We start from the raw sequence: 57671 nt of genomic DNA on the forward strand, positions 1-57671 counted from the left end.
CGTTTTTACAAAACATAAAGTCATTGCTGAGAAAAATTTGCTTGATGGCGAATATGAAAACGGCAATGCAACCCAGACAGATATTGAGATCAATGGAAAAACCTACCGGATCATCAATGTGTATCTGCAGCCCTTCAGATTTGATAAAAGTATGGTAAAACTGAACGGTGACAGTGAAGAAGACGAGCAGAAACTGAAAGATATCGTAAGAAAACTGATTCCTACCTTCAAAATACATCAGGAGCAGATTGTTCCGATAAGAGAAAGCATCGAAAGTTCGCCTTATCCGGTTATTCTGGCGGGAGATTTTAATGCAGTTCCTAACTCGTATGAATATTATGAATTGTCAAAAGATCTTGAAGATGCTTTTATGAAAGCAGGAAGCGGAAGCGCAACCAGTTTCCATGATTATAAATTCCCGATCAGGATCGATTATATTTTTACTTCAAAATCCGTTAATGCATTGAGCTATAAGGTCGACCGTTCTGCGAAATTATCAGACCATTATCCTGTTGTAGCGACATTTAAGCTCAGTAATTAAATCATAAAAACCGTTAATTTTTTTCATGTGGTAGGATTTTTGCTGAAAAGTTCTATATCCCTTAGACTGTTTTCATGAAGCCGCGTCAAGTATTGTTGTTTTTCCATATTATTGTTGGTATTTTACTCCTGTGTACATTGGGGAACTCATGGATTCCGCCTAATCTGTTCGGAAATCTGAATCTTCTTTCTCTGGGTTTTCCCTATCTTATTTCATTACACATTATTTTTACACTGATCTGGATTTTCAGAAAAGAAAAAATTGCCATTGCATTCGTTTTGGGAACATTTTTATTTTACAATCCTATCCGGAGATGGATCAATTTTACTCCAAAAATTGAAAGTCAGAAATCAATAAGAGATATAAAAGTCATTACATTTAATGTAAAATATGGCGATTTTGGCTGGGATAAAGTGAAAAAATATATTCAGGATCAGAATGCAGATATCATTCTGGTTCAGGAAAAAGATACCAACCGTGCCTTGAGACAGGATCTGGTGAAATATCCTTCGGTTATTTTAAAAACCAAGCATAAAATTGTAAGACAGGAAGAATTAATAACCGATAAATCGCGAGGAAATTCTTTCTATGCAGATGTAGATATCAATGGTAAAATCGTTCGGATTGTGAATGTTTATCTTGAACCTTTCAGACTGCATAAATCGATGCTTCAGTTCGATGGGCTGAAAAAGGAAGGCGGAAAAATCAATACATTGTTATCGCACATGATTCCTACCTTTAAAGCACACGAAGACCAGATTAAAAAAATCCGAAAAGCGGTAGATCTTTCGCCGTATCCTGTAATTCTGGCGGGAGATTTCAACTCTGTTCCCAATTCTTATGAATATTATAATCTGGGAAAAGATCTTCAGGATGCTTTTTTAGCAGCAGGAAACGGAAGTTCTTCAAGTTTTCACGATTACAAAGTTCCATTGAGAATCGATTATATTTTCAGCTCAAAATCAATTATTCCTTTAAGCTATAAAGTGGATAATTCTGTAAGATTATCGGATCATTATCCTGTAATTGCAGAATTTCTGTTAAATTAGTTCCATGAAAAATTTATCTTTTGCCGCTATTATTTTTTCAGCAGTTGTGATGTCCTGTTCAAAAAAAGAACCGGCAGATTTTTATCCTGCAGACAGTCCGAAAGCAAGTTATGATACTACCGCAATCGATTCTTTCTCGAATGGCGCGATTTCTGTAGATGTTGCAAGACAAATCAGAATGTCTTCAAAACAGTATCAGGATTCGGTAAAAGAGGCATTAAAACTTCAGGAGCAGGAAAAGAAACTGAAAGAAGAACTTGAAAAGGAAAATAAAAAGAAGGCGGAAGAAGAAAAGAAAAAAGCAGACGAGGAGAAAAAGAAAACATCTGAGCCTTCTGCAGAGGTAAAATCTGCATAATATAAATCACAAAAAAACGTTTTTAAAAAAATTATAAAGTATGAAAAAAAGCATTTTATCTGTACTGATGATCGCAGCAGTGGTTGTGTCATGTACAAAGTCAACATCAAAAACAGAAACTGTTGAAAATCCTGACGGATCAACTACTACCACCACTACTGTTTCTGAAAACGGAGTGGGAGTGGATACGGCAAAGATTAATGATGTGAAGGAAAATACTCAGGCAAAAATTGATGCTGCCGGACAAAAAATTGATAACGCTGCAGAAGATGCAAAAAATAAAATAGACGCCACTGCAGACAAAACAAAACAGGATCTTCAGAAAGCAGGGCAGGACATCAAAGAAGGCGCTGATAAAGTAGGAAAAGACGTGAAAAATGCAGCCGCAAAAGGAGCTTCCAAAGTAGAGGAAGGCGCTAAAAAATTAAAAGAAGATTTAAGCAAGTAAATTAAATCTTTCTGATAAAAATGAAACCGCAGTTTTTCTGCGGTTTTTCTATTTATTCAGTTCCAGTAGAGGATCAATATATTCTCGGTCGTTGCTTAGCCTCGGAACTTTATTCTGTCCGCCAAGTTTGCCTTTGGATTCAAGCCAGCCATAAAAAAGATTAGGCTTTGCAATATGTACAATCGGTCTTTTCAGGGTCATATTGTTGTAACGTTTCGCTTCGTAGTCGGAATTAATCGATTTGAGATGATTATCAAAAACGTCTATAAAGCGCTCTAAATTGTCCGGTTTTTCGCAGAATTCAAAAATCCACTCATGAGCTCCGCCTTCGTTCTCTTTCATGAAAACTGGGGCTCCTGTGAAGTCGGAAACGGATGCATTGGTTTCTTCGCAGGCTTTTGTGAGCGCAGACTCAACGTTAGTAATCATCAGTTCTTCCCCAAACGCATTAATGTAATGTTTCGTTCTTCCTGTTATTTTTATTCTGAACGGATTGGTTGAGGTAAAAACAACGGTATCGCCGATAAGGTATCTCCACAATCCGCCGTTTGTCGTAATTACCATCGCGTAGTTTTTCCCGATTTCCACATCTTCCAGACTCACGACTTTCGGATTGGAAAAATGGAACTGATCCATCGGAATAAACTCGTAAAAAATACCGTAATCGAGCATCAGAAGCATTTCATCGCTGTTGGATCTGTCCTGAATTCCGAAAAAGCCTTCGGAAGCATTATAGATCTCGTAGTAATTGATATTTTTCCCGATAATCTGTTTGTACTGTTCTCTGTAGGGTTTAAAGCTGATTCCTCCATGGAAAAACACTTCAAGATTAGGCCAGAGTTCTGAAATGTTTTTAACATCTGTTTCCTTCAGCACTCTTTGCAAAAGCACCATCATCCAGCTTGGAACCCCCAGAATACTTCCCACATCTTCATTCTTCACTTCGGAAGTAATGGCTCTGAGTTTGCTTTCCCATTCTCCCATCAGAGAAACTTTCTTGCTGGGAGTCGTTGTTATTTCTACCCAGAAAGGGAGATTGTCAATTAAAATCGCCGATAAATCGCCGAATTTGGTGTTGAAATCCGCATACAGCTCTGAACTTCCGCCAAGACGCAGATTTTTATAATTAAAAAGCTGATTTTCGGGATGATTGTTGGCGTAAATGGAAACCATATCTTTTCCGGCTTTCATGTGGCAGTATTCAAGGCTTTCTGCAGAAATCGGGATGAATTTGCTTTTGGCGTTCGTGGTTCCCGAAGATTTTGCAAAATGTTTGATGTAACCAGGCCAGCTTACATCTTTCTGTCCTTGTCTTGCTTTTTCAATATAAGGCTCCATTTCTTCGTAGGTAACAACCGGAACTTTGTTCTTAAAGTCCTGATAACTTGAAATGGAATTAAAACCATATTTTCTCCCATACTCCGTATCTTCTGCATGAAATAACTGGGAAAATAAGATACCTTTCTGTGTTTCAATAGGATGATCCATGAAATTCTGAATCTGATCTATCCTTTGGCGGATAAACCAATTGACCACAGTATTGAAAAGTGCTTTTGTTGCCATTTCAACAAATATAATAATAATTGGATTTTTAAAGAATTTTTTGTGAGGATAAAAACAAAAAAACCGCTACAAAATTGTAACGGTTTTATATCTGAAATTATTATTTCCTAGCAATACTCGTCGTAAGCAGCCTGAAGGTTTGCAGCGATTGCTCCTGCAGGATTTCCTTCAATGTGGTGTCTTTCCAGCATATGAACCAGTTCTCCGTCTTTAAACAGCGCTACGCAAGGTGAGCTTGGAGGGAACGGTGCTAAATGTTTTCTCGCTTCAACAACGGCTTCTGTATCGAAACCTGCGAAAACAGTAGTTAAATGATCAGGCTTTTTGTCTCCTGTTAAAGAATATACAACTCCCGGTCTTGCAGCTCCTGCAGCACATCCGCATACAGAGTTGATGACCAAAAGGGTAGTTCCTGATTGTTTTAATGCTTCTTCTACCTGAGCTGGAGTTGTCAAGTCTTCGAAACCTTTATCTGTAAGTTCAGCCTTCATCGGCATTACTAAATCTTGTGGATACATATTTTTGTTTTTTGTAAAGTACAAATTTAAGCAATTCTTTACTTTTCATCAATATATAAAAACTATCAGTTGTTTTAGAAAACAAAATGTAATGAATATTAATAGTTTAACAATAATTATAAAATTTTACATTAAATATGTTAATTATCAAAAATAATTACTAAATTTGAAATGATTCTGAAAACAGTTGACCATGAAAAAATATTTACACTGATCCCTCTCACTTAAATTTCTTTCAGTTTTTGCTTTTATCTAAGCAGAAATTGATGTCACTCAGAAAAGAATAAATGAAGCCCTGAACTGAAAAGTTCAGGGCTTCTTTAATCAAATCGATATGCAAAGGTTGAATATCCTTATAAAATAGCTGATGTTTTTTGGTTGCTAATTGTAGTTGATGGATAGAAGAGGAATCAACTAAAAATTACCAACGATCAGCAATTATGAAAGCAGCTTTTTCGCCATCTCGGAAATGCTTTTTCCGTCCGATTTTCCGGCTAAAGATTTTGAAGCAATTCCCATTACCTTTCCTAAATCTTTCATAGATTCAGCGCCTGTTTCTGCGATAATGTTTTTCATTTCTGCTTCCAGTTCTTCTGCTGAAAGCTGTTTTGGCAAAAACTGCTCAATCACTTTCATCTGAGCTTCCTCCACTTCGGCAAGATCATTTCTTCCCTGCGCAGTAAACTGTTCGGCAGAATCTTTACGCTGTTTTACCATTCTCTGAAGAATAGCAATTTCCTGTTCTGCACTAACTTCTGCTCCTCTGGCTTCCGTTTTAAGCAGTAATATCTGAGATTTTACAGCACGAAGAGAATCCAACGCCACTTTGTCTTTGGCTCTCATTGCTGTTTTTATAGCTTCGTTTATTGTATTTTCTAAACTCATGGTTTTTAATTTGATAATTTGAAAAAATGAGACAATTTGAAAATGTAATTATTTTAGAATTGAGAATGTATAATTAAACTTGTTTAAACTAATTTCAGAATTAACCACAAAAGGCACAAAAGACAATTTTAAAGCGAATTTCATATATAATGATCAACTTTAAATAAAAGTTTAGTCATCTTTTGTGACTTTTGCGGTTAAATAAAAAGTTTAAACAGACTCATTTTCAAGTTCTCAAATTGCCACATTTTCAAATTAAATTTTAGTCTACATCTTTATTTAAAAATCTGTTTTCTCTGATCTGCATATTTCCGTTGTTATCAGACAGGTAAGTATTGATGTTCTGGTCGGATGCATTGTTACCTTCAATGGAAATATTTTTTCTCTTGAATGCAGGCACAGATTCAAACTCGCTGGAGCTGTCGAAACTCTGGTAACGTGAATTAAACTCCTTCAGTTTGTTTCTTCTTTCCATTACTCTTTCCTGATCCACGGTTTTATTCACGAAGGTGAATTCTTCTTCCGCTGGTTTCGGAACTTCAGTTTCTGTTTTATTTTCAACAACAGGCTCTTCTGTCAGATGCTGAAAGAAATGTTCTACTTTCTGAAAAGGCTCTTCCGTAAGCTGATTCACTTCGTTGATTGCTGCAAGTTCTGCTTTTGGCTGTCCGAAATCAGATTTAGGCTCATTTTTTACAGGTTCATTCACAAAGAAGCTGAATTCAATAGGTTTTTCCTCAGAAAAAGTGTTATTGAAAGCAGTATTAGACTGTGGTTCTTCTTTTTTATGATCAAAATCAAACTTAAAAGATTCTATTTCCAGATCATTCGGATCTTCCGCTTCTTCGTCTAATGTGAACAAGCTGAAAGATTCTTCCTCATTGTCTTCGTTTCTCCAGTCCTGAGTGTTATTAACCGTATCTTCCTCTTTATCAAAGAATTTTATTTCAGTTTTAGTCTCTTCGTTGCCAATAGTCATTTTTTTTTCAGTAGACGTAACCCCGAATTGTGGATGGTCGTGGTCTTCATCGTCCAATCTGAAAAGGTTTTTACCTCCGAAATCATAATCCTGTTCCGCATGAGAATGTCTTTCCTCTCTTGTTTTAAAAGGAGACTCTTTTGGGGTATCAAAGCTGTCGTTCAGGCTAATTTTAATTTTCTCTGTAGGTCCTGCAAATTTTTTGTTATCGTTAGAAAAACCTGTTGCGATTACAAGAACGCTTACAGAATCTCCCAGTTCTTCATCTGCTCCCACCCCGAAAATAATATCTGCGGTGTTTCCTGCTTCTTTCTGGATATGATCCATGATTACTCCGATCTCGTCCATGGTCACTTCTTCCACACCACTTCTTATCAATAACAGAACGTTTTTCGCACCTGTAATCTTATTGTCATTCAATAGTGGGGAATCAAGCGCTTTTTTAACTGCTTCTTCGGCTTTATTTTCACCGGAAGCAATTCCTGTAGACATCAAAGCCGTTCCTGAATTCTGAAGCACAGATTTAGCATCTCTAAAGTCAATGTTTACATCAAAATAACCCGTAATAACTTCCGCCATTCCTTTGGCTGCGTTCGTTAAAACTTCATCGGCTTTTGAGAATCCCTGCTTGAATCCAAGGTTTCCGAATTGCTGTCTTAATTTATCGTTGTTGATGACAATTAATGAGTCAACATTATTTCTTAATTTATCCAGACCGTTTTCAGCCTGTTCCAGTCTTCTTTTCCCTTCAAAACTGAAAGGGACGGTAACGATTCCTACCGTTAAGATTCCCATATCTTTGGCTACTTTAGCAATAACGGGAGCAGCTCCGGTTCCTGTACCACCACCCATTCCGGCAGTGATGAAAACCATTTTGGTATTTTGTCCCATTGCAGCTTTAATATCTTCGATGCTTTCGATCGCAGATTTTTCTCCCACTTCAGGATCGGCTCCTGCGCCAAGACCTTCCGTAATGGTAGTTCCCAACTGTACTTTGTTGGCAACCGGGTTATTATCTAAAGTCTGGGCATCTGTATTGCAAATCACGAAATCCACTCCGTGAATACCTTTTTCGTACATGTGTTTCAGCGCATTATTTCCACCGCCTCCAACACCGATTACTTTTATGATTGATGAATTTCCTTTTGGCAAATCAAATGAAAATCCTTGTGTACCTATGTTTTCCATAATTAGTTTCTTTTAATAATTATAATTGATAAGCGATAAATGAATAATGATTTTGTTTTAATTAAAAAATAAATCATCAATTATCACTGATCTTTTATCATTTATATTTTATTCTACTTCTTCAAAGAATTTTTTTACTTTTTCCATCAGCGACTGCCCGAAAGTGAGTTTCGCCGCCTTTTTATTCTCATGCTGTTCTTCTCTAGGCTGTTGTTCCTGTATCGGCGCAACTTCCTGCGGAGCGGATTGTGAAGTTTCAATCGCAGCTTGTGCAGCAGCATTTTCCAGCTGCTCTTTTTCCAAAACAGGAGTGTCTTCCACCGTGTTCAGCTTTTTATCCCTGATTTTTAAACTTTCCATTAATAAACCAATGGAAGTCGCAAATTCGGGACCTTTAAGATACTGATTTTTATCATTCGCCACATACTCATTTGCAAATCCGATTCTGCTGTCGAATCCTGTTGTATAATTGGCAAGCTGACGAAGGTGTTTCAGGTTGGAGCCACCACCCGTTAATACGATTCCTGCAATCAGTTTTTTCTTTTGTTCAAAAGCTCCGTAAGCCTTTAGTTCTGTATTTACCATTTCCAGAATTTCCTCCACTCGTGCATTGATGATCTGTGCTAAAGTTTTCAGGGAAATTTCTTTATCCGGTCTTCCGTGAAGCCCGGGAATGGTAACGTACGTGCTGTCTTTTTCAAGCTCAGGAACGGCAGAACCGAATTTTACTTTCAGTTGTTCCGCGTGTTTCTCGATGATGGAACAGCCTTCCTTGATGTCTTCCGTAATAATTCCTCCTCCGTAAGGGATAACACAGGTATGACGGATGATATTATCTTTAAAGATGGCAATGTCTGTAGTACCGCCTCCGATATCTACAATGGCAACTCCTGCCTCTTTTTCTTCTTTTGTAAGAACCGCTTCAGAGGATGCTAAAGGTTCAAGGGTAAGAGCTTCCATTTCAAGCCCTGCTTCTCTCACGCATCTCGCGATATTGCGAATGCTTCCCATCTGTCCTACAACCACATGGAAGTTGGCCTCTAAACGCTTACCGTGCATCCCGACCGGTTCCTGAATTTCACCTTCGGAATCTACTTTGTATTCCTGCGGCAAAACGTGAATGATTTCTTCTCCAGGAAGCATCACCAGTTTTTTTACCTGATCTTTTAATGCTTCAATGTCGTCGTCTGTGATGAATTTATCCGGATGTTCACGCATAATATAATCGGAGTGCTGCAGAGAACGGATGTGTTTCCCTGCGATTCCCACCGTTACTTTACGGATAGGAACTCCTGCGCTGGACTGTGCTTCAGACACAGCAGCTTTGATTGAATTAATGGTCTGCGAAATATTATTCACAATACCTTTGTGAACACCAAGACTTTTCGCCTTTCCTACACCGAGAACTTCTATTTTCCCGTGTGCATTCCTCCTTCCGACAATCGCAACAATCTTTGTTGTCCCGATGTCCAGACCTACTGAATACTCTTGATTTTCCATTTTTTATACCGATTTGATTTTTTCGTTTTTCAGTTCCTGTTTTAATAAGGATCATAGGTTTTCGCCTATGGATATTGATGTTTTTTTATTTTTATTCTATCTTAACTTTTGCTTTAGTTTTCGGTTTTGACGCCGTAGGTTTCTCAGTTTTTTTTGCTTGGGTTACCTTCGGTTTTGAAGGATTTCCCGTTTTCTTAATTTCTTTTTTAACTTCGGCTTTAGGCTTTGGTTCCACACTTTTGGCGACGGCAACCGGAGCTTTTGCCAGTTCTATATTGGCTGCTTTTAAAATACTGTCGTTTTCTTTGTAATTAGGATTTAAGGTGGTTACAATCTGGTTCTGATATTTAATAGAAACCATACTGTACTTTTCCGGATCCTGATACACAAGATATTTTTCTACAAAGGCTTTAAATCCTTTTACTTTAAAATCGATATTATCTAAATCCCCGATCTCGACTTTGTAATTTCCTTCACTGGTAAGAAGATTATAGTCGCCGTTTCGGTCTTTGGATATTCCGATAAAATATTTTTTGCTGAAATCGTCCTTGTCGATCTTTTCAACCAACTCGGCAAGTTTTTCATACTCTTCTTTTTTCACATTTCCCGTTACAAGCATACAGGGATGAGAATAGGTTTTGGAGATCGGAAATTCTATACCTTTTTCATCTACATAAAAATCTCTGCCTTCTTTATTTAATCTGAAAACGGGAACCCTCTGTTTGATGTCTAAATTCAGTTTTCCGTTCAGGTTTAAATAAACATTTGCGCTATCTACCGCCGGAAGATTGTTGATCTTTTTTTCCAGCGCCGGAATATTAAGATCCCCGACTTTTCCAGAAGGGTTTTCTTTTTTTACAATTTCCCGGATATCTTTTTCATCAATGAAGTAAACCGGTGTTTTTTCATTCATTTTCACAGAAATTTTATTGTCCGTAATCTTCTGTCCGCTGAATTTCTTCAAAGAGAAACTCAACAGGAATCCGAGGATGATTACTGTGATGGCAATTTTTAATATTCTGTATTTATTTTTCATTTTTGTTTTTTAGCTTTTTTAACGCTACGGGCGCAAGGTTTTTCTTTAAATTCTTGCTTTTTATTTTTATGTTCGCAAAGGCGTTTCACTCAGCAAATGATAGCTGAAAATATTTTTTATAATTTGTTTACTACTCTTTTTACTCCGTCTTTAAATAAGGTAGAATGAAAATTTAAAATCATCCCTAATTTCATTTCTGTGATTCTTAAATAATTAAGAATTTGGAAAAAATGATATTTATTAATTTCCGGAACTGCTTTTATTTCTATAATTACTTTATTTTCAATTAATAAATCAACTCTGAATGCTTTCTCAATAATTAAACCTTCATAATTGACACTAATATCTTTTTGACTTTCAATGTACAATCCGCTATTTTTTAACTCGTGAATTAAACATTGCTCATAGACATTTTCATAAAGCCCGATTCCCAGTTTTCGGTGCACTTTCATCCCTGCATCAAAAACAATGTTTGAAATTTCATTTTCTGTCATTGTGTTTTTATATTTACTCTTAAATGATATTTTCAGCTATCATTTGCTGAGTGAAACGCCCTTGCGAACATGTTTTCGTGTTTCCAAAAAACTCTTTGTGTCCCTTTGCGTTACATTTAAAATTAAATTTTCTCTATCCATTCACAAACAGGATCATACAGTGTGTCTATATTTCCTGCCCCTACTGTAAGAAGGATGTCAAAATCTTTTTCTTTTATTTTGCTGAATGCTTCGCTTAATGTTGAAACTTCTTTTTTATCTAAATTAACTTTTTCCAGTAACCAATCGGAAGTGATTCCTTCAAAATTTTCCTGAAGTTCTCTTGCCGGATAAATATCAAGTAAAATCAGTTCATCAGATTTACTTAAACTTTCTGCGAATCCGTCTGCAAAATCTCTTGTTCTGCTGAAAAGATGAGGTTGGAAAACGACCAATAATTTCTTTTCAGGGTAAAATGTCCGGATTGAACCCATCACGGCATTAATTTCTGTCGGATGATGCGCATAATCGTCGATGTAAATTTTACCGTTTTTGTAGATGTGTTTTGTATATCTTCTTTTAATTCCTTTGAAATTGGCAATTGCTTTTTTCAGCGTTTCAAAATCTACTCCTAAACTGTTTAAAATAGCCAACGCAACCGTAGCATTTTCTACGTTGTGAATTCCCGGAATTTCCCAGACAAAATCTTTTACCGTTTCGTTTGGCGTATGGAAATCAAAATAAATTTTATCATGATCCATTCTCAGATTATCGGAATAATAATCAGCCACTTCGTTTACAGCGTAGGTTTGATGAGGCCTTCCGATTTCAATTCCTTTTCTTACAAAAAGCTGTTGGTCTTCGGGAACCAGAGCCGCAAATTGTCTGAATCCTTCTTCAATGGTATTTTTATCTCCGTAGATATCCAGATGATCCGCATCGGTGGAAGTAATAACTTCCCAATCCGGAGAAAGGTTTAAGAAGCTTCTGTCGTATTCATCTGCTTCCACAACTGAATATTGTGAGCCGTTGTAGAGGAAATTTGACTTAAAATTTTCAGAAATTCCTCCCAGAAAACATGAAAAAGGCAAATCTGCTTCTTTGCACAGGTGTGAAACCAGGGTAGAAGTGGTTGTCTTTCCGTGAGTTCCGGCAACAGCAATGCAGGCTGTGTTTTCTGTGATTAACCCTAAAACTTTTGCACGTTTTAATACTTCAAACTGATTGGTATTGAAATAATCTAAAATGTCCAGTTTCTTAATAGCCGGAGTGTAAATAACTAATGTATGTTCTTTCTGAAGCGAAGTGATTTTTTCATCAATAACATCTTCAAAAACAATATCAATTCCCTCGCTCATTAAAGTCTGAGTAAGTTTGGTGTTGGTTTTATCGTAGCCTGAAACTTTCTTGCCCGAAGCATGGAAATAACGCGCCAAAGCACTCATCCCGATCCCTCCGATCCCAACGAAGTAAAAATTTTGATATGTTTCTAAATTGTTCATCTTATATTTTAATCTTTAATGGCTCGATATACTCAAAGCTACATTGCTAATCCTATTTTATACTATTAGACTCAGCTATTCCGTTAATTTTTTAACGGTGTCAGGCTGAGCCTGTCGAAGCCTATTTAATCTTTCATTCTATTTTTTGATAATTCAGGCAACAATTCCCAATTATCATTTATTATTGCTTACTTTTTCTTTCTACTCCAACCTTTAATTTGTTTTTCAAATCCTATCGCCTGATTAACATCATTAAATTCATAATAGAAAACAAGTTCTACAGGTTTTCTTGTATATGTATAGCTTTCAGAATTTAATCCGTCATTATGTTCATTAATTCTTTTTTCCAAATCATTGGTAAAAACCTGTATAATAAGAATTATCCGAACATTTTACAATGTATACATAATATATTTTCATTCATTTGTGTTGGTTTTGTTAACCCTTCGGCAAGCTCAGGTTGACATCTCTAATACTAACTGTCTATGTTTTGTCAGGTTGAGCTTGTCGAAACTTTCTATTTACTTTATCACCTTAAAAATCTCGTCTACAATCTCTTTTGCCGCATTTGGTTTGGCAAAATATTTCAGATTTTCAGACATTTCTTTTCTTACTTTTTCATTTTCGCATATTTCTGAAAGGGTATTCCAGAATTTGTCTTTCATCTCAGAGTCTTTCACCATTCGGGCTGCATTTTTTTTAACCAGATTTATCGCATTTTTGGTTTGATGGTCTTCCGCTGCAAAAGGGAAAGGAACCAATAAAACCGGCTTCTGAGCGACCGCCAACTCTGAAATGGCAATTGCTCCTGCTCTGGAAACAATGACATCTGCTGCAGAATAGGCTGTTTCCATGTCTTTGATGAATTCCTTAATTTGTATTTGGTTGTTGGTTGTTAGTTGCTGGTCGTTTGTATTTCCATCAACTGTCAACTGACAACTATCAACAATTTCCTTATAATCCAATTTTCCGGTTTGCCAGATCAACTGGTATCCTTTTTCTTTAAGGTTTTCCAGATTGTCTTTCCATCCGTTATTTAATGTTCTTGAACCCAAAGATCCTCCAACAGATAAAATCGTCAGTTTATCTTTATCCAAGCCCATTTTTTCTTTTGCCTGAGAGGTTTCCTGTATTCCCGAGATAATATTCTCACGAATCGGGTTCCCCAGAAACTTTATTTTTTCAGCCGGAAATCCTTCCACTTTCGGATAGGCGGTGAATACGGCTTTTGCTTTTTTACTTAAAATTTTATTCGTAACTCCTGCATGAGCATTCTGTTCCTGAATAAAAATAGGAATTCCCAGTTTACTTGCCTCGTACAAAGCCGGTCCGCTTGCAAAACCTCCTGTTCCCACTGCGAAATCCGGAGCAAAATTTTTAATAATTTTCTTCGATTTGGATAAACTTTTTAAAATTTTAAAAGGCAATCCTAGATTCGACAGAAGATTTCCTCTGTTGATTCCGGCAATATCAATTCCTTCGATTTTATAACCCGCCTGCGGAACTTTTTCCATTTCCATTTTTCCGTTGGCTCCTATGAACAAAAATTCAGCATCGGGAAATCTTTTTCTGATTTCGTCCGCAATAGCAATAGCAGGAAAGATGTGTCCTCCTGTTCCTCCTCCCGATAATAAAATGCGGATGGATTTTGATTTTTGGCTATCTGCTGATTGACTATTCATTTCTGTTTAAATCTTTTTATATTCTTTTTTATCTTAAGCAATGTCGTTAATCTCTGCTATGCTTTGTTTTTTGCCCATTCCTTCTTCATCGTAAATCTGAATTCTGGAGCTTATGTTTAAAATAATTCCCAACTGCAAATATGTTACCAACATTGAGGTTCCTCCGTAACTTATTAAAGGCAACGGTTGCCCTGTAACAGGGATTAAATTGACGGCAACTGCAATATTTACAGAAAGTTGTATAAAAATCATTACTCCGAGGCTGAGAACAAGCAAAGAGCCGAAAAATGCGGGCATCTTGCTGGCTATCATAACGATACGGATAATCATGATTAAATATAAACTTACCAGAAAAACCGCTCCGATCACTCCGTATTCTTCTACAATCACTGCGAAAATGAAGTCGGAGGCAGACTGCGGAAGCATTTGTTTTAAAGCACTTTTGCCGGGTCCCATTCCTGTAACTCCGCCGTGTACGATGGCTGCTTTTGCCATCATCACCTGATAATTTTTTGCTTTTACACTTTCGTCATCCACATCGGCTGTTTTTGCTTTGCTGGATGTAAATGTTTCAATACGACTCATCCACGTGTGAACACGGTTTCCTCCGATTAAGTTGGTGTTTAAAGCCACCAGTAAAAACAGAACAATTGCAATGAATGATGCAGAGATAAATCCTGCAATGTATTTCCAGTGTAACTGTCCGATGACGAGCACAATAACCGAAACCATTAAAATCATCAATGCGGTTGAACCATTATCTTTTGCCACCAGAACAAAAACCAGCAGAATCGGACCGAAGATGTACATGATGTTCTCAATCGGAAGCCGTTCCCGCGTTATTTTCTTGGTTAAATATCTGCACAGATAAATAATCAGCATTAAAAAAGCAAAGGAAGACGGCTGGAATGAAATTGGTGTTCCGGGAATTTTCAGCCATCGTGAAGCACTCGCTCCATCAATGGTTTGTCCCGTGAACATGGTGACAATCAGTAGAATAACCATTAAACCAAGCATGATGCTGCTGAGTTTTCCGATGTATTCGTATTTTACCATTCCGACTACTCTCATGATTCCCAAACCTAAGACCACGAAGAACATATGTTTGATAACGTGACCGGTTGTGGTTCCGTTATTAACGATATATTCGAGATTCGAACTTGCAGAATAAACCGGGAAAATAGAGAAAATGGAGATCACAAGAATGACCATCCAAAGTACTTTATCGCCCTTCAGGAATTCAAATCTGTTTTCTGTGTCTTGTTCGTTCATATATAATGCTGTTGGCTTTTTGGCTAATTGCCATTGGCTTTTAATACCTGCTCTTTAAACTGATGACCTCTGTCTTCATAGTTTTTGAATAAATCAAAACTTGCACAGCACGGAGACAGTAAAACCGTATCTCCTTTTTCAGCGAGAGATTTTGAGATCTCCACTGCTTTTTCCATGCTCGACGTGTCGTAAATAAATTCTTTTTTGTCTTTGAAGAAGTTGATAATCTTTTCATTATCAATTCCTAAGCAGACAATTGCTTTTACTTTTCTTTTGACTAATTCTTCAATTTCAGTATAGTCATTACCTTTATCTAAACCTCCTACAATCCAAACGGTAGGAGTTTTCATGCTTTCTAAAGCATAATAGGTTGCATTAACGTTGGTTGCCTTGCTGTCGTTGATGTATTTTACACCCTCAATTTCAGTTACAAGCTCCAGTCTGTGTTCAACCGCCTGAAAAGTCATTAATGAATTTCTTATACTTTCATTGTTGATTTCCAGTATTTTACCGGCAATTGACGCGGCTAAGCTGTTGGCAACATTATGCGTTCCCAGAAGAGATAATTCGTCAAGTTTCATTGAAAAAGTATCCTTCAGTTTTACTTCAATGGTATCGCCGTTAATGAAACCTCCTTCTTCCAGTTTTTCTTTGGTGGAGAAAGGAATCATTTTCGCTTTAATTTCTAATTTTTCAAGAATATTTTTGCTCATTTCATCATCTTTATTGTAGATGAAAAAGTTGTCATTTTCCTGATTCTCCGTTATTCTGAATTTAGCCAGAGCATATTCTTCATAGTTATAATTGTACTGATCCAGATGGTCCTGTGACAAATTCAGCAATAAAGAAATATATGGTCTGAAATTCTGAATATCGTCCAATTGGAAAGAGCTTACTTCCAGAACATAATATTCATGGTTTTCATCGGCAACCTGCTTTGCAAAGCTGTACCCGATATTTCCGCCTAAACCTACGTTTAATCCGTCGTTTTTCAGGATGTAGTAGATGAGAGACGTTGTTGTTGTTTTTCCGTTGCTTCCTGTGATGGCGATGATTTTCGCATCTGTAAATTCCGAAGCAAATTCAATTTCAGAAGAAAGTCTTATTCCTTTCTCGTTAATTTTCTGAATCATTTCTGCCTTTTTCGGAATTCCCGGACTTTTTACAATCCAGTCGGCGTTTAAAATTCTTTCTTCATCGTGGCTTCCTTCTTCGAATTCAATTTCATTCTCGTTCAGAAACTGTTTGTAGTTATCCTTGATGGCACCTTTATCGGAAAGAAAAACTTCCATTCCTTTCTTTTTTGCCAGATAGGCAGCTCCGCAACCACTTTCTCCTCCTCCTAAAACAACTATTTTCATATAATTTTTGATTTAATGACTGAATTTTTCACTTAGATAAATCATTCAGTTTTAAATTAATTTTCTATCTCATCTTCAGGGTTATCAGGCATACAATTGCCAGCATTACTCCGATGATGATCATTCTGTTCACTATTTTACTCTCATGAAAGCCTCCCTTCTGATAATGGTGATGTAAAGGGGACATTCTGAATAGCCTATTGTTTTGGGCATATTCGAGCCCGAATTTTCTTTTTCTGTATTTAAAAACGACAACCTGAAGCATCACGGAAATATTTTCGATCAGGAAAATTCCGCAAAGGACAGGAATCATGAGTTCTTTTCTTAAAATGATGGCTAACACAGCGATAACTCCGCCTAACATCAGACTTCCGGTGTCGCCCATGAAAACCTGAGCCGGATAGGTGTTGTACCAGAAGAATCCGATTACGGCTCCTACCATTGCGACCACGAATATGGTGGTTTCACCCATGTTGGGAAGGAACATAATATTCAGATAATCGGCAAAGATGATGTTTCCTGAAAGATAGGCAAACAAGCCGAGCGTTAGTAAAATAACGGTACTGGTTCCTGCGGCAAGACCATCAATTCCGTCGGTAATATTGGCTCCGTTTGAAACAGCCGTTACGATGAAAATTACAATTGGGATAAAAACAATCCAAGCCCATTCGTGGGCATCTTTATCGTTCATCCAAAACAGAATTCCGCTGTAATCGAACTCGTTATTTTTAGCAAACGGAACGGTAGAAACGGTTATTTTCTCGGTAGGCATAAAGTTTTGCTCTACATTATTTCTGTTTACGACTTTTGCGTCTGCATATTTTCTTTTTACGGTAATATCCGGATGAAAATACATGGTAACTCCGACGATTAGCCCTAATCCGACCTGTCCAACAATTTTGAATTTACCGCTTAAACCGTCTTTGTTTTTTTTGATCTTTTTTAAATAATCATCCAGAAAACCTATTGCACCCATCCATATCACGGAAACAATCAGAAGAACAATGTAAACGTTTGTAATTCTGGTAAATAGCAAAACAGGAATTAACGTTGCCAAAATGATGATAAGACCTCCCATTGTAGGAGTACCTTCTTTTTGTTTCTGCCCGTCCAGACCAAGATCACGCACCAGTTCTCCCATCTGTTTTGCTCTCAGATAGTTGATGATTCTTTTTCCATACACCAAAGCGATGGTTAAAGAAAACAGAACCGCCATTCCTGCACGGAAGGAGATGTATTTCAACAGTCCCAATCCGGGAACGTGGATTCCCATGCTGGTTAAATATTCGTATAGATAGTATAACATTTCTTAATTATTGATGTTTGATAATTGATGATTGATATCTAACCGATATTAAATAATCTTACTCTTTAATTTGTTCTTATAAGTTGATGTTACTTTCAAAATCTCCAAAGATTCATTCATAAGTTCATCTGTCATTATTTTTGAAGCTATATTAACTTCCTGAATTACTTCCAGCCAAAATACCGTTTCGTCTGCCTCTTCTACTACAATACAAATTTTAGCATATTTCTCTTTATCTGATCTGGCTCTGCACATTGCTCTGTAATTGGCTGCTACAGAACTTGCTGAACGAAAAATCTGTTTCCTGATTACGGATACTTTATCAGAATACGGCAAGTCTGATAAACTATTGATTATATTTATTGCTAAAGTTTTTGTTCTTTGAGCAAAAATCTGATTGTAATTATTTTCCATCATTAATCAATTATCAATAATCATTTATATTTATTTACTCATAAGCTGCCACAGTTCATTAATCGTTTCCTTGTCGTCAAAATGATGTTTCACTCCGTTTATTTCCTGATAGGTTTCGTGTCCTTTTCCGGCTACGAGAACGATATCTTTCGGTTCTGCAAATTTTATCGCCATTTTGATGGCTTCTTTTCTGTCCGGAATTGAAGTGTACTTGCTGAAGTTTTGAGGTTCAACACCGGCTTCTATTTCTTTGATGATTGTTGCCGGATCTTCCGTTCTCGGGTTGTCTGACGTGATGATTGCCAACGTTGATTTTTTCGTAGCAATATTTCCCATTTCAGGTCTTTTTGAATGATCTCTGTCGCCTCCGCAACCGAAAACGGTGATCAGTCTTTCGTTTTTTGTTCTGATATCATTAATGCTGTCCAGAATGTTTTCCAATGCATCCGGAGTGTGTGCATAATCTACGATGAAGAAAATTCCACCGTCTGATTTAAAGGTTTCAAATCTTCCGGACACTCTTTTTAGTTTGCTGATTGCCTGTAAAATTTCGTCTGATTCAAAACCCAGCTCGGAAGCAATTCCGAAAACCAATAAGAGGTTGTAGACATTGAATTTTCCGGTGAGTGTTGTCCAGAATTCTTTTCCGTTGAAATTCAGCAGCATTCCGTTGAAATCCACTTCCAGTAATTTTCCGTGAAAATCTGCCATTGTCTTCAAAGCATAAGATCTTTTTGTGGCTTTTGTGTTCTGAAGCATCACATTCCCGTTCTTGTCATCCACATTGGTGATGGCAACCGCAGAATCTTCCAACTGATCGAAAAATCTTTTTTTCGTTTTCAGATATTCGTCAAACGTTTTATGATAATCTAAATGATCGTGTGTAAGATTGGTAAATCCGGCAATTTTAAAGTGAAGTCCTTCAATTCTGTTTTGGGCAATTCCGTGGGAGCTTACTTCCATAAAAGCAAATTCACACCCTTCTTCAACCGCCTGAGCTAAAATTTTATTGATGGTAATAACATCAGGAGTGGTGTGTGTTGCCGGAATGATCTTTTCTCCGATTCTGATTTCAACTGTCGAAAGCAAAGCGGAATCATATCCTAAATTTTTAAAAATATCAAAAAGCAGAGTGGAAACAGAGGTTTTTCCATTAGTTCCCGTTACTCCGATTAATTTTAGTTTTTCCGAAGGATTACCGTAGAAATTGGACGCTAAATGACCTAAAATTTTAGATGAATCTTTTACTTTAATATAAGTGGCATTTTCATCAAGATTTTCTGGGAATTCTTCGCAAACAATTGCTGTTGCTCCTTTTTCCACCGAAGATGCAATAAATGAATGTCCATCCGCAACCGTTCCTCTCATTGCAATATACAAGGAGTTTTCCGTAACCTTTCTGCTGTCGAACACCAATTCTGAAACTTCACGGCTGTCGTCACCATGAATTTCTAATACCGGAATTCTTTTTAATAAATCATTTAACTGCATTTCTCTTTATTTGTTCCATAAGTTTCACTTACGGTTATTCATAATTGAACCCTTCGGGTTCTTTTCTTTTTTTAATTTTGCAGAGACAGATAAATTCTCTGGTTTCTGCTTATGGTTGTGCCTTCTGTAGGGAACTGTTCTTTAATTCTTCCTACGCCTTTGTAATCTACACGGTAGCCTAAGTTTTCAAGCTGTGGAATTACATTTTTACCGATGAGTCCTACCACATTGGGCATCTGTTTATTGCTTACTGCGACTTTTACGTTAGGTTCCACCATTTTGTTCAGGTTTACCTTTTTGTCGACAAGCATTTCTCTTTCAATATTCTGCGGGGTTTTCAAGAATGTTTTTCCTGCAATTTCTTTAAACACCGGTGCGGCAACGGTAGCTCCATAAAACCCTTTCGATGTATTCGGCTCGCTGATCATTACGTAACAGGTGTATTTCGGATTATCAGCAGGATAAAAGCCTGCGAATGATGAGCGGTATTTCATGGGACCTGGAAGCCAGTATTCAAACCTTGCGGTTCCTGTTTTTCCTGCCATTTTTAAATTGGGTGTGAAAATACTTTTTGCAGTTCCTTTTTCAACTGCTTTTGTTAAAGCATTGGTCATCATTTTGATGGCTTTTTCAGACGCCATTTTGTTGACCATTACTTCTGGTTTTGCTGTGTACATCACTTTACCGTCCTTCATAATTTTATCAATGAATAAAGGCTTCAGCATTTTACCATTGTTGGCAACTCCGTTATAGAAAGTGGTCAACTGCATTAGATTGATATTTGTAGAATATCCATAGGCAATGGATGCTAAAGTTGCGGCATTCCATCTCTTGCTTTCGGGAGTTAAAATTTTTGGTTTTGTAATTCCCGGAAGTTCAATATCCATTTTATCGAATAACTTCCATCTTCTTAAATGGTCTAAGAAGATCTGAGGTTTTTCAGCGTAATATTTTGTAATTAATTTTGCCGAACCTACGTTGCTGGATTTAGCCAACACATCACTGATGTCATACGTTCCGCCGCCGTGACCGTCTGAAATTCTTTGTTTTGCGTACACCCAGATTCCGTTTCCTACATTTACAGTTGTGTTTTCATCGATGAAACCATCATCCATTGCAGCCAAAAGTGAAATGGTTTTAAAGGTAGAACCCGGTTCAATATTGTCTTTTAGTGCGTAATTGTAAGAATCTACATACTCGCCATCGTCATTTCTTCTTAAATTTACCATGGCGCGGACTTTTCCGGTTTCCACTTCCATTACAATTACGGTTCCGTGTTTTGCCTCGAAATTTACCAGCTGTTTCTGTAAAGCGGAATGTGCAATATCCTGAATTCTAAGGTCTAATGTGGTGTAAACATCTTCTCCGTCAACCGGTTCCTGCACTTTCCAGTAATCAATCGGTTTCCATTGGGAAGAATTGATTCTCTGCTCCAGTCTTTTTCCGTCTGTTCCTCTTAAATATTTAGAGAAAGCGCCTTCAAGACCTGCTGTGTGAACACCGTCGTCCATTCCGATGGTTCCCGCTCCGATTTCTGAGGTAGCCAGTTCTCTTTTATAGTTTCGGTCTACAATAAAGCCTCCTTTATTTTTGCCTTTTTTGAATATCGGAAACTTACGGATTCTGTCATACTGGTCAAAATCAAGCCCTTTAGCCAGAGTGTAATATTGATTTTTCTTTTTTCTCTGCTCATCGAATTTCTTTCTGAATTCTGCTCTTGGCTTTCCGAACATTTTGCTTAAAGAATCCGTTAAAGCACCAATGTTGTTGGTATAAATGGTGTCTTTCATCGTTTTGAAATCCAGATAGATGTCGTAACGCATGACGGTTGTTGCCAGAATGGATCCGTCTGACGCAAAAAGATTTCCTCTTGCTGCTTTCAGGGTAGCTTCGCGGTAGTTTTTGTTGATGTAATCGTCTTTAATTTCCTGAACGTTCGTATTCTGAAGAATAACGATGCGCGCAAGGAACATTACAAACACGCACAAAGCCACCACTGCAAAGAGGTAGCCCCATCGTAACGTTTTTTTACGTTTGTTGTCGTATTCATTTTGCTTTTGCATCTGTACTGTCCAGTTTTATTAGCAATTTATGAGGATGGTTTTCAAGGGTCATTAAAGAATCCCGTGCAACCTCTTTCCCCAACTCCGATTCCATTTTTACTTTTATCAGCTTACTTTGTGCGTAAGCGTTTCGCGATTTATATTCTTCTGTTTCTTCTTTAAGTGTGTTGACAATTTTAATTTTTTTATTGACGAGGTGATTGCTGTAGATCATTGCCATCATCAATACAAACAACAGCAGAAAATACTTGTAATGTATTTTAATCTCATCACGGTTCAGGAAATTACCTTTTATAATGTCTATAAAAGTTAATCTCTTCTGAGGGCGATTTGTTGTTGTTCTTTTTGCCACTTTATTTATTAGTAATTGGTAATGAGTAATGTGTAATATTTAAAAATTACTTATTGCCTATTGCTCATTATTTATACTTTTATTCCTGTTCTCATTTTAGCACTTCTGGCTCTTGAGTTTTCTTCTATTTCCTTATCATCGGGAATAATGGCTTTGCTCTTTACCAGCTCGAATGCTTTTTTATAATTTCCGTAAATGTCTCTTTCGGGTTCTCCCTCGAACATTCCGTTTTTCAAAAATCTTTTTACCAGTCTGTCTTCCAGAGAATGGTAAGAGATGACCACCAGTCTTCCTTCGGGTTTTAAAACATTGTATGCCTGTACGAGCATTTCTTTTAAAACTTCCAGTTCCTGGTTTACTTCAATGCGTATTGCCTGAAACAACTGGGCATAAAATTTATTTACTTTATGCGGCGGAAGATAACTGAATAGTTTTTTCAGATCTTCCGTTGTATCGATGCTTTTTGTTTTTCTGTGATGAACGATGTCTCTTGCCAGTTTTCTCGCTTCTCTCAGTTCACCGTAATAATAAAAGATATCGGCAAGCTGCTCTTCATCGTAATCGTTAATGACTCTTTTGGCATCAAGACCCTGCATTACGTTCATTCTCATATCCAGCGGAGCGTTGCTTCGTGTAGAGAATCCTCTTTCTGCTTCATCAAACTGGTGCGAAGAAACACCCAGATCTGCCAGAATTCCGTCCACCTGAGAAACTCCGTAGATCAACAGTGAGTTTTCCAGAAACCTGAAGTTCTGATTGATGAGCGTAAATCTCGGATCATCAATTGTATTTTTAAGAGCATCTAAGTCCTGATCGAAACCGAACAGTTTTCCTTTATCCGAAAGTCTGCCCAATATCTCTCTTGAATGGCCACCGCCTCCAAAAGTACAGTCCACATATATTCCGTCTGGATTCGTCACCAAATCATCAACACTCTGCTTCAGCAAAACGGGGTTATGATACATGTTTTAGTTGTGTTTTTTTACGTTTTTATAACGCAGTTATTCTTCTTCGAATGCGCCCATTACATCTTCGGCAAGATTCGCAAAATCGTCTTCACTGATGGAGATTACTTTTTCGTAATCGTCCTTATCCCATACTTCAAACAGTTCTCCTGCACTGGTAATTACAATATCTTTCTGAAGATTTGCAAAAACAGTAAGGTCTTTCGAAATCTGTAACCTTCCGGCGTTATCCAGCTCCACAATTTTTACACCTGCCGTAAACATTCTAATGAAATCAGCATTCTTTTTAATGAATCTGTTCAGTTTATTAATTTTGCCCATCACTTTATCCCATGCGTTCATCGGATAAACTTCCAGACAGGGTTGGAACACAGATCTTTTGACTACAAACGCCTTGTCGTCGAAGTTTTCCATCTGTTTGATTAAAGATGAAGGAACTTTTAACCGGCCTTTGTCGTCAATTTTACACTCATATGTTCCAATGAAACTGTTCATTTGGGACAAATTTATATAATAATTTCCAAAATCTCCCACTTTTTACCACTTTTTACCTTAATGTTAATAAGTTTTATTAAAGATTTAATTTCGATACTGTAATAGGTTGATATGTTGGGTGTTGGTAAACCTCTTATTCAAGCCATAATAAATAGATTTTCAAAAAAACCGTTAAAAAAGAGTTTGGTATATTATTTTTATTTTAAATTAGGGTAATCAAAATATTTTTGAGGTTTAATTTGTATTTTTGCAAGGCTTTATTAAGGCATTTTATGATATTTAGTACAAAAAAAGAAAAGAAATATACTTTCGTTGAAGCAGGGGAAGGACATCCATTGGTGCTGTTGCACGGGTTAATGGGTGGTTTGAGTAATTTCGATAAGATGGTAGATTTTTTTTCAGACAGGGGGTTCAAGGTATACGTTCCTCAGCTGCCGATCTACGATTTGCCGGTACTCAATACTAATCTTACGACATTAGCAAAATATATTGCCAAATTTATAGAAACCCATATTGAAGCTCCTGTAACCATTGTAGGAAATTCCATGGGCGGTCATATCGGTCTTATTCTTACACTGGCAAGACCGGATTTAATTAAGAATCTTGTTCTTACGGGAAGTTCAGGGCTTTATGAAAGAACTTTCGGAGACAGTTTTCCGAGAAAGAATGACCGTTCCTATATAAGAAAGAAAACGGAAGAGGTTTTTTATGATCCTTCTGTGGCTACCGAAGCTTTGGTAGATGAAGTTTTCGCAGTGGTAAATGACAGGATGAAAGGAATAAAAACCGTAATGTTGGCGAGAAGCGCGATCAAACACAATATGCTGAATGATCTGCCAAAGATTAAAACACCCACCTGCCTGATCTGGGGAAAGCAGGATAATGTAACGCCTCCTGAAGTTGCGGAAGATATGCACAAATTTATTCCGAATTCAGATCTTTTCTGGATCGATCAATGCGGGCACGCAGCGATGATGGAAAAACCCGATGAATTCAATGAAATTCTTTATAGCTGGGTAAAAGATAAAGTTTAAAATAAAATATAAAACGACCATTAAGAGCTTTTCTTAATGGTTTGTTTTTCTGAAAATATTCAATAAAATGGTTATTAAAACAGCAACATTTGTAAAGAGCAGCGGAAAATGGCAGGATTGCCCGGAACCGAATCTTCCTGAGTATGCTTTCATCGGAAGATCGAATGTAGGAAAGTCTTCGCTCATCAATGCAATGATGAATCATAAAGATCTGGCTAAAACGTCCCAGACTCCGGGAAAGACACAGCTTATCAACCATTTCTTAGTGAACGAAAACTGGTATCTCACAGATTTACCGGGTTACGGATATGCAAAAGTTTCGAAATCGATCAGAAAAGATTTTGAGAAACTGATCACCAATTATATTCTGAACCGAAGAAATCTGGTTAATCTTTTTGTTCTGGTAGATTCCCGACATAAACCGCAGAATATTGATCTGGAATTCATCCAGTGGTGCGGTGAAAGCGGCGTTCCGTTTTCCATCGTGTTTACAAAAGCAGATAAGCTGAAGCCGAATGGTGTGATAAAAAATGTGGAAGATTATAAAACGGAGCTTCACAAAACATGGGAAGATCTTCCGGAACTGTATGTAACCTCAGCGGAAAAGAAGGAGGGTGGTGATGAAATTTTAAGTTTCATCCAGAAAACCAATGAGTTTTTGATCAATAATAACGTAAGTTTTGATGAGTAATATTGTCTGGAAAATAAAAACGTTTGACGAATTTACGGTTCCTGAACTGTATGCGGTTTTAAAAGCCAGAATTGATGTTTTTGTAGTGGAGCAGAACTGTCCTTATCCGGATTTAGACGGTTATGACCAAAAAGCAATTCACATCTGGGCAGAAGAAGACGGCGAAGTTTTGGCGAACTGCAGGATTTTCGATAAAGGAATAAAATATGACGAACCTTCAATAGGACGGGTTTTAACCACAGAAAAGGCAAGAGGAAAGAGCTTAGGCAGACAATTGATCCAATATGCGGTTGAAACGATCGAAAACCGTTTCCGTACTTCTGAAATCAGGATTTCTGCACAGGATTATCTGCTGAAGTTTTATGGAGATTTCGGGTTTGAAGATACAGGAAAAAAATATCTGGAAGATGACATTCCGCACACGGAAATGCTCAGAAAATAAAGAAAAGCGAGGAATTGATTCTTCGCTTTTTTGTTTAGATAATGTTGTTGGATTTTTCGTCAAGACGCAAGAAGCTGAATATATATTTTATAAAAGGCGCAAAGATTTTATCTTTGATAAAATTGATTGAAAAATCTTTGATTTTTTTTAACTTATGTGTTCTTTTCTTTAAACTTAAACCACTAAAGTATTACCATCTTTTGCACCTTTAGATAAGTTTACTATTTAAATCAACTGTAGTACACTAAAATATGCAGTGCATGAATAAAAATATAGTGAGCAACAACTAAAATGTAGTGAGTAATGACAAAAATACAGTGAGTAACAACAAAAACATAGTGAGTAATAACAAAAATGTAGTAAGCAATAACAAAAATACAGTGAGCAATGATAAAAATACACTGCGCTAAACTGAAAATACGCTGTGCTAAAGCAAAAATGCCGAGAACCGAAATAAAAGCATAGCGGACTAGAATAAAAAGTACAAGAAGTATAATAAAACGGTTGGAGGAAGTCTTATAACTCAATGATGTGGGTTGAGAATCGTATGTACAAAAAACCATTCTCAGACAGAAGGTCGAGAAAAAACATAAAAAAAAGGCTGTTTTCACGAGTTGTGATACAGCCTCTAATATTTTTATTTTCCGGAAATGGCTTTTAAGATAATAGGTTCCAAATTGGAAGGAAGATCCGCGGATTTGATCTGATAATTTTTAATCTTCATTTCTTTAAACCAGTTTTCCCAGTATTCTTTGATGACGGCTTCTTCGAAAGGATTTCCTTTTTCCGGATTGATTCCTAAGACGATGACTTCGAGATTGTTCAGATTGTCATTGGCTTTTACAAAGCCGAATTTATTTTTTTCTATAACTTCTTTAAAGTTGGAAGTCGTAAGAAGGTTAGCTTTTATGAGTTTGCCGGTAAGATAAGAGGTTTTGCTTCCTTCCGAAAATTTTGTGTTTTCGTGATACATATATCCGTCGGTAAGAATAAATAATATGTTTCTGTGGTCGTTTTTAATGCAGTAATCTTTTACTTTATTTTTAAAAAATTCCCAAATGTCAGAACCTACATAATTTCCGTCTTTTATGGCTGACTGATAAATCGTTGTCGGTAATTCCGAATATTTTTTATCCACCTGATCAAAATAGTTTCTGGGAGTGTTTTTATCAAAGGAAACTTTCAGCTCTTTGGTAAGTTCATTCATTTTCGGATCTAAAGGTTCCGGATTGAAGAAAACCTGCATCTGATCTTCGTAGGTAATGATTTTTTTAGATTTGATGTGGTTTAAAAATCCTTTTTCAATCGCTTTGATGTACTCGGTATCTCTCTGGAAATACTGCATTGTGGGATTCGGGTTCGTTTTAGGATCAATTCTGTCGGATAAATCAATTAAAATACTCAGGTTGATGTTGTTGGGATCAGCAATAACGGTATCTTTTTTCTCATCATCTGTTTGTCCGGGTTCATGTTTATTGCATGAAACCAAAGAAATAATCATTAATAAATAAAATATTTTTTTCATATTCTGTAATTTATAAGGATGATAAATAAACAAGGTTCTGATTGTCCGAATTGGCTCCTACAGTTTCCAGATTGGTATTATACGTAGAAATGCATTCATCAATCATGGTCTGTTTTTCCGTTCTGGAAACGGCAATTTTCTCTCCGATAAACGTGATCCAGCCCTGAACATATTCCGAAGCATACAGCTTGTAATCTTTGGTCGGAATAATTACGCCGTCGATAATATTCTGAAGTTCCTCAATTCTTCCTCTTATTTTAATGATGGATTCTTTTATATTTCCGATAGCCGCAAGAATTTCTTCAATTTCTTTCTTTAAAACATTAATTTTTTCCTGAAAAAATTCTACTCTTTTCTGTCTGATTTCCTGTTCGTTTTTAATCTTATCTTTTTCGCGGTGCTCTTTCATTACAAAGTCGAAAACGAGTCCCCAGATAATATACACGATGAATCCTGCGAAGATAATTTCCCAAAACTGATTTTTGGTAAAAGCAATTTTAAGATCGAATGGAAGAGAATCAAAAGTTTTTTCTACATCATATATTTTTTTTTCAATTTCATACGCTAAAATGACATCAAAAATAAAAGTCACAATAAGTAATAAACCGAGTTTGATATAATTGGCTGTAGTTTTATTCTCTCCAAACATATGAATCAAAAAACCTAATCCAAGAAATACAAATGGAATTAAAACGACAAAAGCAGCTTCGGTTGAACCATCATTCCAAGCTTTAGCTAATGCCTGTGGATCAAAAACACTTTGTATCACAGTACTTTTTGCGTTAAAACCTTTAAAGAATGCAGAATAGGAAGTTGAAATATAAAATACTCCTAAATATAAAGTTATCGGGATTAAAAGAAGTAAACCAATGATAAATTTTGCTGAAGCTCCTTTTGTGGCTTTTACATTATATTTTTCGGGATTTCTGGGAAGGTCAATGATTTCTGAGTTTAAGGTTTCAATGGTTTGCTGATGGCTTTCTACTTCCCTGTTTTTGGTTTTAAGCTGTTCTTCCTTGGTTTCCTGCGAAACAATGAGTGCTTTAATTTCTGTTTCGCGGTTCTTCTGTTCATTCACATAAGACTCTTTCAGCTGTTGCTGTTTTTCCACCATTTCTTTTTCTTCATTCTGAAATTTCGAGTAAACGGCATCCAGACAGATGGAAAGGGTAGAGTGGTTTCCGCTGGTTCGGGAACTGTCCCGGTAACCGGATTCGTGGTAGGTTCTTTTGCGTGTTTCCTCAGAAGACTCTTCGTCGGTATTTACTTCAGTTTTCGGAAGCTGCTCTTCTTTGGGTTCTGCGGGAACAGATTTTAGTTTAAATAAATTTTTTATACTGGTGGTATCCATGATGGTTAGTTTTTTAGTTCATATAAAATTTCACTTTTAGGCTTTCCTGTTCGTATCGCCTCGATGAGGTAATCTACGATGGCGGTTACATTTTCTTCCATAAACCCGAACATCAGAACGTACTTTTGCATCGTGGTATATTCATTCGGGGAAACAATTCCGTCTGCCCAGATCATGACGGTAAGATCGTACAGATAATCTATTTTTTCTTCGATTGTCTGCGGAATCAGCGACTTCATATTAAGCGGATTCAGAAGGATCTCGTCTAAATTTTTTGATGAAATGCCTCTTTCTTCGGCGCAGTTGTAAAGCATTTTCAGTTCAAGGGCACTGAAATCGTCATCACAGATCGCCATTTGATACAGCCTTAAGAAATGCGCTTTAAGATGTTCCGTAATGTTGTTATTTTCCATGATTGTTTTCTTCCTTGGTTTTTTTAGGATTAATAATTCGGTCTCTGGATACAGCTCTTTGATGGATGGGAACTGAAGGTTGTGAAGTTTCCCCGGTAAGTTCTTCTTCCTTTTTCTGCTCGGTTTTTTCGACGAAACCTATCAGCAGAAATAAAATTCCTGTAACAACATCAATCGGAATCCACACACTTTTCCTTAACAGATAAATGGGAAGCACAGGATTGAAAAGAATAAGGATGATAAGGAAAATTATACTGAAGTAATGCTGCTTAAAGGTTAATGTATTGTACAAAACCAATAAAGCTCCTGCGGAAACAAGGATTCTGAGAAAAGTATAATATTCTATAGGAAGTCTGAAGATACCGATGAAACAGCATAACGCACAGAAGGTGAGAAATGGTTTCATATGCTGTAATATTAAAATCCTGTCCGAAGGTTGTATTTGTAATTAAAACGGCTTTCAGACATGAACAGAAATGCAAAGAAATCGATAACGGAAATAATGACAGGAATAAAAGTCCAGCAAAATAACAGGTAAAGAATTCCCATAATGTTCTGCCCCAGATAAAATCTGTGGATGCCTATTCCTCCAAGGAAAAAAGCAAGTAAGGCGGCGGTAGATTTAGATTTCATAATTTTTTAAACTCGGGATAAAATTTCGTTTTTCTTTGTTTCAAACTCTTCCGGAGAAATAACTCCGCTTTCTTTTAGTCCTTTCAGTTTCTGTAATAAAGCAAAAGGATCTTCATTTTCAATCAGTAAAGGTTTCTTCTCCTCCTGAAACATCTGAGGCTGTGTAATAATGGGCGTTGCATTATTTACGGTAACTCCTCCTGCGGAAGCTCTTAAGGTCTCCAGATTTTTTTCTCTTCTTACACCCCGCATTCTTTCTTCCACTTCCTGCGCAAACTGGTATAGCTTTCGGGCTTGGTTTTTAGGCAGGTAATCCATCATATTGGTAAAATGTTGTGTTGTTTTTACCATAAAAGTTGAACCTACAATCCCTTCCTTAATATGGCAGTCTGCAACATCTACCCAGCTGTAATCCTGAAAATCCATAGACAAACCAAAGTTTTTGGGTCTGCAGAAAATAATTCTTCTGTTGGTAAGCGCGATGCAGTCCAGAGATAAATTGAGTACCGGTTTTTTCTGAACGGCAATGTATTCCATAGTTTCCTGCGAAGTGAGCAGACTGTTGATTCTCCCTAAAAGCTTTTCGACGGCTTTTGGGTCTTGTTCTTCATTTAAAAATTTTTTTAAGTTCATGATGATATTTTGTTTTTAGTTATTTTACATCTTTATAAAAAACATATCCTTTCTTTCCGGAAGATTTTACCTTTACTTTGTACCATGAACCTTCTTTGGAAAGTGGAATCAGCTTTTCGTTTTTGTAAACTCTTACTAGAACGGGAGATCTCATAGATGGCTTTTCGTAAATATTGGTGGTGGCAATTCCCACAATGTATCGGTTGGAACTCAGGTCTACGTTTACCTCATCAATAAAAACTTTTGGAGGTTTATTGGATTTTGTTTTTGAAGAAGTATAAGAATCGGAAGTTTTATGCTTTTTAGTTTTCCTTTTCTTTGCTGAACTTCTGCCGGATGAATAACTTTCTGAAGAGCCGCCGCCGCAAACTCCGCAGGTTCCGCCGCTGCTGCAATGTCCGCACCGCGAACAGTTGGAACAGGCTGTACAATTGGCAGAACCTGTACATCTTCCTTCATGTCCTATACTGTCGTTTGCTTTAAAGCACGAGTTTAAAAGAAAAGAACCGAAGGCGATTATGATGAAGGGTATTAGTTTTTTCATGGTTAATTATAATTTTCTAATGTCTGATGAAGCTGATTTCTGTAGTTGTAGATTTCGTCCAGACTGTTTAATAAAACTTTTTCTCCGGCATCTTTTCCGTTGTGGAAAATCTCCAGATATTTATTAGCGGTATTAAAATGCAGTCTGCAAAGGGGTTTACGGTTGTTGTCGTCGAGTAAAATTCCGAAGTAAGACAGCGTGTCTCTGTAAGCAATTCTTGAAGAAGGTATTTTCTCCCGCAGGATGGCTTTTACGATCTGGAAGCCTTCCAGTTCTTCTTCTGTGGTTACAATTTTAGAATCGTTGGTTTCATGGATGGGCTGTGAAGTTTTTACATCATCTTCGCGCTGTTCGATCTGTTCATTAATGCTTAAAGCAGATTTTAGCCTGAAACTGATGGATTCATTAATAGAAGTCGTTAATGCTTTTTTGGCATATTCTTTAAACGAGACCATTCGGTTTGCTGTTAACGGCTTTTCGAAGAAACGGTTCACAAGAAGTTTTACCAGTTCATCGGACGGATTTTCAATTTCCTTTTCGAATTCTTTTCTGATGGCTTTGATGTATTTTAAAGCTTCCGCAGAATCCAGAATGCTTTCCAGATTGTAGTCTTTTTTGGTAAAGCTTTCCAGAATTTTGATAGAGCTGTCTTTAAGATCTTCAATATTGATGGTGAAAAAAGGCTTTTCATCCATAATATTGGGCTTTTCCAGATCCGTGTAAAAATTGTAAACAATTCCGTTCGTTAAAACACCGAATCGTGTTTTGGAAACATGATAATACCGGTGAAGCTGAGAATTGTGGGCATCTGCGCTTTCTTTCCAGTGTTTGCATTCGATGATGAAAATAGGCTCGTCATTGTTTTTGATGACATAATCTACTTTTTCACCTTTCTTGGTTCCGATGTCGCAAACGTGTTCGGGAACCACTTCTGTAGGATTAAAAATATCATATCCTAAAATCTGAATAAAAGGCATCACAAAAGCATTTTTTGTGGCTTCTTCTGTTCCGATCTGGTCTTTTAGCCCGATTACTTTCTGATGAAGCTGTTCCAGTTTAATTTTAAGATCCATGATTTTATTTTTTTAAAGTTTCATCTGTAATTTCTGCTTTCGGAGCATTCTGTTTTACGGAAGCAATGCCGTTTTCCATTCCGGATTTTGTGCTGTAAAGCTGACTTTTTCCAATGATTTCTCCGTTTCTTGCTTTCAGAACGAAATAATCTTTTTTGTTCACAGCCTCTCTTCTGTCGTATCTGGAATCGTCCTGAGAATTAATTTTTACAGATTCAATTCCTTTTATACAGGATGCTTTCTGAACGTAGCCTTCGCTTGTTAAAATAATTTCACCGTTTCCGGCTTTCAGATTAAACTGATACTCTTTGTTTACTCTTTGTGTGATGACGAATTTTCCCATGGTTATTGGTTTTTATTTTTGATAAATCTTTCTGAAATTTCAGTTTCATGCAGAATTTGTTGGTTGGGTAAAATAATTTGAATTTCTCTGGTGGAAGTTTCTATAATATAAGCTCCGGATCGGCAGTTTTTAAATCGATATTTTAAAGCTTTTAATCCCGAAATAAAACCGGATGCTGTTGTTTCTGCATATACGTATTTTGAACAGCTTGTTCTGAAAATACATTTTCTCCGTTTTGATGGAGGGACGATCCTCCAGTACAGTTTAATGAGAAGAATCAATAGATTTTTCATCTTCTTTTCTGCTAAAGACAACCATTTGATAAGAAGTCATATATCCGGGCTGACTTGTATTTCCAAAACAACCTTCTACAGGTTGGATGTAGGTAGAAACACTTTCAAGTCTTACATATTCCCAACCATCATCGGTATGAGTCTTTATTAAGTTATCTAATTGTACTGCAATATTTTTTGAACTCATATTTTGTTGATTTGCAGTGGCAACAAAAGGTATTACTTTGTATTCCATGATTGTTTTTATTTAACACTTCAAAAATATGAGCATTATTTTTCGATTCGTTACGGAAAACCGTAAACGCAGAATATTTAATAAAAAAACCTTCCAGAGTATCTGAAAGGCTATTAGTTTTTCGATGAAGTCTAGCATTTAGATGATGCCGATGTCTTTGCACATCACAACAAGTTCGATGTTGTTTTTGGCTCCCAGTTCGTAGCGGAGATCATTCAGTCTTTTTTCGATGGCGCTTTTGCTGTCGGGCGTAATTTTATTTTCTTTAAAATGTTTTTCAATGTCGCCCTGTTTCCATCCTTTGGCAAGGAGCTCAATAAGCGTAACGTCATATTCTGTGAATTCGAAAGATGTATTTCTTATAGAATTTAAAATCTCCTGCGGAATAACCGTTTCGCCGGAAAATACTTTTTTAATGGTGCTTTTGAGATCCTTTCCGTCATTTCTTCCCTTGCTTACAAAACCATTGATGTTGTGTATTTTAAAAAGATCATCAATAATCTTCGGTTTCTTCTCAATAGAAAAGGCAATCACTTTCAGATTTGGCTGAATTTTTTTAACTTCTTCAATCAGTTGTTGTCCGGAATTGATCTTCTGCTCAATATGATCTTTATCAAAAGACAGATCTGTAATCAGCAGATCATAGGAATCAGCAGTTGCAGCGGCTTTTATTTTTTGCAGGGCATCATCACAATAATTTACAAAATCAAAATGCGGAATCTGTAATTCGGTAAGTGCATTTACCACTCCTAAATTTCTGACTTCATGGTCTTCGGCTATCAGTACTTTTTTAAACATATTTCGATTGTATTGGTATGGTTATCTCAATAATTAATCCACCTGTTGGATTTTTTTCAAAAGTAATATCTCCTCCAATGCTTTCAATACGGTTTTCCGTATTATGGATTCCTGTGCCTTTTTGCTGCTCCAGATTGGCGATTCCTACGCCGTTATCCGTATATCTGATGATTAAATTTTTATCATTTTTCTCAAACTTTACGGAAGCCAGCTTTGCTTTGCTGTGCTTTTTCATGTTCACAAGAATTTCTCTTATGATGTAATACAACTCAAGCTGCGTGTTGTAAGGAATGTTTTCCCAAATGCTTTCTTTATAACTCACCGGTAAAACCCTCTGTTCCTCAGAAGAGTAGGAGGTTATCATGTTGATAAAACGCGGGGCAAAATCTTTCTCTGCTATATTTTCGTGCGAAATATCTCTGGATTCTTCGTACATTTTTTCAATATCATTAAGAATCTTGGTCTTATCCATTTCAGGATTGTTCTGAACATCAATCATCATGTGATACAATCCATTCGCAACCACATCATGCACCTTTTTCGACATTTTGAGTTGGGTGTTTTTGACTTCGATTTCTTTTTCCTGTTCAAGCCGTTTTTTTCTTTTTTTATAATAGAAAAAACCAGAGATTAAAATTGTAATTAAGCTGCCAATTCCGATGTTTCTATATAAAATGTCAATTTCGTTTTCAGTATCACGCAGTTTTAACCTTTGATTTTCTGCATTTTTTTGCTCTACGTCATACCTTACAACTGCAAATTGATTTTTTGCTTTGCTTCGTGTGATTTGTACATCATCATTTAATGTTTGAAATCTAGCAAAATATTTTAAATAATTTTCTTTATCTAAGGTGATAATTTTCTGTAATGCCTGTAATTGATCTTCTTTGCTATCGTTTTTTGTTGCAACTTCTAACATTCTTTTAGCATAATAAAGTGCCTTATTTTTGTCTTTTGTCAAAAAATAATTAGAGATTGTCGCATAACTGGAATTTTCCCCATATAAATCATTTTGTTGTTGCCTGATTTTCAACGCTTCATAAAGTTCAGGTAATGGATCATAATTTGGATTATCATTATACTTTGCCCGAGCTAAGTTATTCAATGCTTTTGCATAATTAGATTTCACCTTTGTTTGAAGAGCTTTTTCAAAATTTGATTGTGCTTCTTTATACTTTTTTAAACTTACTAATACGTCGCCAAGATTATTGTAATATGTATATTTATTTTCTGGTACATTTGCATATTTAAGAGCTTGATTATAAAACTTTATAGAGTTATCAAAATCATAAAGATATGAAGAACAGATTCCCATATTGTTGTAACTAGCAGCTAATGTCCATCTAATTATGCTATCTTTAACATTTTTAAGAAATTTATTTGCTTCAAGAGAAGTTTCAATGCTTCCGTAATAATCACCTTGGTTATGTTGAATAATTGCCATGTTAACCAGCGATTTGCCAACTCCTAAAGAATCTTGTATTTCTAAATATGAATTTTTTGCTAAATTGAAATAGTAAAATGTTAAATCTTGCTTTGGTTCTTTTGCTTTTTTATAATAAAAGTTTGCGATACTTTCTTTTTGAATGTTATTATTCTTTTGGGAGCATGATGAAAGTAATATTAAAAAAAATAATAAAAAGGTGATTTTCATAGTTTTCGTCAGTTTTATGCTACAAAGTAATAAAAAAAAGAGCAGATTCTTTTAATCTGCTCTATTATAATTGATTATGGATTTGTAAATGGAGGTGGTGTTTGTCCTGTATTCCCTCCTGTACTTCCACCATTACCCGGTCCATCCGGATCGACTCCGTCTCCCGGATCGGTTCCTATTCCCGGATCTGCCAATTGAGTGGTTGGCTGTCCGTTATTGTTATTATTACCGTTGTTATTACATGATGTATTGGCATTATTTTGCCCGAATGCTAAACCTAATAGCATTAATATAATTTGTATCATTTCCTAAAAATTTTATAAGGGTTTGAAAAATTTTCTTCCTCTCAGGAAATAAATCCCGAGCTGTACACTGTTAAAACTTTCGAAGCGCTTCTTAAATTTTTTTTGGGAAGTGAACCTTCAAAAACGGAAGAGAAACATCTGCTTCCCAACCCGGAGTTTTCTTCCGTTTTATCTGGCAATTTTGAAATCAGTTTTGTAAATTTGTTATTGTCTTTTTGGTTTAATGTTTTGTTTATCAACTGATTTCTGTAGCAAAGATGCGACAAAGATTGACGCATTTGTTAGACAAAACTTAGACATCGATTGACACGGAAATGGACAGGAAAAGAATTACGGAAATCCGTAATGCGACACGGTAGAAAATCAAGTATTTTGTAATACCCTTAAAATTAATATATGTCCAAAATAAAACTACTAATCAATGAAGTATTCAGAAAAGCGAAAGAGGATACGGGGAAAACCACGAAGAATGGTTTGGCAACTTACCTATGGTCATATCTTGATGAACGTGAACCTCGTTGTATAAATGAAAGAACGCTTTCGAGATATTATGAAGCATTTGTATTAGGAACACGAGAAGAAATAAACCCTGATATTGCAACACTTAATAGACTAAGCAAATATGTTGGTTTTAATGACTTTGCGGATTTTTCAAATACTTTTATTAAAAAAGATGAGGAAGTAAATAAAACCACAGTTAAAATAACCGTTGATGATGATGAAAATTCTTTAACAGAAAAGATTTCTAAAATCATCATTAATATTACCAACGAGCAATATTTCAAAGTCCCTGATTTTGTTAAAAAGAACGGATTGGGAATTATAGAAATGGTTTTCGTTCTGTTATTGGCTACAGGGGGAGTTGTTTTTTCTAACAATAAAAATTCAAAAGTTTCAGGTTTTATGTCGGCGTGGGGAACTCCTGCAGTTGATAAGAAATATATGTATTGGGATAAAGACCGATATATGGCAACCGACAGCAGTTATTTGGGACCTCAGATAGAAGTAATACCCATGGAAAAAAAATTATTCATATATTTTAGAAGAATAACGAGACCGGATACGCTTAATTCAGAAAATTCGATAGGGAAGATATGGTATGATAAAACAGACAATCATGTAGAATTCTTTACAAGCTTCGGAAGGCATCCCGAAAACGGGAAAGCACTAAAGGATGTCACAGAACATATACTTGGAAATTATGCAGGAGAAAATGCAATACTGGAAGAAGAAGAATAGAACATCATTTGCAGATATTTCAAAAAAAATTCGGGCTGTTTCCAAAGGAAACCGCCCGAATTTTTTCGTTATTGGAGCTATCCGTAATCAGTTATATTAAGAAATTCTTTGTGCTAAAATAATGCAAGATGATTGATAACAGATAAACAATAAATTATTGTTCATTCAGCATTCCCAGTTCGCCGAAATGCTTTTTAAACTTCTGAATTTTCGGTCCTACCACAGCGCTGCAATACGGCTGGGTCGGATTTTCGTTATAATATCCCTGGTGATACTGTTCTGCTGCCCAGAATTTATCGAATTTCGTTACTTCCGTTACATACGTTCCCTGCCATCTTCCGGATTCTTTGGATTTTTCAATTGCCGCTTCAGCTTTTGCCTTTTCCGCTTCGTCTTTGTAATAAATAACAGAGCGGTACTGTGTTCCGATATCATTTCCCTGTCTGTTAAGCTGGGTAGGATCGTGAAGGAAAAAGAAAACATCCATTAACTGTTCGTAAGAAATAACGGCAGGATCGTAAGTAATCTGTACCACTTCAGCATGTCCGGTTTCACCGGTGCACACTTCTTCATAGGTAGGATTGTCTTTGTGACCTCCCGAATATCCGGAAACCGCAGACTGTACTCCTTTCAGCATATTGAAACAGCTTTCCACACACCAAAAACATCCGCCCCCGAAAGTAATCTGTTCTAAATTGTTGTTATCCATAAATTAATTATTGTAATTTCTTGTTTTCCCCTGTGACTAATGGAGAAAAAACCTATCAAAAATAAGGAAAAGTTTTTCAATCGGGCGTTCAAAATTCAAATTGTCATGATAGATGAGACAAATTTTTTCAAACACAATTAACACAAATATTTTCACAAATTAAAGCCCGAAAATCTGCTTTATCTGCGCAATCTGCGTGAGAATTTTAATAATAGTATTGAGGTAGAGTAGAGATCCTTCGACTGCTTCGCTGCAAATTGTTGCTTATAAAGTCGTTGATATTGGCAATGTCACGCTGAGAAAATTTTTTTCAAACACAATCAACACAAATGTTTTCATCAAATAAAAATCCAAAATCTGCGTTATCTGCACAATCTGCGAGAGAATTTAATAATGGTATCGGGTTAGAATAGAGATCCTTCGACTGCTTCGCGCTCAGGATGACAATTCTGCAAATTGTTGCTTATAAAGTCGTTGATATTGGCGATGTCACGCTGAGACAAATTTTTTCAAAAATTAAATCCAAAATCTGCGTTATCAGCACAATCTGCGAGAGAATTTTAATAATAGTATTGAGGTAGAGTAGAGATCCTTCGACTGCTTCGCGCTCAGGATGACAGTGCTGCAAATTGTTGCTTATAAAGTCGTTGATATTGGCGATGTCACCCCGAGAAAATTTTTTTCAAACACAATCAGCACAAATATTTTCACAAATTAAATCCAAAATCTGCGTTATCCGCAACATCTGCGAGAGAATTTAATAAAGATATTGAGATAGAATAGAGATCCTTCGACTGCTTCGCGCTCAGGATGACAGTGCCGCAAATTGTTGCTTATAAAGTCGTTGATATTGGCAATGTCACGCCGAGACAAATTTTTTTAAAACACAATCAGCACAAATATTTTCATCAAATAAAAATCTAAAATCTGCATTATCCGCACAATCTGCGAGAGAATTTAATAATGGTATCGGGTTAGAATAGAGATCCTTCGACTGCTTCGTGCTCAGGATGACAGTGCTGCAAATTGTTGCTTATAAGGCTATTGGTATTAGCAATGTCACGCTGAGAAAATTTTTTTCAAACACAATCAGCACAAATATTTTCACAAATTAAAGCCCGAAAATCTGCGTTATCCGCAACATCTGCGAGAGAATTTTAATAATAGTATTGAGGTAGAGTAGAGATCCTTCGACTGCTACACACTCAGGATGACAGTGCTGCAAATTTGTCACTCATAGAGATTAGTATTAGCGGTGTCATGCTGAGCCTGTCGAAGCATCTCTAAAGATGAAATAAAAACAAAAAAGCACCCTTAAAAAAGGATGCCTGTATTATTTGAGAATCATTGCGATTTTGCGTTAAAAAATTCAATAGAAATCAGCGCAGATAATCAAAATGGTTCCGGTTATTTTTCCCAAACCAAAGCACTTGCGCCTAAAATAGCCGCATCCGCTTCGTCCAGTTCACTGAAAACCAATTTTACCTTGTTTCTGAAAATAGGAAGCAGGTTTCTTTCCATGTGAAGTTTCGTAGGCTTTAAAATAAAATCGCCTGCTTTTATCACGCCGCCAAATAAAAGAATGGCTTCCGGAGAAGAGAACATTACAAAATTTGCCAAAGCTTCCCCCAGTTTCTGTCCGGTATATCGGAATACCTCAATGGAAATCGGATCGCCCTGTAAAGCACATTCGTGAACGGTTTTAGAATTGATGGATTCTTCAGGATACTGATTGAGTAAAGATTCAGGGAATTCGGCTCTCATTTTTTTTGCGGTAATCGCAATTCCGGTTGCAGATGCATAGGCTTCCAGACAGCCTTCAGAACCTGTACTCCAGTGTTTTCTTCCGCCCGGTTTTACGATGGTGTGTCCCAGTTCTCCGGCAAATCCGTCGTGTCCGTAGATGAGTTTTCCACCTGCAACAATTCCGCTTCCAACGCCTGTTCCCAGAGTAATCATGATGAAATCTTTCATTCCTCTTGCGGCTCCGAAAAGCATTTCTCCGATGGCTGCAGCATTCGCGTCATTAGTAATGGTACACGGAAGCCCGAATTTTGCCGACATCAGTTCAGCAAAAGGGATGGTTCCTTTCCACGGAAGATTGGGAGCCTGTTCTATCGTTCCGGTATAGTAATTGGCATTGGGAGCACCAACCCCGATTCCATCAAAATTTTTCTCTTTTCCATGGCTTTCGATCAGGGGATGAACCGCCTCGTATAAAGCGTCAATATATTCTTCTACAGTAGGATAGGCATCTGTGCGGATGTTTCCTTTTTCCAAAACTTCGCCTCTGTGGTTTACCACTCCAAATTTTGTGTTCGTTCCGCCAATATCAATTCCCAGCGCAACGTTTTTTGACAAATCTACTAATGACATTCTGTTCTAAAATTCTAAAAGGCTAAAATTATAAAAAAGATCTTATTATTAGACGATTAACCAAAGATTTATTTTAAAAAAATATTATGTTGCTTTTGGGGTTTTCTTTTTTCTTCTTCCCCACCAGATCATAAAGCCGGTGACTGGTAATGAGGCACATATCAAACTTACAATGAAAGCGATGATCTTTGTGGGAAGTCCTAAAATAGATCCGACATGGATGTCATAATTGGCTCCCACCGTTTTTTCGCCGAAATTTTTGTCTTTCATATCGTGGGTATGAAGCAGTTCTCCCGAGTTTTCATCAAAGATTAAACTGCTGCTTTTGTGGTAAGAATAGGAGAGGTGTTTTACATAGACTTCGAAATTCGGATGTTCATGATCGTCCATGTGTTCGTGTCCGAGATCGATAGAAAAGTTATAGGAATCGGGATATTTTGCTTTAACGGTATTGCTTATTTTGTCTAAAGTTCCTTCGGTTCTCCATTCAATCGGTGCTTTTGTTTTGATTGATGAAAAGTCGGGATAAGCGGTTTTTCCTCCGGAAAAAATGAAATATATTGATGACTGAACGAATAAAAAGGCGTAAAATAATCCGGTGATGGAGAAAATCAGTGCGAAAACGGAAGCATAAAAACCTAAAACGTTGTGTAGATCGTAATTTTTTCTTTTCCAGTTTTGTACATTTTTCCATTTGAAAGAAAAACGCTGTTTTCTTGCGGCTTTATTTTTAGGCCACCACAGAATGATTCCGGAAATCAGCATGAATACAAAAATCAGCACAGGAATTCCCACAACATAGGTTCCCCAAGACTGTTTTAAAAGAAAACTCCAGTGGATCATTTTAACGATCTGAAAAAATCCGTTTTTCTCGTCATACGTTCCCAAAACCTTTCCGTTGTAAGGGTTTACATAAGCTACTTTATAGATGGGAAATTCATCAAAATAATTCCAGCCTTTCGGATCGTGTTCGTACCAGTAGAAAAGATAGGACATCTTTTTATCAATCGGAATATTCACCCAATGCACCGGATATTTTTCTTTTACCTGCGCCACCACTGCTTTTTCCAGCGTTCTTATCGGAAGAATCTGTTTCTGATCAATATTCTGCTCGTTATGATAGATCACGTCTTTTCTTGTCGCATTTTCAATTTCATCCTTGAAAACGTACAATGCTCCCGTTATCGAAATAATGAAGATCAGAAATCCAACTCCAAGACCCAGCCACAAATGCAGTTTTCCCGTCCATTTTTTAAAAGCACTTGGTTTTTTTTTATGATGATGCTTTTTCCTCATTTTTATTAAACTTTTAATGGAAGAAAAGTCAGCCTCCGGAAAGGCTAACTTTTAAGATTGATAATTAAAATTTATATCCGACAGAAAGTCTGAAGTTTCTCGGAGCTTCTGCCTGATAATAGTAGTACGCTCCATATGGCGATCCCGAATAAAGATACCTGTTGAAAACATTGAAGACATTGAGTCCGACTCTGAATTTTGTGTTTTCCCACGAAAGTCCTGCATCGAATTTTACATAATCATCCATATCTTTCTGCGTACCGCTATTTGCCCAGTTCCAGCTGCTTCGGTCTGCAAGATAGGTTCCTCCGAAAGATAACCCGAAACCTTCCAGAGTTCCCTGTGTAAAGGTATAGTTCAGCCATCCGTTCATCGTGTGTTTCGCGTAACCCGGAATTCTCATTCCTACAGGATTGCTTACAGGATCGTTGGATTCTGTGATTTTGTTTTCCGTGAAAGCATAGTTAAAGATGGCATTAAATCCTCTTGTGATTTCACCTTTCAGATCAAATTCAATTCCCTGAACTCTTGTTTTACCCAAATCAATGATAAAGTTTTCAAGAGCACTGTTTGCGGGATCTGCAACCGTAGAATTTCTTTTGATGATATTGTATAAAGACAACGTTGTATTCCATTTTCCGCCGAACCAGTCTCTTTTCACCCCAACTTCCATATTATTTCCAGTAATAGGTTTTGGAATTCCTCCGGTTCTGAAAAATCCTGCTTGAGGAACGAAAGACTGATCGTATAAACCGTACACAGAAGTATTATCGTCAATCGAATAGCTTATTCCGATTCGTGGCGTAATTTTGTCTGCTTCTGCTTTGGTTCCATAAGAATTTTCTTTCACATTCGTATAACGCGCAGCAAGGGTTAATCTTAAAGCATCATTAAAAAATCCTAATTCATCCTGAATATATAATCCGGTATAATTTTGTTCAATAGTTCCGTATGGAGTTGCTCTGCTTTCCAGCGAAGTGCTTGTATCAAACTGTGCATATCCGTTGGAAGGAGGGCTGTATGTAGTTGAATTAATATTAAAAGGTTTGGCGGCTGTGTCTAAATCATGTTTTTGATTCCAGTCTGCCATATATTTTTTAGAGCCGAGATCCAGCCCTGTTAAGATTTTATGAGAAACAGCTCCTGTTTTGAAATAACCGTTCAGAAATACCTGTCCGAATTTCATCACATTGCTGGCTTCCCAAAAATAAAGCGTTCTGATCATGTCTCCATTCGGTAAAAATTGAGAAGGCCAGATGTCGCTTCCTAAAGTATATTCATTCACATAAGTTAGCTGTGACGTTAGTTTCCAGTTGCTGTTAAACTTATGCTGAAGATTTACATTTACAGTATTATTATCCACATTGGTGGGTGCAATTCCGGGATCGGTCATGGTGTATTCTACCGGTTTTGTGGCATAGCCTTCATAGCTGAAAACGTAGGCAGATCCTACTTCAGACATTTTTGCTTTCTGATAAATATATTCTGCTGTTAAAGTCGTTTTATCGGTGAGATTTACCTTTAAGGAAGGATTAATGATGTATCTGTCATTAAATTCATAGTCTCTGAAACTGTTTTTATTCTGAGCCATTAAATTTAATCTGAAAGCGACTTTATCCGTAACTTTAGTATCTATATCAGCTTCTCCTCTGTACATATTAAAGCTTCCGAGAGTTACTCTTGCAGATCCGTTTAGAGACTGTCCTGTCGGTTTTTTGGTAACGATATTGTAAATTCCGCTTGGCTCACCGTTAGACATCAAAAATCCGGAAGGTCCTTTAACAAATTCGATGTGGTCTACAAACGACATATCTTCGCTTAACGGTCCCCAATTTGAAGTTACATTTACCCCATTCATGAATGCTGCGGCTCTGGAACCTCTCATATTCACTCTGGTGTACATATCTCCCCAGTGTTCTAATCGTTGAGCTCCTGCAACATTTCTAAGAACACCATCTCCCAAAGTGGTAACCTGCTGATCTTCCAATGCTCTGTTTGTAATGATAGAAACATTCTGAGGAATCTTGATTAATTCTTCGTCCAGACGAATAGAAGAAGAACCTTCCTTTTCTACATATTTCTTGTAATATTTTCCGTTTACAATTACCTCTTCAATATCATTTCCTTTAATTGAATCTTTTTCCTGAGCAAACGTTAGCATGGAACCTAACAGCGAAGCACAGATCAGTACATTTTTCATGAAACCTTAAATTTTTCTGCAAATATATTGTTTTTAATTATTCTAAATAAATAATTGAATTGATATTTGTCATAAAAGGAACGAATACCAGCAACAAAAAACCGCTACAAACTGAATTGTAACGGTTTTTAAATTATTGTTAATAATTCTTATGCAGGGATTTCACCTTTGTATAAGAATGAGATAATCTCTTTGTTTAGCTTCTCGATCATTTCGCTGAATAAGTGGAAAGACTCCTGCTTATAAATTACCAACGGATCTTTCTGTTCGTAAACAGCTCCCTGTGAAGATCTTCTTAGATCGTCCATTTCACGAAGGTGAAGCTTCCAGTTTTCATCGATGATGGATAACGTGATGTTCTTTTCAAAATCATTGATTAAGCTGTCGCACTGCGTTTCATAAGCCTCTTTAAGATCGGTTACGATCGTCATTGTTTTATGACCGTCTGTGAAAGGAACCTGGATCATTCTGAACATTGAACCCTGATTCTGATAAACATTCTCGATAATCGGGAACGATTTTTCTTTCAGTAAGTTCAGTTTCATCTGATAATCTTCCTGAGCCGCTTTGAATAAAATATTCGTTAAATCCTGAACTGTTTTATTCTTGAAATCGTTCTCAGAAACAGGAGATTCCATCGTAAATGTTTTGATGATCTCGTATTCGAAATCTTTATAGCTACCTGTCGCTTTTCCTTTTGCTGCGATAGAATTTGCCACATCAAAGATCATATTGGTGATATCGTACTTCAGGTGATCTCCGAACAAAGCGTTCTTTCTTCTCTTGTAGATGACGTCACGCTGTTTGTTCATTACATCATCGTACTCAAGAAGTCTCTTTCTTGTTCCGAAGTTGTTTTCCTCTACTTTTTTCTGCGCTCTTTCGATAGATTTTGAGATCATGGAATGCTGAATCACTTCCCCTTCCTTATGACCCATTCTGTCCATCATTTTAGCGATTCTTTCAGAACCGAATAAACGCATTAAGTTATCTTCCAGAGAAACATAGAACTGAGAACTTCCAGGATCTCCCTGTCTTCCTGCTCTACCTCTCAACTGTCTGTCAACACGTCTGGAATCGTGTCTTTCCGTTCCGATAATTGCCAGACCTCCCGCTTCTTTTACTTCTTTAGTAAGCTTAATATCCGTACCACGACCCGCCATGTTGGTTGCAATGGTTACAACACCCGGCTGTCCTGCTCCGGCAACAATTTCTGCTTCCTTCTTGTGAAGTTTTGCATTCAGAACCTGATGCGGAATTTTTCTTAGCTGTAATGCCTTAGATAATAACTGAGAAATTTCAACAGATGTTGTACCTACCAGAACAGGTCTTCCTGCAGCAGTTAATTTTTCAATTTCTTCAATTACGGCATTGTATTTTTCACGATTAGTTTTGAAAACTAAATCCTGTCTGTCGTGTCTTAAAATCGGACGGTTGGTAGGAATTACCACTACGTCTAATTTATAAATTTCCCAAAGCTCGCCCGCTTCCGTTTCTGCAGTACCCGTCATCCCCGCAAGTTTGTTGTACATACGGAAATAATTCTGAAGGGTAATGGTTGCAAAAGTCTGCGTTGCAGCTTCGATTTTTACATTTTCTTTCGCTTCAATCGCCTGGTGAAGACCGTCTGAATAACGTCTTCCTTCCATAATACGACCTGTCTGTTCATCAACGATTTTTACCTCACCGTCAATGACCACATATTCATCATCTTTTTCGAATAATGTATACGCTTTCAGCAACTGGCTCATGGTGTGAACTCTTTCAGATTTTTCTGCAAAATCAGAGAAAAGTCTTTCTTTCGCTTCAAATTCTTCTTCTTTAGATAAATTCTTAGCTTCCAGTTCTGCGATTTCTGTTCCGATGTCCGGAAGAACGAAGAAGTTAGAATCAGAATTTCCCTGAGACATATATTCAACACCCTTGTCCGTAAGATCAACCTGGTTGTTTTTTTCTTCAATGACGAAGTACAGATCTTTATCTACAATCGGCATATCGCGGTTGTTATCCTGCATATATTGCGCTTCAACCTTCTGAAGCAAAGCACGGTTTCCGCTTTCCGATAAGAATTTAATTAATTGTCTGCTCTTAGGAAGACCTCTGTAAGCCTGAAGCAATTTAAAACCTCCTTCTTTCGTGTTTCCCGCAGCGATTAATTTTTTTGCTTCATTAAAAATCGTAGAAACTGTTTTTTTCTGAACTTCAACGATTCTGTCGATAGAAGGTTTAAGAACATCAAATTCCTGTCTGTCTCCCTGTGGAACCGGACCTGAAATAATCAACGGTGTTCTTGCATCATCTACCAATACGGAATCCACCTCATCCACGATGGCAAAGTTCAATTCTCTCTGCACCAGTTCTGAAGGTGAAGTTACCATGTTGTCTCTCAGATAATCGAAACCGAATTCATTATTCGTTCCGTAAGTGATATCTGAATTGTATGCTTTTCTTCTTCCGTCTGAGTTCGGTTGGTGATTATCGATACAGTCGATTGACATTCCATGGAATTGGTACAATGGTCCCATCCATGCCGAGTCTCTTTTCGCAAGATAGTCGTTTACCGTTACAACGTGAACTCCTCTTCCCGGAAGTGCATTTAAGAAAATTGGAAGCGTACCTACCAAAGTTTTACCTTCTCCGGTCGCCATTTCGGCAATTTTACCGCTGTGTAGGATAATCCCCCCGATAAACTGAACATCGTAATGTACCATGTCCCAGTTTACAGGCGTTCCTGCAGCGTCCCATGAGTTTTTCCATACAGCCTGATCTCCCTGAATTTCCACGAAATCTTTTCCTGCGGCAGCCAGTTGTCTGTCCCAGTCTGAAGCGGTTACACGGATTTCTCCGTTTTGTGCCCATCTTCTTGCTGTTTCTTTCACCAAAGCGAAAACTTCAGGAAGAATCTGGCTAAGCACTTTTTCTTCAATTTCGTATGATTCTTTCTTCAGAGACTCAATTTTCGAGAAAAGCGCTTCTTTTTCGTCCACGTTTTTCGAATTTTTAATCTGCTCCTGGATCTGTTCTATCTGAGCTGTGATTTTGCTGGTTGCAGATTTAATATTTTCTTTAAACTCAGCAGTTTTTTCTCTTAAACCATCATCAGACAATTGCTGAATAGCGGGTTCAACAGCTTTGATTTTTGTTACAACTTTTTTTACTTCTTTTAGGTCCTGCGCTTTTTTGTCTCCCAAAAACCCTTTTAGAACTTTGTTTAAAAAACTCATAAATTTTTTGCTTTATGCTTAAAAGGATATCCTTTAAGCGTTTTTAATAACACTTATTGTGTAAAAAATAATATATAAAAAAGGGCAAAAAAGCTCTAAGCAGAGCCTAAAGCTTATTGCTTTTCATTAATATTCGTCTTCGTTCCAAAGATAATCTTCGTCCGTAGGATAATCGCTCCAGATTTCGTCGATGGCGTCATAAATTTCCCCTTCATCTTCGATAGCCTGAAGATTTTCCACTACTTCCATTGGTGCACCAGTTCTGATTGCATAGTCGATAAGCTCTGCTTTAGTCATTGGCCAAGGTGCGTCACTTAAGTATGAAGCTAATTCTAATGTCCAGTACATAATTTTCTAATTTTTTGCAAAAGTATAAAATTAGCTTATATTATATGCTTTTTTATACTTGATTTTCAATTCTTTTTATTAAATTTTGTTCACCGTGTGCCTTCAGAAAGTGTTTAAGGTACTTTCCCCGGCTTACTGAGGTCATTTTCTCAAAAACCATTCCACAAATTTTTTTATGCCATTTTGGAAGTTTGTGTCAGGTTTGTAGCCAATTAATGTTCTTGCTTTGGTAATATCGGCATTGGTTTTCAGGACATCTCCGGGCTGCATTGGCAGATTTTTGCGGATGGCAGATTTTCCCAATGTCTTTTCTATCGTGGAAAGCATTTCATTTAAATTAATCACTTCGCTCTCACCGAGATTAATGATTTCGTAAACGTCTGAATGGTTTTCCAGATATTGAACAGATTTCCAGATTCCGTCTACCACATCATCAATATAAGTATAATCTCTCGCGGTGGTTCCGTCTCCGTAAAAAGGGATTTCCTCATCTTCGGAAATGAGTTTTGTGAATTTGTGGATGGCAAGATCAGGTCTTTGTCTCGGTCCGTAAACCGTGAAAAATCTGAGCTGGATCATATCTATTTTATATAAATCATGATAAACGTGTCCTAAAATTTCACCACATTTTTTGGTTGCTGCATAAGGAGAAATGGGATTGTCTACATTGTCAGTTTCAGAAAAAGGGATCTTTTCATTATTTCCGTAAACGCTTGATGAGGAGGCGCAGACAAATTTATTGATATTGAAATCTTTACAAAGTTCCCACAGATTCATGGTTCCGCGGATGTTGACTTCTTCGTATTCTAAAGGTCTTTCTATAGAAGGACGGACTCCCGCAAGTGCAGCAAGGTGAATGACGGTGTCTATTTTATGGTTCTTAAATATTTCCTCCAAACCATTTTTATCGCGGATGTCCTGATAATACAGCCTGTAATTTTCTGATTGTGAAAGAGAAATTAATTTTTTAATATCATCATCTTTTCCGGAGTATTCAAAATCCGAAAAATATTGAATAGCGTCTAAAGTATTTTGAATTTTTATCTGATAGCTGTAGAAATCATCAAAATTGTCAATGTTTATGACAGAATGTCCTTTTTTCAATAATTGCTCAGCAAGATGGGAACCTATGAAACCGCTTCCTCCGGTTATGAGATAATTCATTTGTTGGTTTTTAATTCCACAAATTTATTAAAATACTTGGATGCTCTTTTTATACTTTTGCTATAAATATCATAAATGATTAATTTTCAAAAATTATTCACCCTGCCAAAAGAAGAAGAGGAAGAATTTACTTTTCAGGAAATTGAAGAGGGAATCTACTTTCGCGGGCATAATCTCTGGCTTCTGGTGATCTCTATGGGAATTGCCTGCATCGGTTTAAATATCAACAGTTCGGCGGCAGTAATCGGAGCGATGCTGATTTCTCCTTTAATGGGACCTGTTGTAGGTATTGCATTCGGATTTTCTATCGGAAACAGGCATTTGATAAAGCTGGGCATTTTCAACTGGCTTCTGATGATTATCGTTGCCCTTTGTTCTTCCACTCTGTATTTCCTTGTTTCTCCTTTTCACTCGGAAACTTCACAACTGGAAAGTTTTAAAACAGCGACTATTTTCGACTGTTCTCTGGCTTTGCTGGGCGGTTTTGCGTGGTTTCTGGGAATTGTAAGAAAAGAAGCTATAAAAGTAATTGCCGGAGTTGCGGTTTCTACCGCCTGTATTCCGCCACTTTGCACAGCAGGATTCGGGATTGCCAACGGAAACTGGGAATATTTCTGGGGCGGATTTTATTTTTACCTTATCAATTGTTTCTTTATTGCGGTAGGAACATGGATTCTGAGTCTCGTACTCGGTTATCAGAAGTACTACATGGAAAAAGGAAAGGCGGCGAACAGAAAGAACTCATTAATTATAAGTCTGGCTTCTGTTATTATTCTGCTTCCGAGTGTTTTGCTTACCAAAAAGAAATGGGAAAAAGAAACACTGAAAGAGCGGTCTGAAAATTACATTAAAAAGATCAGAGAAAATCATCCGGAACTCGCCATCATCAATTATGAGTCTTTTAAAGAAGGTGAAAGCAATTTTCTGAGAATTACGGTGCTGAATGACAGCGTTTCCCTCAGTAAAAAAAGGCTGGATGAACATAATGATCTGGTAAAAGACATTCATCTGATCTGGCAATATTCGCCGCAGTCTGAAAATATGAACAATCCGGACGTAAAAAAACTCCAGAATCAGATTGATGCTTTGAAAGAAGAAATCAGCAGACTGAAATCTGAAAACAAAATCAAATAAATTTTAAATTTTTTATATTTACTTAAACTTAATACAATGCAGTTTCAAGGGCAAATTTTAAAGATGACGAGCTTCCACGACGAGCCGATCCAATATTACCTTAATCTTTCCGGTGATCTTATCCACATGAACGAACTTTTCGGAAAAGAACTTACCATTAAACATACAGGTTACCAATGCGTAAACTGTGGCGAAAATAAACCGATTTACAGAATGGGCTTCTGTAAAAACTGCTTCTTTGAAAGTCCTTATGCAAGCGATACCATCATTCGTCCCGAACTTTCCACAGCGCATCTGGGAATTGCGGAACGGGATTTGGATATAGAAAAGGAAATTCAGTTACAGCCACATACCGTTTATCTTGCGTACACGGGAGAAGTAAAAGTAGGGGTTACGAGAAATACACAGATTCCTACAAGATGGATCGATCAGGGCGCTACATTTGCGCTGCCGATTGCGAGAACGGAAAACCGATATGAAGCGGGAATGATAGAGGTTGCTTTGAAGCAGCATGTTGCCGATAAAACAAGCTGGAAGAAAATGCTTCAGGACGATTTTGAAGATGATATAGATCTTGCCGATTTTCAGCAGAAGATAAAAGAATATTTTCCTGAAGATTTCCAGAAGTTCTACAGTGAAGGCGAAAATCTGTGGAGATTCGATTATCCGTTTGAAAAACCTGAAAAGGTAACTTCCTTTACTCTTGATAAAAGACCTGAATATACAGGGAAGTTAACGGGAATTAAAGGGCAGTACTTAGGTTTCGACGGAGGCGAGTTTATTAACGTAAGAGGACATGAAGGGTATGTAATTGAATTGACTGTTAAAAATTAATAGAATATTGAATTAAAACCAAATCACAAAAAATGAAAGGATGGGTAAAAAAATTATTTCTTGCTCTCGGAATCCTGCTGGTAATTGTTTTGCTGGCAAATCTTGGGCTTAATTTCTGGCTGAAAACAAGGCTTCCGAAGTACATTAAAAACAATACGGATTATAAGGTCTCCTACAAAAGTCTGGATGTTGATCTTCTGTCGGGGAATATTCTTTCGACAGGAATTACCGTCAACAGCAAAAACCCTCAGAATTTCAATGTTATCGGACTTCAGGGTACGATTGACACTTTAAAAATAAGCCGTTTTGGTATTTATGATGCCATTTTCAACAAGCAGATCAGCTCATCAGATTTACTGCTGTCCAAACCTAATCTGAATATTATTCTTGCGAAACCGGTTGATACAAAAACCGGAAAGAAGAGAAACCCAGTACGGTTTGACAACATCAGAATCAATGAAGGAAATATCAGCATTTTCAGATTTACGAAACAGAAATTCTTTTCGGTGCAGGATCTTAATCTGTATGTGGAAAATCTTCAGATGACGGAAGAATCTGTAGAAGATAAATTGCCAGTAGTTTTTGATCAGTACTCCATTAAAGGAAGTAATTTTTTCTTCCGTCCGGATAATGTGTATGCATTGGAAATCAATAAAATAGAAACGAGAAACGGACAGATGTCGATTGATCATTTTCAACTGACTCCGCTCGTTACTTTTGAACAGTTTAAAAAATATTATCCTAAAAAGACGCAGCTTTTTCAGTTTATTATTGAAAAAATGGAGTTCAAAGATATTGTTCTGAAAAAGAATAAAGTGTCTTTGGCAAATGCTGTTTTTTATAATCCTGATTTTAAGGTTTACACCACCGATGCAGCTCCGGTAAAGCCTAAAAAACCGATTAATTTTGATATTGATCTCGAAGATATTAAGCTAAACAATGCTACTGTTCAGGTGATGAAACCTAACGGAGAAAAACTTCTCTACGCCCAAAAGGCAAACCTGAACATCAATACACTGAGATTTGACAAGGAAACAAGGGAAGAGCTGATTCCGGTAGGATATAAAGACTTTCAGTTTTCAGCGCAGGATATTTTGTACTCCGATCATCAGGATTTTAATGTAAAAAGTTTCACGTTAAATCCGAAAAAAGGAGAAATCCGGAATATTTCCGTGGTTCCGAATGGTTCAGCAGCAGGAAAAACCTCCATGAATCTTGTCGCAAATTATATTGGTTTCAACATCAATAAATGGGAATCCGTAGATAAAAAACTGAACCTTGATGTAAAAGATGTTCTGGTAGATCAGGTAAAAGGAAGCATCAAAGCGGGAGAAATAAAAACAGCGAAAAAAACAGCCAATCTCAGTGGGATTCAGTTTCCGATAATCATCAGAAAAGTAGTGCTGAAGAATTCTGATATTACGTATGAGAAAAACAACCAGCCGTTGAGTTTTGCCCGTCTCAATGCAACCATTAATGATATTCAGCTTACCTCAAAACCGGACAACTCAGGAATCGCGGTTGATGTAAAAAACTATGCGCTTACTTCGGGCAATTTTGCTTACAAAACCGAGTTTTATCATATGACTTCCGGCGCTCTGAAGGTGGATAAAAACAACATCCGGCTTTCTCAGTTTGCGATGAAGCCTCTCGTTTCGAGAGCGCAGTTTATCAAAATGATTCCTGTGGAAAGAGATTTATACGATATTAAAGTAAATCAGATTACGGCAAACGGAACATGGGATCTGTTTTCTGACAATAAATCGATTAACGCTTCTAATGTAACCATTGAGTCTGCCGATGCCAATATTTTCAGAAGTAAAATCCCGAAAGATGATCCTAAAGAAAAACCTTTATATTCCAGATTGCTACGCTCTATAAAAATCCCGATGGTCGTTAATAATCTGAATCTTAGAAATTCTGTTCTTGTGTATGAAGAAGATACGCCTGAAAGTGCGGGACCGGGAAAACTGATATTCAGCAACTTTAATATGAATGTTAAAAACCTCAACTCTGCCAAAATGAAAGGAAAACCGACAAGAGTGGACATTAAAATAGACTGTTCTTTTATGAAGCTTGCGCCGCTTTCTGTAAACTGGAATTTCGATGTTGCCGATCAGCGTGATGTGTTTGCTATTTCGGGAAGAACCACCAATCTTCCGGCGCAGGGAATCAACCCGTTTATCCGCCCTTATCTTCATGTAACGGCAACGGGAACCATTCAGGAAATGCTGTTCAATTTCAGAGGGAATCCGAAAGGACTGAACGGAAGTTTTAATCTGAAGCATAAAGATCTTAAAATTGCAATTTTAGATAAGAATAACCGTGAAAAGAAAGGGTTTTTAACCGCGGTTGCCAATCTTCTGGTAAAGACGGATTCTGGAAAACTTCCTGAAGATGTACAGGTGGAAGATGTGGAAAGAGATCCTACCAAATCATTCTTCAACCTTTTCTGGAAAGGAATTGAACAGGGGCTGAAGAAAACTTTGATCGGAATTAATATAGACGGTGCCAAAAAGACGGTTGACAATGCCAAAAAGACCGTGAAAAATGTAAAAGAAGATATGAAAGGCATGAAGCAGTCGGTAAAAGAAATAGGTCAGGAGATAAAGAATAAACCCGATAAGAATAAAGAAGAGCAGTCCAAAAAAGAAACTGAGAAGAAAGGTTTTTTGAAAGGCATATTTAAGAAAAAAGAAAAATCCGGGACTGAATAAGTTCCGGATTTTTATCATATTTAAATTTAGAAATTATAATCGTCGCTTTCATCAATGGTGATGGCTCTTAAAAACTTATCGAATTCTTCGCCGGGATAATTGCTGTCTGCTCCGTAAGAATCGATGATCATTCCCATATTTCCTGCCGTATCTTTTACCAGATAAAGCACTGCATTATCATCAGGATTGCTATCTCCCTCAAAACGGTACGTTTTCAGAACCGTTAATTCTGAAGGCTGATACACCTTGTCTGAATTTTCAAACTTCATTTCGCACTTTTCATTCATTCTGAACTCACGATGTACTCCTCTTTGTGCCAATTTTGCCATTACCTGACTTAAGGTTGTCATTTTATCAATATTGTCTGTATTTTCCATAATAATATTTTTGTTTTAAACTACAATAATTAAACCATTGATCGCTTTGTTGTGGTATTGGCAAAGATTATATTTTTAAATTTTTTCAATATCTGTTAACAAAATTTATCGTGACAGAAAATGTTTGGGTATACTTTTTGCAATAACGAGAATATATAAATCAGACAGAATATGAAAAAAGAAGTCGGAGTTTTACTGGCAGGAGGAGTTGGTCTTTTGGCAGTATTAAGTATCATAGGAATAAAAAAAATATTACACAGAAAAGATAAAAAATACAGTGATGCCTATTCGGATTATCACAGACATTTCGAAGACAAAAGCTACGATGATGAATATCACGGAGTAGAATTTTATGCACTGAAGTAGTTAAAAAATATATCTAAATCATGTTAAAATCCGGGGCTTTTAAGGCTTCGGATTTTTCTTGTGGAAAACTTTAATGTTAAAATTGATCATTTTATCATCATTCCACTCTAATTTTACATCATCAATGCAGAACGAAAATATCATAAAAGGTCAGGGCGCACAGCGAAATGTTATCAACCGTTTCGACCGATATACCTTTGAGCCTGAAGAAGATGATTTCGAAACGGTAAAAACCTCTTTTACCGAAGTTTTCCCTAAAAGCATCGTTAATCAGGTAAAAAGTGATGATCTTCCGATGGAGTACTCCATGAATCCTTATCAGGGTTGTGAACACGGCTGCTCTTACTGCTTTGCAAGACCTACTCATGAATATTGGGGATACAGCGCAGGAATTGATTTTGAAAGGAAGATCATGGTGAAGAAAAACGCACCGGAACTTTTAGAAAAGTTTTTTCAGAAAAGAGGATATCGACCGGCTCCCATTTTGCTTTCAGGAAATACAGACTGTTATCAACCCGCAGAAAGGCAGTTTGAGATTACCAGAAAAATACTGCAGGTCTGTCTGGATTACAGACATCCGGTTCATGTTCTTACAAAAAATGCCCTGGTTCTTCGCGATATCGATATTCTGCAGCCTCTAGCCGAACAAAATCTTGTGTCCGTTTCTCTTAGCATTCCCACCATCAATGAGGAACTTCGAAGAAAAATGGAACCGAGAACCAGCGCTGCAAAAAACAAATTGAAAGCCATAGAAATTCTGTCTGAACACAAAATTCCTGTCAATGTCATGGTCGCGCCAATTATTCCCGGATTAAACAGCGATGAACCTTTAACCATTTTAAAAGCAATCTCTGAAGCAGGAGCGCAAAGTTTCGGATACACTTTGGTAAGATTAAATGATTCTGTAGAGCCGGTTTTTGTGAACTGGATTGAAAATGCATTTCCGGACCGTGCTCAGAAAGTTTTAAATCTGATCCGTTCTATGCGGGGCGGAAAATTAGGTGAGAAAAAGTTCTTCGACAGACAAAAGGGAGAAGGGAATATTGCAGAAATGATTCATAATACCTTTAAAATAGGGCGGAAAAAGTTTTTCGATGGAAAAGAATTTCCGAAACTTTCCATTAAAGATTTTACGGGAGCAAAAGATCAGCAGCTGAGGTTGTTTGATTAACAGTTTCACAAAAATAAAAACCGCTCCAAAAGGAACGGTTTCTTTATCAATTTTTTGCAGTCTACATATCCGTTACAGGACATTCGAAATCTTTGCTGCATGCAGCGCATACAATGACGTCTCCGCAAACGTACATACAAAAATCCGGTTCATCCGGAAAAGACTTAATTCCTCCTGCTCCTTTAATTCCCTTTAATTGGCTTTTGCTTAGTTTTTTTAAATTTTTCATATTGTTTTAGTTAAAAATTTGATAGTAGTGTAAAGATAATTAAAAAAATAATAAATCAAACTATTGTGTAATATTTTGGTTTATTTTTTAATAAAAATAAAATATGAATGAATTTTCCTATATTAGTGAATAATATTTTTAGAATTTTATAGTTAAACACTTATCATAATAAAGCGGTTTCCGAAAAGCTGACAGAGTAGGAGTACATCAAAATCAAAAAACTATGAAAAATTTTAAAAAGCTTTCAAGAGAAGACAAAAAAAGAATTTCTGCAGGCTACGGTCCTGCGTATTGCATTGAGGGAGGAGGTCCCGGTTCAGGCGGCTGTGGAGCCAATGAAATATGCTCCGGCGGAAAATGTGTGCCGTACCAAGATCCGGGAGGAGATCCGGGAAATCCCGGCGGCGGCGGAGATGTTTATACCTGTATCTGTCCGTGGGGTACTTTTACACAATCTACTCCATGCCCTGAATTCTACTGTATTACAGGATAATAAAGATTATAAAGTAAGAAAAGGGAAGGTGTTTATTACCTTCCTTTCTTATATTATGTAATCATTTCTTGCTGTCTGAAAGGCATAAAAAAACCGGGCAAATAACCCGGTCTGTATTTATTTTTTAATTAATCCTAATTCAATTAATCTTTCGTGTAAAAATTCACCTGCTGTTGTATCTTCATACAGTTTAGGATTGTTTTCGTCTACACAGTTTTCCAAAGCATTCAGTGACATTGAACTCACGGGATGCATAAAGAAAGGAATTGAATATCTTGAAGTTCCCCACAATTCTCTTGGCGGATTTACCACTCTGTGAATCGTAGACTTCAGTTTATTGTTGGTATGTCTCGAAAGCATATCTCCAACGTTAATCATCAGTTCGTCCGGTTCTGCAATCGCATCAATCCATTCTCCTTTATGATTCTGAACCTGAAGGCCTTTCCCCTGAGAACCCATTAAAAGAGTTATCAGATTAATGTCTCCATGAGCAGCAGCTCTTACCGCATCATCCGGCTCTTCCGTAATAGGCGGATAGTGAATTGGTCTTAAAATAGAGTTTCCTTCTGCAATTTTATCATCAAAATAAAATTCATCAAGACCAAGATAAAGCGCTAAAGCTCTCAGAACATACTGTCCTGTTTTTTCCAACATTTGGAAAGCTTCTTTCCCTACTTCGTTGAATTTTGGAAGTTCTTCAACGATTACATTGTCCGGATACTCGCTTTTGTATTGGGAATCATCAGACACATATTGTCCGAAATGCCAAAACTCTTTCAAGTCTCCTTTTTTGAAGCCTTTTGCAGTCTCCTTACCGAATCCTACATAGCCTCTTTGTCCGCCAATTCCCGGAATCTCATACTTCTGTTTCGTTTCCGTTGGCAATTCAAAAAAGTTTTTTACCTCTCCATACAGTTCATCCACCAATTTGTCATCAAGAAAATGGCCTTTTAAGGCTACAAAACCAATTTCTTCATAAGCTTTTCCGATTTCATTTACAAATTTCTGTTTGCGTTCCGGGTCACCCGAAAGGAAATCACGCAGGTCTACACTAGGTATTTTATCCATTTTTAGAAATTAAAAGGATTTTGTATTTCTTATAATAAAATTTGTATAATTTCTTTCTTTTTTCGGAAAATATTCTGTCAATGAAATTATTTTACCGTTATTTTTCTTCTCTTTAAGACAATTTTTATGATTTTCATCAGACTCGGATGTATTTTGAAAATCAAATGAAAGTTGCTTTTCAGTAGGTTTTGGTTCTTGATTTTTCATAATATTAATTTAACCCGTTTTCTTCCAATGAATGAATAGCTTGATGTTCTAAAGTTGGTAAAGCTTGAAGTGATTTTGTTGATTTTGGTTTTATCTTTTTAAGATCAAATTCAGCCAACTTTCCATCTTTTTTTCTGTCTGCAAATTTATTAAAAAAACTGAGATATCTTCTAGGTGCGACTCCATCATATACTAAAATTCTAACTTTTGTATCACTTTTTTCATCCTCAGTTATTGCATCGCTATGTAAAGTTATACATAAACTCTTTGAATAAGGTTCTATATAATATATCTCTTTAATCCCTGAAACAATAATATGTCTAGCACAGTTATGACATGGATATGTGGTACAAAAAAGTTTGCCTTCTACCATTTTTGAACCGGCCAATTGACTACCTGAAATGATTGCATGCATTTCTGCATGTACAGAGCGAGAAAACTCTATTAAATCTTTTATTTTAGATTTTACTAAAATATTTTCAATTATATTTCTAACTAATAAATCATTACCATATAATAGATCTTTAAGATTTGGATCAGTAATTATAGAATTTAATATTCCTTGGATTAAATCATTTTTTTGATTATCGTTGCTACAATAACCTAAAACTTTACATCTTTTATCATTTATATCTTCTTCTTTATAAAGGTTACCTCCAAATTTCGGCACATCATTCCAACCAGTAGAAATTAGATTTCCTTCTTTATCAGTTATAGATGCCCCAACTTGTCTGGATAGACAAGCTGAGTTAACGGAGGCTGATTTTGCAGAATACATTGCTGTTTCATTAAAAGTTGGAGTAATAATTTCACTTTCAAATATTAAGTGAAGATATCTTTCAATTTTTTTATTTAGCTGCTCAATATTTTCATTTGAAACTCTTACGATAAAATCTCCTTCAATAAATGTACCTTTTACATTTTGACCAAAATCATTATTCTCAAAATCATCAGCATTAACTATTTTATCTATTTCACTAGGAGATAAATCCTTCGCTTGCAAATTTGTTTTCCGCTCATTTAAAGGAGAGAAAATACTAAATAAATAAAAATTTTCAGTGTAAACAGATCGAAGAAGTAATAATTCCTCTAAATTTTTTATTGAATCAAA

58 protein-coding genes and 1 pseudogene (2 of these 59 cut by a window edge) are annotated in these 57671 nt (G+C 36.7%); 14 read left to right on the plus strand and 45 right to left on the minus strand.

The annotated features are described in order from the left end of the window. From BW951_RS06775 to BW951_RS06790, 4 genes are all read left to right on the plus strand, one after another. Nucleotides 1-541: the 3' portion of an endonuclease/exonuclease/phosphatase family protein gene (locus BW951_RS06775; protein WP_076391150.1), read on the plus strand. It extends 446 nt beyond the left edge of the window; the window shows 541 of its 987 coding nt (coding positions 447-987); the start codon falls outside the window, past its left edge; the stop codon is at nt 539-541. 74 nt (nt 542-615) lie between these two features. Next, nucleotides 616-1590, plus strand: a complete 975-nt coding sequence (locus BW951_RS06780; RefSeq protein WP_076391152.1) for an endonuclease/exonuclease/phosphatase family protein — start codon at nt 616-618, stop codon at nt 1588-1590. A gap of 4 nt (nt 1591-1594) precedes the next feature. Next, entirely contained in the window at nt 1595-1948 is a 354-nt protein-coding gene (locus BW951_RS06785; RefSeq protein ID WP_076391154.1) for a hypothetical protein, read from the plus strand. A gap of 40 nt (nt 1949-1988) precedes the next feature. Next, nucleotides 1989-2396, plus strand: a complete 408-nt coding sequence (locus BW951_RS06790) for a hypothetical protein (protein WP_076391156.1) — start codon at nt 1989-1991, stop codon at nt 2394-2396. Nucleotides 2397-2444: 48 nt separating this feature from the next. Here BW951_RS06790 and BW951_RS06795 read toward each other — a convergent pair whose 3' ends face one another. The 19 genes and pseudogenes from BW951_RS06795 to mraZ all read right to left on the minus strand — a co-directional run bounded on the left by BW951_RS06795 (nt 2445) and on the right by mraZ (nt 23441). Next, a complete protein-coding gene (locus BW951_RS06795; protein WP_076391158.1) occupies nt 2445-3959 on the minus strand; it encodes a GH3 auxin-responsive promoter family protein in 1515 nt (504 codons plus the stop codon). 107 nt (nt 3960-4066) lie between these two features. Then, on the minus strand, nt 4067-4477 hold the full coding sequence (locus BW951_RS06800) for a BrxA/BrxB family bacilliredoxin (protein ID WP_076391160.1): 411 nt from the start codon (nt 4475-4477) through the stop codon (nt 4067-4069). Nucleotides 4478-4915: 438 nt separating this feature from the next. Continuing rightward, nucleotides 4916-5362, minus strand: coding sequence for a GatB/YqeY domain-containing protein (locus BW951_RS06805; protein ID WP_076391162.1), 447 nt, complete (start codon nt 5360-5362; stop codon nt 4916-4918). Between the two features lie 262 nt (nt 5363-5624). Beyond that, nucleotides 5625-7529: a cell division protein FtsZ gene (ftsZ, locus tag BW951_RS06810; protein WP_076391164.1), complete on the minus strand. Its 1905-nt coding sequence runs from the start codon at nt 7527-7529 to the stop codon at nt 5625-5627. Nucleotides 7530-7637: 108 nt separating this feature from the next. Next, nucleotides 7638-9029: a cell division protein FtsA gene (ftsA, locus tag BW951_RS06815; protein ID WP_076391166.1), complete on the minus strand. Its 1392-nt coding sequence runs from the start codon at nt 9027-9029 to the stop codon at nt 7638-7640. Nucleotides 9030-9120: 91 nt separating this feature from the next. After that, nucleotides 9121-10065, minus strand: coding sequence for a cell division protein FtsQ/DivIB (locus BW951_RS06820; protein WP_076391168.1), 945 nt, complete (start codon nt 10063-10065; stop codon nt 9121-9123). A 116-nt stretch (nt 10066-10181) separates the two neighbouring features. Continuing rightward, on the minus strand, nt 10182-10559 hold the full coding sequence (locus BW951_RS06825) for a GxxExxY protein (protein ID WP_076391170.1): 378 nt from the start codon (nt 10557-10559) through the stop codon (nt 10182-10184). Between the two features lie 122 nt (nt 10560-10681). Next, nucleotides 10682-12040, minus strand: coding sequence for a UDP-N-acetylmuramate--L-alanine ligase (murC, locus tag BW951_RS06830; RefSeq protein WP_076391172.1), 1359 nt, complete (start codon nt 12038-12040; stop codon nt 10682-10684). 188 nt (nt 12041-12228) lie between these two features. Continuing rightward, nucleotides 12229-12460: pseudogene (locus tag BW951_RS06835) on the minus strand (GIY-YIG nuclease family protein). A 101-nt stretch (nt 12461-12561) separates the two neighbouring features. Beyond that, entirely contained in the window at nt 12562-13722 is a 1161-nt protein-coding gene (gene murG / locus BW951_RS06840; protein WP_076391174.1) for an undecaprenyldiphospho-muramoylpentapeptide beta-N-acetylglucosaminyltransferase, read from the minus strand. A gap of 33 nt (nt 13723-13755) precedes the next feature. Then, entirely contained in the window at nt 13756-14994 is a 1239-nt protein-coding gene (locus BW951_RS06845) for an FtsW/RodA/SpoVE family cell cycle protein (RefSeq protein ID WP_076391176.1), read from the minus strand. A 23-nt stretch (nt 14995-15017) separates the two neighbouring features. After that, nucleotides 15018-16355, minus strand: coding sequence for a UDP-N-acetylmuramoyl-L-alanine--D-glutamate ligase (gene murD, locus BW951_RS06850; protein WP_076391178.1), 1338 nt, complete (start codon nt 16353-16355; stop codon nt 15018-15020). A gap of 64 nt (nt 16356-16419) precedes the next feature. Next, on the minus strand, nt 16420-17661 hold the full coding sequence (gene mraY, locus BW951_RS06855; RefSeq protein ID WP_076391180.1) for a phospho-N-acetylmuramoyl-pentapeptide-transferase: 1242 nt from the start codon (nt 17659-17661) through the stop codon (nt 16420-16422). Nucleotides 17662-17709: 48 nt separating this feature from the next. Further along, complete coding sequence (locus tag BW951_RS06860; RefSeq protein ID WP_076391947.1) at nt 17710-18075, minus strand: four helix bundle protein; 366 nt, start codon at nt 18073-18075, stop codon at nt 17710-17712. Nucleotides 18076-18105: 30 nt separating this feature from the next. Next, entirely contained in the window at nt 18106-19566 is a 1461-nt protein-coding gene (locus BW951_RS06865) for a UDP-N-acetylmuramoyl-L-alanyl-D-glutamate--2,6-diaminopimelate ligase (protein WP_076391182.1), read from the minus strand. A 71-nt stretch (nt 19567-19637) separates the two neighbouring features. Continuing rightward, nucleotides 19638-21629 carry a penicillin-binding transpeptidase domain-containing protein gene (locus tag BW951_RS06870; RefSeq protein ID WP_076391184.1) on the minus strand — a complete coding sequence of 664 codons (1992 nt, stop codon included), beginning with the start codon at nt 21627-21629 and terminating at the stop codon, nt 19638-19640. Next, nucleotides 21613-21981 carry an FtsL-like putative cell division protein gene (locus tag BW951_RS06875; RefSeq protein ID WP_076391186.1) on the minus strand — a complete coding sequence of 123 codons (369 nt, stop codon included), beginning with the start codon at nt 21979-21981 and terminating at the stop codon, nt 21613-21615. Before BW951_RS06875 ends, BW951_RS06870 begins: the two co-directional genes overlap by 17 nt. A gap of 71 nt (nt 21982-22052) precedes the next feature. Further along, nucleotides 22053-22946, minus strand: coding sequence for a 16S rRNA (cytosine(1402)-N(4))-methyltransferase RsmH (rsmH, locus tag BW951_RS06880; RefSeq protein WP_076391188.1), 894 nt, complete (start codon nt 22944-22946; stop codon nt 22053-22055). A gap of 36 nt (nt 22947-22982) precedes the next feature. Beyond that, a complete protein-coding gene (mraZ, locus tag BW951_RS06885; RefSeq protein WP_076391190.1) occupies nt 22983-23441 on the minus strand; it encodes a division/cell wall cluster transcriptional repressor MraZ in 459 nt (152 codons plus the stop codon). 272 nt (nt 23442-23713) lie between these two features. On the opposite strand from mraZ, the gene BW951_RS06890 reads away from it, so the two are divergent. The 3 genes from BW951_RS06890 (at nt 23714) to BW951_RS06900 (ending at nt 25608) form a co-directional block, all read left to right on the plus strand. Then, the gene (locus BW951_RS06890; RefSeq protein WP_076391192.1) at nt 23714-24475 is read left to right on the plus strand and encodes an alpha/beta fold hydrolase; all 762 of its coding nucleotides are present in this window, start codon (nt 23714-23716) and stop codon (nt 24473-24475) included. A 67-nt stretch (nt 24476-24542) separates the two neighbouring features. Beyond that, the gene (gene yihA / locus BW951_RS06895) at nt 24543-25166 is read left to right on the plus strand and encodes a ribosome biogenesis GTP-binding protein YihA/YsxC (RefSeq protein WP_076391194.1); all 624 of its coding nucleotides are present in this window, start codon (nt 24543-24545) and stop codon (nt 25164-25166) included. After that, nucleotides 25159-25608, plus strand: a complete 450-nt coding sequence (locus tag BW951_RS06900; protein WP_076391196.1) for a GNAT family N-acetyltransferase — start codon at nt 25159-25161, stop codon at nt 25606-25608. Before yihA ends, BW951_RS06900 begins: the two co-directional genes overlap by 8 nt. A 637-nt stretch (nt 25609-26245) precedes the next feature. Here BW951_RS06900 and BW951_RS06905 read toward each other — a convergent pair. The 14 genes from BW951_RS06905 to BW951_RS06970 all read right to left on the minus strand — a co-directional run bounded on the left by BW951_RS06905 (nt 26246) and on the right by BW951_RS06970 (nt 35408). After that, the gene (locus BW951_RS06905) at nt 26246-27133 is read right to left on the minus strand and encodes a hypothetical protein (protein WP_076391949.1); all 888 of its coding nucleotides are present in this window, start codon (nt 27131-27133) and stop codon (nt 26246-26248) included. A 10-nt stretch (nt 27134-27143) separates the two neighbouring features. Beyond that, nucleotides 27144-28484 carry a beta-carotene 15,15'-monooxygenase gene (locus tag BW951_RS06910; protein WP_076391198.1) on the minus strand — a complete coding sequence of 447 codons (1341 nt, stop codon included), beginning with the start codon at nt 28482-28484 and terminating at the stop codon, nt 27144-27146. Between the two features lie 5 nt (nt 28485-28489). Then, nucleotides 28490-28897 (minus strand): hypothetical protein, encoded by a 408-nt coding sequence (locus BW951_RS06915; protein WP_076391200.1) that lies wholly within the window; start codon nt 28895-28897, stop codon nt 28490-28492. Then, a complete protein-coding gene (locus tag BW951_RS06920) occupies nt 28887-29303 on the minus strand; it encodes a DUF6804 family protein (protein WP_076391202.1) in 417 nt (138 codons plus the stop codon). The genes BW951_RS06915 and BW951_RS06920 overlap by 11 nt, the downstream gene beginning before the upstream one ends. Before the next feature lie 11 nt (nt 29304-29314). Beyond that, complete coding sequence (locus tag BW951_RS06925; protein ID WP_076391204.1) at nt 29315-29530, minus strand: TM2 domain-containing protein; 216 nt, start codon at nt 29528-29530, stop codon at nt 29315-29317. A gap of 6 nt (nt 29531-29536) precedes the next feature. Then, a complete protein-coding gene (locus BW951_RS06930; protein ID WP_076391206.1) occupies nt 29537-30163 on the minus strand; it encodes a PH domain-containing protein in 627 nt (208 codons plus the stop codon). A 19-nt stretch (nt 30164-30182) separates the two neighbouring features. Next, nucleotides 30183-30707 (minus strand): SH3 domain-containing protein, encoded by a 525-nt coding sequence (locus BW951_RS06935; protein WP_076391208.1) that lies wholly within the window; start codon nt 30705-30707, stop codon nt 30183-30185. Nucleotides 30708-30709: 2 nt separating this feature from the next. After that, nucleotides 30710-31780, minus strand: a complete 1071-nt coding sequence (locus BW951_RS06940; protein WP_076391210.1) for a type I restriction endonuclease — start codon at nt 31778-31780, stop codon at nt 30710-30712. A 4-nt stretch (nt 31781-31784) separates the two neighbouring features. Further along, nucleotides 31785-32123 (minus strand): YegP family protein, encoded by a 339-nt coding sequence (locus tag BW951_RS06945; protein ID WP_076391212.1) that lies wholly within the window; start codon nt 32121-32123, stop codon nt 31785-31787. Between the two features lie 2 nt (nt 32124-32125). Further along, the gene (gene yidD / locus BW951_RS06950) at nt 32126-32416 is read right to left on the minus strand and encodes a membrane protein insertion efficiency factor YidD (RefSeq protein ID WP_076391214.1); all 291 of its coding nucleotides are present in this window, start codon (nt 32414-32416) and stop codon (nt 32126-32128) included. Continuing rightward, nucleotides 32388-32651 carry a hypothetical protein gene (locus BW951_RS06955; RefSeq protein WP_076391216.1) on the minus strand — a complete coding sequence of 88 codons (264 nt, stop codon included), beginning with the start codon at nt 32649-32651 and terminating at the stop codon, nt 32388-32390. The genes yidD and BW951_RS06955 overlap by 29 nt, the downstream gene beginning before the upstream one ends. A gap of 138 nt (nt 32652-32789) precedes the next feature. After that, nucleotides 32790-33449 carry a response regulator gene (locus tag BW951_RS06960; protein WP_076391218.1) on the minus strand — a complete coding sequence of 220 codons (660 nt, stop codon included), beginning with the start codon at nt 33447-33449 and terminating at the stop codon, nt 32790-32792. Next, entirely contained in the window at nt 33442-35103 is a 1662-nt protein-coding gene (locus tag BW951_RS06965; RefSeq protein WP_076391220.1) for a tetratricopeptide repeat-containing sensor histidine kinase, read from the minus strand. The genes BW951_RS06960 and BW951_RS06965 overlap by 8 nt, the downstream gene beginning before the upstream one ends. Before the next feature lie 74 nt (nt 35104-35177). Then, on the minus strand, nt 35178-35408 hold the full coding sequence (locus BW951_RS06970; protein ID WP_139326122.1) for a hypothetical protein: 231 nt from the start codon (nt 35406-35408) through the stop codon (nt 35178-35180). 396 nt (nt 35409-35804) lie between these two features. Here BW951_RS06970 and BW951_RS06980 point away from each other — a divergent pair, with 396 nt between their 5' ends. After that, complete coding sequence (locus tag BW951_RS06980; RefSeq protein ID WP_076391226.1) at nt 35805-36647, plus strand: hypothetical protein; 843 nt, start codon at nt 35805-35807, stop codon at nt 36645-36647. Between the two features lie 154 nt (nt 36648-36801). Here BW951_RS06980 and msrA read toward each other — a convergent pair whose 3' ends face one another. From msrA to BW951_RS07015, 7 genes are all read right to left on the minus strand, one after another. Then, nucleotides 36802-37356 carry a peptide-methionine (S)-S-oxide reductase MsrA gene (gene msrA, locus BW951_RS06985; RefSeq protein WP_076391228.1) on the minus strand — a complete coding sequence of 185 codons (555 nt, stop codon included), beginning with the start codon at nt 37354-37356 and terminating at the stop codon, nt 36802-36804. A 1407-nt stretch (nt 37357-38763) separates the two neighbouring features. After that, nucleotides 38764-39732, minus strand: coding sequence for an ROK family protein (locus BW951_RS06990; RefSeq protein WP_076391230.1), 969 nt, complete (start codon nt 39730-39732; stop codon nt 38764-38766). Nucleotides 39733-39816: 84 nt separating this feature from the next. Continuing rightward, on the minus strand, nt 39817-41028 hold the full coding sequence (locus BW951_RS06995) for a PepSY-associated TM helix domain-containing protein (protein ID WP_076391232.1): 1212 nt from the start codon (nt 41026-41028) through the stop codon (nt 39817-39819). Nucleotides 41029-41092: 64 nt separating this feature from the next. Continuing rightward, nucleotides 41093-43228, minus strand: a complete 2136-nt coding sequence (locus BW951_RS07000; RefSeq protein WP_076391234.1) for a TonB-dependent siderophore receptor — start codon at nt 43226-43228, stop codon at nt 41093-41095. Nucleotides 43229-43377: 149 nt separating this feature from the next. Continuing rightward, the gene (gene secA / locus BW951_RS07005; protein WP_076391236.1) at nt 43378-46452 is read right to left on the minus strand and encodes a preprotein translocase subunit SecA; all 3075 of its coding nucleotides are present in this window, start codon (nt 46450-46452) and stop codon (nt 43378-43380) included. A gap of 126 nt (nt 46453-46578) precedes the next feature. Further along, nucleotides 46579-46800, minus strand: a complete 222-nt coding sequence (locus BW951_RS07010; RefSeq protein ID WP_027382805.1) for a DUF2795 domain-containing protein — start codon at nt 46798-46800, stop codon at nt 46579-46581. A 141-nt stretch (nt 46801-46941) separates the two neighbouring features. After that, nucleotides 46942-47964 carry a GDP-mannose 4,6-dehydratase gene (locus BW951_RS07015; protein ID WP_076391238.1) on the minus strand — a complete coding sequence of 341 codons (1023 nt, stop codon included), beginning with the start codon at nt 47962-47964 and terminating at the stop codon, nt 46942-46944. 75 nt (nt 47965-48039) lie between these two features. On the opposite strand from BW951_RS07015, the gene BW951_RS07020 reads away from it, so the two are divergent. From BW951_RS07020 to BW951_RS07030, 3 genes are read left to right on the plus strand one after another with little or no spacing between them, the layout of a single operon-like run. Beyond that, the gene (locus tag BW951_RS07020) at nt 48040-49098 is read left to right on the plus strand and encodes a DUF389 domain-containing protein (protein WP_076391240.1); all 1059 of its coding nucleotides are present in this window, start codon (nt 48040-48042) and stop codon (nt 49096-49098) included. A 36-nt stretch (nt 49099-49134) separates the two neighbouring features. Beyond that, nucleotides 49135-49932, plus strand: a complete 798-nt coding sequence (locus BW951_RS07025) for a DUF2797 domain-containing protein (protein ID WP_076391242.1) — start codon at nt 49135-49137, stop codon at nt 49930-49932. A 32-nt stretch (nt 49933-49964) separates the two neighbouring features. Further along, nucleotides 49965-52649 (plus strand): hypothetical protein, encoded by a 2685-nt coding sequence (locus tag BW951_RS07030; RefSeq protein WP_076391244.1) that lies wholly within the window; start codon nt 49965-49967, stop codon nt 52647-52649. A 26-nt stretch (nt 52650-52675) separates the two neighbouring features. Here the strand turns inward: BW951_RS07030 and BW951_RS07035 are convergent, their stop codons facing one another. Next, nucleotides 52676-53026 carry a hypothetical protein gene (locus tag BW951_RS07035; protein ID WP_076391246.1) on the minus strand — a complete coding sequence of 117 codons (351 nt, stop codon included), beginning with the start codon at nt 53024-53026 and terminating at the stop codon, nt 52676-52678. Nucleotides 53027-53197: 171 nt separating this feature from the next. Between BW951_RS07035 and BW951_RS07040 the strand changes: the two genes are divergently transcribed. Together BW951_RS07040 and BW951_RS07045 are read left to right on the plus strand one after the other, a co-directional pair. Next, the gene (locus tag BW951_RS07040; protein ID WP_076391248.1) at nt 53198-53392 is read left to right on the plus strand and encodes a hypothetical protein; all 195 of its coding nucleotides are present in this window, start codon (nt 53198-53200) and stop codon (nt 53390-53392) included. Between the two features lie 124 nt (nt 53393-53516). Beyond that, nucleotides 53517-54563 (plus strand): PA0069 family radical SAM protein, encoded by a 1047-nt coding sequence (locus BW951_RS07045; protein WP_076391250.1) that lies wholly within the window; start codon nt 53517-53519, stop codon nt 54561-54563. A gap of 61 nt (nt 54564-54624) precedes the next feature. Here BW951_RS07045 and BW951_RS22680 read toward each other — a convergent pair whose 3' ends face one another. Continuing rightward, complete coding sequence (locus tag BW951_RS22680) at nt 54625-54792, minus strand: bacteriocin-like protein (protein WP_165762945.1); 168 nt, start codon at nt 54790-54792, stop codon at nt 54625-54627. Nucleotides 54793-55015: 223 nt separating this feature from the next. Between BW951_RS22680 and BW951_RS07050 the strand changes: the two genes are divergently transcribed. Next, entirely contained in the window at nt 55016-55285 is a 270-nt protein-coding gene (locus BW951_RS07050) for a bacteriocin-like protein (RefSeq protein WP_076391252.1), read from the plus strand. A 117-nt stretch (nt 55286-55402) separates the two neighbouring features. Here BW951_RS07050 and BW951_RS07055 read toward each other — a convergent pair whose 3' ends face one another. The 3 genes in view from BW951_RS07055 to BW951_RS07065 are tightly spaced (at most 9 nt apart) and all read right to left on the minus strand, a layout consistent with a single transcriptional unit that may run on beyond the window. Then, nucleotides 55403-56353, minus strand: coding sequence for an isopenicillin N synthase family dioxygenase (locus tag BW951_RS07055; RefSeq protein ID WP_076391254.1), 951 nt, complete (start codon nt 56351-56353; stop codon nt 55403-55405). Between the two features lie 9 nt (nt 56354-56362). Then, complete coding sequence (locus BW951_RS07060; RefSeq protein ID WP_076391256.1) at nt 56363-56560, minus strand: hypothetical protein; 198 nt, start codon at nt 56558-56560, stop codon at nt 56363-56365. 4 nt (nt 56561-56564) lie between these two features. After that, nucleotides 56565-57671, minus strand: the 3' portion of a protein-coding gene (locus BW951_RS07065) for an anti-phage dCTP deaminase (RefSeq protein WP_076391258.1). Its footprint extends 447 nt past the window's final position; 1107 of the gene's 1554 nt are visible here — the last part of the coding sequence; the start codon falls outside the window, past its right edge — the gene reads right to left on this strand; the stop codon is at nt 56565-56567.

The sequence above is a fragment of the Chryseobacterium gambrini genome, from assembly GCF_900156825.1.
In the GTDB taxonomy this organism is placed as follows: domain Bacteria; phylum Bacteroidota; class Bacteroidia; order Flavobacteriales; family Weeksellaceae; genus Chryseobacterium; species Chryseobacterium gambrini.

Coding starts and splice junctions, on each gene's coding strand:
- BW951_RS06780 (WP_076391152.1), top strand. CDS start 616: ATGAAGCCGCGTCAAGTATTGTTGTTTTTCCATATTATTGTTGGTATT.
- BW951_RS06785 (WP_076391154.1), top strand. CDS start 1,595: ATGAAAAATTTATCTTTTGCCGCTATTATTTTTTCAGCAGTTGTGATG.
- BW951_RS06790 (WP_076391156.1), top strand. CDS start 1,989: ATGAAAAAAAGCATTTTATCTGTACTGATGATCGCAGCAGTGGTTGTG.
- BW951_RS06795 (WP_076391158.1), bottom strand. CDS start 3,959: ATGGCAACAAAAGCACTTTTCAATACTGTGGTCAATTGGTTTATCCGC.
- BW951_RS06800 (WP_076391160.1), bottom strand. CDS start 4,477: ATGTATCCACAAGATTTAGTAATGCCGATGAAGGCTGAACTTACAGAT.
- BW951_RS06805 (WP_076391162.1), bottom strand. CDS start 5,362: ATGAGTTTAGAAAATACAATAAACGAAGCTATAAAAACAGCAATGAGA.
- ftsZ (WP_076391164.1), bottom strand. CDS start 7,529: ATGGAAAACATAGGTACACAAGGATTTTCATTTGATTTGCCAAAAGGA.
- ftsA (WP_076391166.1), bottom strand. CDS start 9,029: ATGGAAAATCAAGAGTATTCAGTAGGTCTGGACATCGGGACAACAAAG.
- BW951_RS06820 (WP_076391168.1), bottom strand. CDS start 10,065: ATGAAAAATAAATACAGAATATTAAAAATTGCCATCACAGTAATCATC.
- BW951_RS06825 (WP_076391170.1), bottom strand. CDS start 10,559: ATGACAGAAAATGAAATTTCAAACATTGTTTTTGATGCAGGGATGAAA.
- murC (WP_076391172.1), bottom strand. CDS start 12,040: ATGAACAATTTAGAAACATATCAAAATTTTTACTTCGTTGGGATCGGA.
- murG (WP_076391174.1), bottom strand. CDS start 13,722: ATGAATAGTCAATCAGCAGATAGCCAAAAATCAAAATCCATCCGCATT.
- BW951_RS06845 (WP_076391176.1), bottom strand. CDS start 14,994: ATGAACGAACAAGACACAGAAAACAGATTTGAATTCCTGAAGGGCGAT.
- murD (WP_076391178.1), bottom strand. CDS start 16,355: ATGAAAATAGTTGTTTTAGGAGGAGGAGAAAGTGGTTGCGGAGCTGCC.
- mraY (WP_076391180.1), bottom strand. CDS start 17,661: ATGTTATACTATCTATACGAATATTTAACCAGCATGGGAATCCACGTT.
- BW951_RS06860 (WP_076391947.1), bottom strand. CDS start 18,075: ATGGAAAATAATTACAATCAGATTTTTGCTCAAAGAACAAAAACTTTA.
- BW951_RS06865 (WP_076391182.1), bottom strand. CDS start 19,566: ATGCAGTTAAATGATTTATTAAAAAGAATTCCGGTATTAGAAATTCAT.
- BW951_RS06870 (WP_076391184.1), bottom strand. CDS start 21,629: ATGCAAAAGCAAAATGAATACGACAACAAACGTAAAAAAACGTTACGA.
- rsmH (WP_076391188.1), bottom strand. CDS start 22,946: ATGTATCATAACCCCGTTTTGCTGAAGCAGAGTGTTGATGATTTGGTG.
- mraZ (WP_076391190.1), bottom strand. CDS start 23,441: ATGAACAGTTTCATTGGAACATATGAGTGTAAAATTGACGACAAAGGC.
- BW951_RS06890 (WP_076391192.1), top strand. CDS start 23,714: ATGATATTTAGTACAAAAAAAGAAAAGAAATATACTTTCGTTGAAGCA.
- yihA (WP_076391194.1), top strand. CDS start 24,543: ATGGTTATTAAAACAGCAACATTTGTAAAGAGCAGCGGAAAATGGCAG.
- BW951_RS06900 (WP_076391196.1), top strand. CDS start 25,159: ATGAGTAATATTGTCTGGAAAATAAAAACGTTTGACGAATTTACGGTT.
- BW951_RS06905 (WP_076391949.1), bottom strand. CDS start 27,133: ATGAAAAAAATATTTTATTTATTAATGATTATTTCTTTGGTTTCATGC.
- BW951_RS06910 (WP_076391198.1), bottom strand. CDS start 28,484: ATGGATACCACCAGTATAAAAAATTTATTTAAACTAAAATCTGTTCCC.
- BW951_RS06915 (WP_076391200.1), bottom strand. CDS start 28,897: ATGGAAAATAACAACATTACGGAACATCTTAAAGCGCATTTCTTAAGG.
- BW951_RS06920 (WP_076391202.1), bottom strand. CDS start 29,303: ATGAAACCATTTCTCACCTTCTGTGCGTTATGCTGTTTCATCGGTATC.
- BW951_RS06925 (WP_076391204.1), bottom strand. CDS start 29,530: ATGAAATCTAAATCTACCGCCGCCTTACTTGCTTTTTTCCTTGGAGGA.
- BW951_RS06930 (WP_076391206.1), bottom strand. CDS start 30,163: ATGAACTTAAAAAAATTTTTAAATGAAGAACAAGACCCAAAAGCCGTC.
- BW951_RS06935 (WP_076391208.1), bottom strand. CDS start 30,707: ATGAAAAAACTAATACCCTTCATCATAATCGCCTTCGGTTCTTTTCTT.
- BW951_RS06940 (WP_076391210.1), bottom strand. CDS start 31,780: ATGGATCTTAAAATTAAACTGGAACAGCTTCATCAGAAAGTAATCGGG.
- BW951_RS06945 (WP_076391212.1), bottom strand. CDS start 32,123: ATGGGAAAATTCGTCATCACACAAAGAGTAAACAAAGAGTATCAGTTT.
- yidD (WP_076391214.1), bottom strand. CDS start 32,416: ATGAAAAATCTATTGATTCTTCTCATTAAACTGTACTGGAGGATCGTC.
- BW951_RS06955 (WP_076391216.1), bottom strand. CDS start 32,651: ATGGAATACAAAGTAATACCTTTTGTTGCCACTGCAAATCAACAAAAT.
- BW951_RS06960 (WP_076391218.1), bottom strand. CDS start 33,449: ATGTTTAAAAAAGTACTGATAGCCGAAGACCATGAAGTCAGAAATTTA.
- BW951_RS06965 (WP_076391220.1), bottom strand. CDS start 35,103: ATGAAAATCACCTTTTTATTATTTTTTTTAATATTACTTTCATCATGC.
- BW951_RS06970 (WP_139326122.1), bottom strand. CDS start 35,408: ATGATACAAATTATATTAATGCTATTAGGTTTAGCATTCGGGCAAAAT.
- BW951_RS06980 (WP_076391226.1), top strand. CDS start 35,805: ATGTCCAAAATAAAACTACTAATCAATGAAGTATTCAGAAAAGCGAAA.
- msrA (WP_076391228.1), bottom strand. CDS start 37,356: ATGGATAACAACAATTTAGAACAGATTACTTTCGGGGGCGGATGTTTT.
- BW951_RS06990 (WP_076391230.1), bottom strand. CDS start 39,732: ATGTCATTAGTAGATTTGTCAAAAAACGTTGCGCTGGGAATTGATATT.
- BW951_RS06995 (WP_076391232.1), bottom strand. CDS start 41,028: ATGAGGAAAAAGCATCATCATAAAAAAAAACCAAGTGCTTTTAAAAAA.
- BW951_RS07000 (WP_076391234.1), bottom strand. CDS start 43,228: ATGAAAAATGTACTGATCTGTGCTTCGCTGTTAGGTTCCATGCTAACG.
- secA (WP_076391236.1), bottom strand. CDS start 46,452: ATGAGTTTTTTAAACAAAGTTCTAAAAGGGTTTTTGGGAGACAAAAAA.
- BW951_RS07010 (WP_027382805.1), bottom strand. CDS start 46,800: ATGTACTGGACATTAGAATTAGCTTCATACTTAAGTGACGCACCTTGG.
- BW951_RS07015 (WP_076391238.1), bottom strand. CDS start 47,964: ATGAATTATCTCATAACCGGAGGAAGCGGTTTCATAGGTTCCCATCTT.
- BW951_RS07020 (WP_076391240.1), top strand. CDS start 48,040: ATGATTAATTTTCAAAAATTATTCACCCTGCCAAAAGAAGAAGAGGAA.
- BW951_RS07025 (WP_076391242.1), top strand. CDS start 49,135: ATGCAGTTTCAAGGGCAAATTTTAAAGATGACGAGCTTCCACGACGAG.
- BW951_RS07030 (WP_076391244.1), top strand. CDS start 49,965: ATGAAAGGATGGGTAAAAAAATTATTTCTTGCTCTCGGAATCCTGCTG.
- BW951_RS07035 (WP_076391246.1), bottom strand. CDS start 53,026: ATGGAAAATACAGACAATATTGATAAAATGACAACCTTAAGTCAGGTA.
- BW951_RS07040 (WP_076391248.1), top strand. CDS start 53,198: ATGAAAAAAGAAGTCGGAGTTTTACTGGCAGGAGGAGTTGGTCTTTTG.
- BW951_RS07045 (WP_076391250.1), top strand. CDS start 53,517: ATGCAGAACGAAAATATCATAAAAGGTCAGGGCGCACAGCGAAATGTT.
- BW951_RS22680 (WP_165762945.1), bottom strand. CDS start 54,792: ATGAAAAATTTAAAAAAACTAAGCAAAAGCCAATTAAAGGGAATTAAA.
- BW951_RS07050 (WP_076391252.1), top strand. CDS start 55,016: ATGAAAAATTTTAAAAAGCTTTCAAGAGAAGACAAAAAAAGAATTTCT.
- BW951_RS07055 (WP_076391254.1), bottom strand. CDS start 56,353: ATGGATAAAATACCTAGTGTAGACCTGCGTGATTTCCTTTCGGGTGAC.
- BW951_RS07060 (WP_076391256.1), bottom strand. CDS start 56,560: ATGAAAAATCAAGAACCAAAACCTACTGAAAAGCAACTTTCATTTGAT.